General features: G+C 53.7%; 41 protein-coding genes and 1 pseudogene. 23 read left to right on the forward strand and 19 right to left on the reverse strand.

All coding sequences use genetic code 11. The features are described 5' to 3' along the window. Positions 1-421: 421 nt before the first annotated feature. Positions 422-1,015 carry a DUF927 domain-containing protein gene (locus tag Q0Z94_RS02300; RefSeq protein ID WP_298067315.1) on the forward strand — a complete coding sequence of 198 codons (594 nt, stop codon included), beginning with the start codon at positions 422-424 and terminating at the stop codon, positions 1,013-1,015. Here the strand turns inward: Q0Z94_RS02300 and Q0Z94_RS02305 are convergent. From Q0Z94_RS02305 to Q0Z94_RS02330, 6 genes are all read right to left on the reverse strand, one after another. After that, a complete protein-coding gene (locus tag Q0Z94_RS02305; protein ID WP_298067317.1) occupies positions 960-2,648 on the reverse strand; it encodes an FAD-binding protein in 1,689 nt (562 codons plus the stop codon). The genes Q0Z94_RS02300 and Q0Z94_RS02305 overlap by 56 nt on opposite strands. Further along, a complete protein-coding gene (locus Q0Z94_RS02310; RefSeq protein WP_298067319.1) occupies positions 2,648-2,896 on the reverse strand; it encodes a ferredoxin family protein in 249 nt (82 codons plus the stop codon). Before Q0Z94_RS02310 ends, Q0Z94_RS02305 begins: the two co-directional genes overlap by 1 nt. 63 nt (positions 2,897-2,959) lie before the next feature. Further along, a complete protein-coding gene (locus Q0Z94_RS02315; RefSeq protein WP_298067321.1) occupies positions 2,960-4,642 on the reverse strand; it encodes an FAD-dependent oxidoreductase in 1,683 nt (560 codons plus the stop codon). Between the two features lie 9 nt (positions 4,643-4,651). Beyond that, positions 4,652-4,966, reverse strand: a complete 315-nt coding sequence (locus Q0Z94_RS02320; RefSeq protein ID WP_298067405.1) for a ferredoxin family protein — start codon at positions 4,964-4,966, stop codon at positions 4,652-4,654. Continuing rightward, entirely contained in the window at positions 4,906-6,813 is a 1,908-nt protein-coding gene (locus Q0Z94_RS02325; protein WP_298067323.1) for a TRAP transporter large permease subunit, read from the reverse strand. The genes Q0Z94_RS02320 and Q0Z94_RS02325 overlap by 61 nt, the downstream gene beginning before the upstream one ends. 98 nt (positions 6,814-6,911) lie before the next feature. Then, positions 6,912-7,997, reverse strand: coding sequence for a TRAP transporter substrate-binding protein (locus Q0Z94_RS02330; RefSeq protein WP_298067324.1), 1,086 nt, complete (start codon positions 7,995-7,997; stop codon positions 6,912-6,914). 300 nt (positions 7,998-8,297) lie between these two features. Here Q0Z94_RS02330 and Q0Z94_RS02335 point away from each other — a divergent pair, with 300 nt between their 5' ends. Continuing rightward, positions 8,298-9,815: a sigma 54-interacting transcriptional regulator gene (locus Q0Z94_RS02335; protein WP_298067325.1), complete on the forward strand. Its 1,518-nt coding sequence runs from the start codon at positions 8,298-8,300 to the stop codon at positions 9,813-9,815. Positions 9,816-10,188: 373 nt separating this feature from the next. On the opposite strand, the gene Q0Z94_RS02340 is transcribed toward Q0Z94_RS02335, so the two are convergent. The 3 genes from Q0Z94_RS02340 to Q0Z94_RS02350 are packed head-to-tail and all read right to left on the reverse strand — an operon-like array spanning position 10,189 to position 12,673. Next, complete coding sequence (locus Q0Z94_RS02340; protein WP_298067326.1) at positions 10,189-11,283, reverse strand: hypothetical protein; 1,095 nt, start codon at positions 11,281-11,283, stop codon at positions 10,189-10,191. Positions 11,284-11,320: 37 nt separating this feature from the next. After that, positions 11,321-11,584, reverse strand: coding sequence for a hypothetical protein (locus tag Q0Z94_RS02345; protein WP_298067327.1), 264 nt, complete (start codon positions 11,582-11,584; stop codon positions 11,321-11,323). Between the two features lie 3 nt (positions 11,585-11,587). Continuing rightward, entirely contained in the window at positions 11,588-12,673 is a 1,086-nt protein-coding gene (locus Q0Z94_RS02350) for a hypothetical protein (RefSeq protein ID WP_298067330.1), read from the reverse strand. 782 nt (positions 12,674-13,455) lie between these two features. Between Q0Z94_RS02350 and Q0Z94_RS02355 the strand changes: the two are divergent. The 11 genes and pseudogenes from Q0Z94_RS02355 to eutP all read left to right on the forward strand — a co-directional run. After that, a pseudogene (locus tag Q0Z94_RS02355) lies at positions 13,456-13,701 on the forward strand (BMC domain-containing protein); the annotation flags it as partial. 24 nt (positions 13,702-13,725) lie between these two features. Continuing rightward, a complete protein-coding gene (locus Q0Z94_RS02360) occupies positions 13,726-14,058 on the forward strand; it encodes a BMC domain-containing protein (protein WP_366517560.1) in 333 nt (110 codons plus the stop codon). A gap of 45 nt (positions 14,059-14,103) precedes the next feature. After that, positions 14,104-15,588, forward strand: a complete 1,485-nt coding sequence (locus tag Q0Z94_RS02365; protein ID WP_298067335.1) for an aldehyde dehydrogenase family protein — start codon at positions 14,104-14,106, stop codon at positions 15,586-15,588. Between the two features lie 26 nt (positions 15,589-15,614). Further along, a complete protein-coding gene (cutC, locus tag Q0Z94_RS02370) occupies positions 15,615-18,188 on the forward strand; it encodes a choline trimethylamine-lyase (protein ID WP_366517561.1) in 2,574 nt (857 codons plus the stop codon). An 81-nt stretch (positions 18,189-18,269) separates the two neighbouring features. Then, positions 18,270-19,196, forward strand: coding sequence for a choline TMA-lyase-activating enzyme (gene cutD / locus Q0Z94_RS02375; RefSeq protein ID WP_298067339.1), 927 nt, complete (start codon positions 18,270-18,272; stop codon positions 19,194-19,196). 102 nt (positions 19,197-19,298) lie between these two features. Beyond that, on the forward strand, positions 19,299-19,583 hold the full coding sequence (locus Q0Z94_RS02380; RefSeq protein ID WP_298067341.1) for a BMC domain-containing protein: 285 nt from the start codon (positions 19,299-19,301) through the stop codon (positions 19,581-19,583). Between the two features lie 332 nt (positions 19,584-19,915). Continuing rightward, positions 19,916-20,470: a BMC domain-containing protein gene (locus Q0Z94_RS02385; RefSeq protein ID WP_298067343.1), complete on the forward strand. Its 555-nt coding sequence runs from the start codon at positions 19,916-19,918 to the stop codon at positions 20,468-20,470. 2 nt (positions 20,471-20,472) lie between these two features. Next, entirely contained in the window at positions 20,473-20,850 is a 378-nt protein-coding gene (locus Q0Z94_RS02390; protein ID WP_298067345.1) for a hypothetical protein, read from the forward strand. Positions 20,851-21,052: 202 nt separating this feature from the next. Beyond that, entirely contained in the window at positions 21,053-21,343 is a 291-nt protein-coding gene (locus tag Q0Z94_RS02395; RefSeq protein WP_298067346.1) for a BMC domain-containing protein, read from the forward strand. A 92-nt stretch (positions 21,344-21,435) separates the two neighbouring features. Continuing rightward, positions 21,436-22,545 carry a 1-propanol dehydrogenase PduQ gene (locus Q0Z94_RS02400; RefSeq protein ID WP_298067348.1) on the forward strand — a complete coding sequence of 370 codons (1,110 nt, stop codon included), beginning with the start codon at positions 21,436-21,438 and terminating at the stop codon, positions 22,543-22,545. After that, on the forward strand, positions 22,539-23,015 hold the full coding sequence (gene eutP / locus Q0Z94_RS02405; RefSeq protein ID WP_298067350.1) for a EutP/PduV family microcompartment system protein: 477 nt from the start codon (positions 22,539-22,541) through the stop codon (positions 23,013-23,015). The genes Q0Z94_RS02400 and eutP overlap by 7 nt, the downstream gene beginning before the upstream one ends. A 114-nt stretch (positions 23,016-23,129) precedes the next feature. On the opposite strand, the gene Q0Z94_RS02410 is transcribed toward eutP, so the two are convergent. Further along, positions 23,130-23,972 carry a GyrI-like domain-containing protein gene (locus Q0Z94_RS02410; RefSeq protein WP_298067351.1) on the reverse strand — a complete coding sequence of 281 codons (843 nt, stop codon included), beginning with the start codon at positions 23,970-23,972 and terminating at the stop codon, positions 23,130-23,132. A 200-nt stretch (positions 23,973-24,172) separates the two neighbouring features. On the opposite strand from Q0Z94_RS02410, the gene Q0Z94_RS02415 reads away from it, so the two are divergent. Continuing rightward, positions 24,173-25,618, forward strand: a complete 1,446-nt coding sequence (locus Q0Z94_RS02415) for a sigma 54-interacting transcriptional regulator (RefSeq protein ID WP_298067352.1) — start codon at positions 24,173-24,175, stop codon at positions 25,616-25,618. A 144-nt stretch (positions 25,619-25,762) separates the two neighbouring features. On the opposite strand, the gene Q0Z94_RS02420 is transcribed toward Q0Z94_RS02415, so the two are convergent. The 4 genes from Q0Z94_RS02420 to Q0Z94_RS02435 all read right to left on the reverse strand — a co-directional run bounded on the left by Q0Z94_RS02420 (position 25,763) and on the right by Q0Z94_RS02435 (position 29,488). Further along, the gene (locus tag Q0Z94_RS02420) at positions 25,763-26,107 is read right to left on the reverse strand and encodes a multidrug efflux SMR transporter (protein WP_298067355.1); all 345 of its coding nucleotides are present in this window, start codon (positions 26,105-26,107) and stop codon (positions 25,763-25,765) included. Between the two features lie 353 nt (positions 26,108-26,460). Beyond that, entirely contained in the window at positions 26,461-26,892 is a 432-nt protein-coding gene (locus tag Q0Z94_RS02425) for an OsmC family protein (RefSeq protein WP_298067358.1), read from the reverse strand. Between the two features lie 97 nt (positions 26,893-26,989). Beyond that, positions 26,990-27,520, reverse strand: a complete 531-nt coding sequence (locus Q0Z94_RS02430; protein ID WP_298067360.1) for a hypothetical protein — start codon at positions 27,518-27,520, stop codon at positions 26,990-26,992. An 81-nt stretch (positions 27,521-27,601) separates the two neighbouring features. Continuing rightward, positions 27,602-29,488 (reverse strand): alkaline phosphatase family protein, encoded by a 1,887-nt coding sequence (locus Q0Z94_RS02435; protein WP_298067363.1) that lies wholly within the window; start codon positions 29,486-29,488, stop codon positions 27,602-27,604. Positions 29,489-29,934: 446 nt separating this feature from the next. Between Q0Z94_RS02435 and Q0Z94_RS02440 the strand changes: the two genes are divergently transcribed. The 9 genes from Q0Z94_RS02440 (at position 29,935) to Q0Z94_RS02480 (ending at position 39,845) form a co-directional block, all read left to right on the forward strand. After that, positions 29,935-31,542, forward strand: coding sequence for a BCCT family transporter (locus tag Q0Z94_RS02440; protein ID WP_298067365.1), 1,608 nt, complete (start codon positions 29,935-29,937; stop codon positions 31,540-31,542). A 655-nt stretch (positions 31,543-32,197) separates the two neighbouring features. Further along, positions 32,198-33,055 (forward strand): amidohydrolase family protein, encoded by an 858-nt coding sequence (locus Q0Z94_RS02445; protein WP_298067367.1) that lies wholly within the window; start codon positions 32,198-32,200, stop codon positions 33,053-33,055. Between the two features lie 66 nt (positions 33,056-33,121). After that, a complete protein-coding gene (locus Q0Z94_RS02450; RefSeq protein ID WP_298067370.1) occupies positions 33,122-33,976 on the forward strand; it encodes an amidohydrolase family protein in 855 nt (284 codons plus the stop codon). Positions 33,977-34,058: 82 nt separating this feature from the next. Next, positions 34,059-34,550: a TRAP transporter small permease subunit gene (locus tag Q0Z94_RS02455; RefSeq protein ID WP_298067372.1), complete on the forward strand. Its 492-nt coding sequence runs from the start codon at positions 34,059-34,061 to the stop codon at positions 34,548-34,550. Beyond that, positions 34,551-35,819 (forward strand): TRAP transporter large permease, encoded by a 1,269-nt coding sequence (locus Q0Z94_RS02460; RefSeq protein WP_298067375.1) that lies wholly within the window; start codon positions 34,551-34,553, stop codon positions 35,817-35,819. A gap of 35 nt (positions 35,820-35,854) precedes the next feature. Further along, positions 35,855-36,844, forward strand: a complete 990-nt coding sequence (locus Q0Z94_RS02465; protein ID WP_298067378.1) for a TRAP transporter substrate-binding protein — start codon at positions 35,855-35,857, stop codon at positions 36,842-36,844. An 82-nt stretch (positions 36,845-36,926) separates the two neighbouring features. Further along, a complete protein-coding gene (locus tag Q0Z94_RS02470) occupies positions 36,927-37,916 on the forward strand; it encodes a TRAP transporter substrate-binding protein (protein ID WP_298067381.1) in 990 nt (329 codons plus the stop codon). A 416-nt stretch (positions 37,917-38,332) separates the two neighbouring features. Then, positions 38,333-39,046, forward strand: coding sequence for a Crp/Fnr family transcriptional regulator (locus Q0Z94_RS02475; RefSeq protein ID WP_298067384.1), 714 nt, complete (start codon positions 38,333-38,335; stop codon positions 39,044-39,046). A 448-nt stretch (positions 39,047-39,494) separates the two neighbouring features. Further along, positions 39,495-39,845, forward strand: coding sequence for a DUF2726 domain-containing protein (locus Q0Z94_RS02480; protein ID WP_298067387.1), 351 nt, complete (start codon positions 39,495-39,497; stop codon positions 39,843-39,845). Between the two features lie 181 nt (positions 39,846-40,026). Here Q0Z94_RS02480 and Q0Z94_RS02485 read toward each other — a convergent pair whose 3' ends face one another. From Q0Z94_RS02485 to Q0Z94_RS02505, 5 genes are all read right to left on the reverse strand, one after another. Then, positions 40,027-40,290 (reverse strand): hypothetical protein, encoded by a 264-nt coding sequence (locus Q0Z94_RS02485; protein ID WP_298067391.1) that lies wholly within the window; start codon positions 40,288-40,290, stop codon positions 40,027-40,029. Positions 40,291-41,045: 755 nt separating this feature from the next. Then, the gene (locus tag Q0Z94_RS02490; protein ID WP_298067395.1) at positions 41,046-42,572 is read right to left on the reverse strand and encodes a sodium/proline symporter; all 1,527 of its coding nucleotides are present in this window, start codon (positions 42,570-42,572) and stop codon (positions 41,046-41,048) included. 399 nt (positions 42,573-42,971) lie between these two features. Beyond that, the gene (gene folE2, locus Q0Z94_RS02495; RefSeq protein ID WP_298067398.1) at positions 42,972-43,793 is read right to left on the reverse strand and encodes a GTP cyclohydrolase FolE2; all 822 of its coding nucleotides are present in this window, start codon (positions 43,791-43,793) and stop codon (positions 42,972-42,974) included. Further along, complete coding sequence (gene nikR, locus Q0Z94_RS02500; protein ID WP_298067401.1) at positions 43,790-44,242, reverse strand: nickel-responsive transcriptional regulator NikR; 453 nt, start codon at positions 44,240-44,242, stop codon at positions 43,790-43,792. Before nikR ends, folE2 begins: the two co-directional genes overlap by 4 nt. 294 nt (positions 44,243-44,536) lie before the next feature. Next, on the reverse strand, positions 44,537-46,873 hold the full coding sequence (locus Q0Z94_RS02505) for a polysaccharide pyruvyl transferase family protein (RefSeq protein WP_298067403.1): 2,337 nt from the start codon (positions 46,871-46,873) through the stop codon (positions 44,537-44,539). Between the last annotated feature and the right edge of the window lie 356 nt (positions 46,874-47,229).

The raw sequence follows: 47,229 nt of genomic DNA on the forward strand, positions 1-47,229 counted from the left end.
TCTGGCGTTGTTTCAGCGATTTCGCGTTAACGGCAAGATCGAAGAACTTTTATCATTATTAAAGTGATACTCTCAAACAAATACCCACGTGGACACCCACAAAAATTGTTGGTAGATTTGCAGATACCAATACCATGGCACCATTTTGGCACGGCGAAATACCAACAGACTACAAATCTTCTTTGAATTCAAATGGATGGAGGTGGATTTTTTTTGGTTTTTTGTTGCTCGTTCAGCACTCGGAGCGTCTCGGCCACCACGAAACAGCCCATAAGCCCATGCTCCTGCGCGGACAGGTGACGCGCTATGCCCGCATCACAGGCCGCGTGAAATATGATACAGTTGCGGGATTAACCGAAGCTTTGACACCGGTGCAGACAACGCATTTTGCCGCTGTTACTCTGCCGGATGACATTAATCCGTGCATCACGGCGATCTGTACCGCACCGCCGGAACCCTGGACGGCTGGAAGGAGATAGCCGCACTCTCCATCGGCCATTCCCGTTTGAGCTTCGCCCTGTGCGCGGCCTTCGCCGGGCCTCTGCTGCGTCTGGCCGGTCTGGAAGGCGGAGGTTTCAGCTTCGAGGGAGCTTCGTCATCGGGCAAGACAACGGCCCTTCAGATTGCCGCGTCCGTCTGGGGCGGCCCGGAACGCATCCGAAGCTGGCGCGCCACGGACAACGGCCTTGAGAACATCGCTATCCTGCACAACGACAATGTGCTGGTTCTGGATGAAGTCGGACAGGTCAACGGGCGCATCCTGGCCGAATGCGCCTACATGCTGGCCAACGGTCAGGGCAAGGGACGCTCCAGCCGCGAAGGCAATCTTCGCAAATCCCAATCCTGGTGCTTGCTCTTTCTTTCCAGATGTAGCGTTTCCGGGCACTTGGCGTCGAAACAAAGACAGCCGCGTCCGGCCTTCTTGTTCCGGACGCGGCTATGGTGCAGTCATTCTCCTCTTATACCCTGGTATTACGCCATGACGTTACGATGGTACCATCATCCTTTCTGGTAATATCCAGCATTTTTTCCGCCAACAGGGGATTGGTAAAGGTAAAGTCGGAGCGTTTGTGGCTGCCTCTGGTTTCCTTGCGTTCCAGTGCCGAACGCATGATACATTCCGCGCAGTCGAAAAGGTCGAGAACCTCTGCCGCTCGCATGAGCGTATGCGAACAGGAGGTCTTCAGGTTGTTCTTCGTCTCTTCGCGCAGCTGAGCAAGATAGGTCAGCCCCGTATTGAGAAGGCTCTCGGAGCGCACCTTGTAGGGGCCTACGTTGGCGTAGTCACTCATGATCTGCGTAAGGGCGATGTTGGCCTCCTGCCAGGAAGCGCCTTCCGTGCGTTCCATAAAGGAAGAAAGCAGCTCCATCTTGGCCCTGATGACAGGATGGTCTGCAAGGTTTCCGGCTGCCTCGGGCACAAGGGCCGCAGAGGCTGCTGCGGCGCGTCCTGCGCGCCAGCCCATCCATGCTGCGAGACCGAGTCCGCATCCTGCGTTGCCTACCATATCGCCAGCAGCATAAAGTCCGGGCACGGAGGTCAGACCATCCTTGTCCACGTCAAGGCCGCGGCCGTGCAGGATGGGTTCGAAACGGGTAAACTCCACGGCGTGCTTCGCTGGATCGATACCCTTGTCGTCCATGTAGGCGATGAGTGCGGAAAGTCCCTCATCGAACATGGCCTTGCGCATATAGGCCAGCGTTTCCGGAGTATTTTCCGAGCAGTCGAGATAGGCTGGTCCGCGGCCGTTCTGCATGACATCGATGAACGCAGAGTTCCAGATGTCGGAAGTCACGTCGCCGTATTCAGGATCGGGTTTGGTGACAAAAGGTCCGAGCGGACGGCCGTCGGGATAGCGGTAAACGCCGATCCATGTGGCCTTGCCTGCACGCTGTATATATTTGGTGCCCGCATGGGTGTAGGGTATCTCCATGTTCACCATGCTCGCGCCGATACGCCAGCCCAGGGCCTGTCCTCCGGCATTGTTGGGACAGTGAGCCGTATTGAACAGATAGTTGGGAGTGGAACCGTTAACATACAGGCGATGGGTCAGCCCTGTGGACAGGATGACACAGGGAGTCTTGACGAGAACAAAGGAAGGTTCCGTCTTTGTGGCATCAATGGCAAGGACGCCGCAGACACGGCCGTTTTCCTTGGCGAGTTCTACCACAGGATGGTGATTGAGGACGGTGACACCGTGTTTTTTCATCTGTTCGGCGAGGACGGCTTTCTGTTTGCGACCGTCGAATTTCAGGAACGCACGGGGCTTGCCGGGAAGGGCGTGCCCTTCGAAGTTCCAATGTCCCAGAGGGCGCATGTTGATGCCCCATTCCTCCCATTTTTTTACGATGTCGAAACTTTCCAGAAGATGCAGGCGCATGAGATCCACATCCTTGGCCTGCCCGACAAGACTGTTCATGAGCGCATTGAGTACCGGTTCGACATCGCTGCCGTGTACTTCAGGGCAGTAGCAGGAGAAGTGATCGTTGCCCGTGGCTCCCGAGCCGGAACGCCTTACGTGGCATTTCTCCAGCACGAGTACACGTTTTGCACCGGCTTCGCTGGCGGCAATGGCTGCCATGGGACCGCCTATACCGCCGCCTACAATAACGACGTCAGCTTCGAGAGTCCTGGAAATAGAGAGCATTACTTTGCCTCCCGTGGCTTGAGTGTGTCGGCGTCAACGTGCAGGAGCATATACGCCAGAGGTATACGAAGGGTGACGGCTCCCTTTGGACAGTCGATCACGCAGGAATCGCAGTGCCAGCACTCATCGGGAAATTTGACCCGTGGTACAGTATCCACAGAGCGGTCGAACACAAAGATATTGGAGTTGCAGATGTCCACGCAGGTTCCGCAGCCCACGCATTTGTTGCGGTCAATGATAGGGGGCATGATTTTCTCCTGTGCCTGTGAAAAGAAAAAAGGCGGCCCTGCACAGAGCAGGGCCTCTGGCCGTCAGTTCCAGCGTTGACGCCATTGCTTACAGACCCGGCCGTCTTCCTGCCAGACGTTCAGGAACTTGTCCGCCAGCAGGGGATTGGTGAACGTGTAGTCGGAACGCATGTGCATTCCACGGGTTTCCTTGCGTTCCAGCGCCGCGTGCATGATGATTTCACCGTTGTCCATGAGGTCGAGTGTTTCAATGGCGCGCATGAGGCTGTGAGCATCGGGAACAGCGATTTCAGAGAGGGCGTTTTTGCGCAGGTCGGCCATATATTTCAGACCGGCGGTGAGCAGTGTGGCCGAACGCAGGCGGTGCGGCCCGGCAGCGGCATAGGAATCCATGATTTGCTGAAGCGCAAGGTTGGCTTCCTTCCAGGCTGCACCATGGTCGCGTTCAAACAAACTGCTGTATAAGGCTGCGCGTTCCTCAACCCAGGGTGAATGCTCCACGTCCTTGAATCCGCAGGACGAGGCTGCTGTGCCCGCATGTCCGCCGGCTATCCAGCCATAGACGGCGGCTCCGGCGATGTCGGCCCGGAAGTTGCCCACCATATCGCCCGCGGCGTACAGCCCGGGGACGGAAGTCTGCCCGTCGATGTCGATTTCAAGACCGCGTCCGATGAGGTGCGGTTCGTACTGCATAAACTCCACAGCGTGCCTGGAAACGTCCAGACCAGTGCGCTCCATGTAGTCAACCAGTGCGGTCAACCCTTCACTGATCATGCCTTCCTTCATGAAGGCGAGATCTTCGGGACCGGTTTTCGTGCAGTCGATATAGGCCGGGCCGCTGCCGTTGAGCAGCACATCTGTGTAGGCGGAATTCCAGACATCGCAGGTGATGTCGCCCACATAACGGGTGGCCTTGTCCACAAAGGGGCCGAGCAGCTTGCCGTCAGGATACTTGTAGACGCCGATCCATGTGGACTTTCCGGCGCGGGCGAAGAACTTCGGTCCGGCGTGGCGGTTGGGCAGTTCCATGTTCACCATCTTTGCACCGATGCGCCATGCCTGAGCCTGCGCCGCTCCCGCACAGGAGGGACAGAACGCGGTGTTGAAAGGCCAGCCCGGAGAGCCGGCGGCAGGATACAGCCGGTTGGCCGTTCCCGTGGAAAGGATGACCTTTTTCGCCCGGATGAGCGTGAAGGAGGGGACGTCTCCCGTAACGTCCAGCGTGAGTGCCCCCGCGATTTCCCCGTCCGCCTTGACAAGGTCGATGACCGGGTGATGATTGAGTATCTTCACTCCTTCTTTCTTCGCCTGGCGGGTGAGTACCTGCTTCTGGTTGTGGCCGTCGTATTTCAGGAAGATGCGGGGCCGCCCAGGGAAAGCGTGCCCCATGAATTCATAGTCGTCTCCGAAGGGCTTCATATTGATGCCCCATTCGTGCCAGCGATCCACCATATGGATGGATTCCAGCAGAAAACGGCGGGACAGTTTCGCATCGTGCCAGGGGCCAAGCAGACTGTTCAGCAATTCCTTGAGGATGACGTCCACGTTTTCGCCGTGGGCCTTGGGATAATAGCAGGTGAAATGGTCATTCCCTGTGGCTCCGGAACCGGAACGGCGGGTATCGGCTTTTTCGGCAACGAGCGTGGAGGCGCCCGCACGGGCTGAAGCGATGGCTGCGCAGAGGCCGCCGATGCCGCCTCCCACGATCAGGACGTCTGTGGAAATGGGATCGTTGAATTTCAGCATGGCAGTCTCCTATTCGTGCAGGGTGTCTGCATCGACATGCAGCACCATATAGTTGAGGGGAAGGCGCAGTTCCACGGCTTTGACCGGACAGTCAAGGACACAGGCATTGCAGTGCCAGCATTCTTCGGGATAGGCGACCTGAGGAACCTGGCCTTTTTCCTGTTTGAAGAGATTCATGGGGCATATGGTTGCACACATGCCGCAATGGGTACAGCGATCAGCATGGATGAATGGGGGCATAGACTTCTCCTTGTGCGTTTTGCCTACATGAGGCTGGGAATAAAAAGCGAGATGGGCGGGAAGGCGATGATAAGCCCGAGGCAGAAGAACAGTGCGAGAACAAAAGGCGTGGCTGCACGAAAAACCAGGCCAAGAGGCACGTCTGCGATACCCTTCATGACGAACAGGTTGATGCCGAAGGGCGGCGTTATGGAAGCCATGTTGTTCAGGATGGCGAAAATGACGCCGAACCATACCAGATCCCAATGGAAACTTTTGGCGATGGGCAGGAAGATGGGGACGGTGATAAGGATGAGCGGGATGGCCGGAAGGAAGCAGCCCAGAATACACATGACGAGAATGATGACAAGCATGATAATCATGGGAGCCACCCCCAGCGAAGCGATGGAGCCGGCAAGCATGGTAGGCATACGGGACATGGTCATGAAATAGCCCAGAATGGTCGCGCCGCCGAGCAACGTGAAGCACATGGCCGTGAACCGGCTGGATTCTTCCATGGACTTGCGGAACGTGCTCCACTTCAGACGCCCCATGAGCACGCCAAGAATGAGCGTACCGGCGGCGCCGATGGCGCCTCCTTCCGTGGCAGTGAACAGTCCGCCGTAGATGCCGCCGATGACCAGAATGAACAGAAGCACGATGGGCAATCCTCCCTTAAGGGTGGAGAGCCTTTCGGCGATGGGAGCCTTTTCCCGTCTGGGCGCGAGGTCAGGATTTTTCAGTACCATGAACCAGATGATGGTCATGAAGCAGAGCATGCACAGAACTCCGGGGAAGATACCGGCCATGAACAGGTCGCCGATGGACTGCTCCGCAAGTACCCCATAAAGAATAAACGTGGTGGACGGCGGAATCAGAGAACCGATGGTGCCGGAGCAGGACAGAGTGCCGAGTGCGAGTTTGTCGTCGTAGCGGGCTTTGCGCATTTCCGGCAGGGCTATGGCGGACATGGCGATGGTACCTGAAAGCGTATCGCCTACCACGGCCCCGAACAACGTGCAGGCCGCGACCGTTCCTATGGCGAGTCCTCCGCGCATGTGGCCTATCCATGCGGTTCCCAGCCGGTAGAGATCTTCGCCGAATCTGCTGTAGTAGCAGGCGTATCCCATGAGCATGAAGGACATGAGCGGCGCCCAGGTATAGTTGGAAACCGTGTTGAACCACGAGTTGCCGAACATATTGATGCCCGCAGCCTGCCCGCGGAGTACACAAACGAAAAGCAGACCTGTGGCCATGAGTGCAAAGCCTATGGGCATCCCCAGGAAGAAAAGGGTGAACAGAAAGACAATGCCGGCAATGCCGACATACAAACTGTTCAGCCCTACAATGCGATGCGTTCCGAGCCACCATGCAAGACACAGAGGAACAACGGCGAGTCCGAGCCCGAACGCGATTTTCCTCCAGTCTGCCTGACGCAGCAGGGCGAGCAGGGACACGAGAGTATCCCGTGCCAGTGCGAGAAACAGGAGCGCTACGCCCGCTACGCCAAGATAGATGAAGGGACGCAGGGGAAGACTGAGAATCGGCGTCGCCTTCTGATTACTCATGCCATAGCGGGTCATGGCATAGATGCACATACCGATGGTGAACATCGACCACACGGTGGTGGCAAATTCGAAGGCTGCCCGCGTATCGGTGCGGAGCTTGCCGGTAAGGATGTCCATGCTGATATGGGTTTTCGTGTACTGGGCATAGCCCGTGTACGAAAAGACGATCATGGCCATCATGAGTCCGGTAAGCTCCACGGTGCCGTCCAGCGGGTGGCCGAAGAAGTAGCGGAGAAACACATCGACAAAGGTGACGAGAACCATGAGAAACAGAAAGAAGATGCCGAGATTGCCGCACCAGCGCAGAGGCTTTTCAATAAACGCGCTTGCAGAGCAAATGCGCTGCAACGTCGGGTAATCGCGGGGTTCCGTGGTCAGGGACATGAAAGGCTCCCGGTAAATGGAAGGGCTGGAGGAGGAGAAAACGGACAGGGGCTTTCCGGCCCGTGGAAACGAACCGGAAAGCCGGCCGAAGAGAGAGACTATTTCAGAGTCTCAAGCCAGGTTTTTTGAATGAGCGAATCCTTCCACGGGATGCCGAGTTTGTGTTCCAGCTCGTAGAAGGTTTTCTTCATGTCCGCACCGGGAAGCCCTTTCTGCGTCAGGGAGTCGAACCATGCATCGACCGGAGGCTGCATGAGTTCGCGGGCCTTGGCATAGTCGGCATCGGAGAGCAGGATAAATTCCTTGCCTCCCATGTCCGCTCTCCATTTCTTGATGGCGTCGGTATCCGCCGCCTCCCAATACTTCATGAAAGCCCTGTCAGCAAAATCGCCGGACACTTCATCCAGAATTTTGCGCAGATCCTCGGGCAGACCGTTGTATACGTCCTCATTGATAACGACGTAGAACAGGGTATTCTGTACGGAAAGATCCGTGAGGTATTTCAGGCAGTCACCGTAGCGACGGGAAACCAAAAGTTCGGGTGCAAGCGTTGTGCCTTCGATAACCCCCTGCTCCATGGCTGAATAGAGATCGGAGAGGGAGAGAGAGACCACGGTAACGCCGAGCCTTTTCAGGCGTTCGGCGATCATGGCACTGTTGGCGTTGATTTTCAGTCCCTTGAGGTCTTCGAGGGTGCGTATGGGCTTATTGGTCGTGCCGATGGTCAAGGAACCGCTGGCATGGGTGAAGAGCAGCTTTACGCCTTCAAGCTCCCTGAGGACCTGAGGATAGACCGCATACATACCTTTGACCAGTGCCGTGCCATCCGCGAGATAGAGTTCAGGCGAAGAAATGGAAAGAATGCCCTCGTGAAAGGGGAATTGGCCGAAGTTGGCTTCGTAGGCGCATTCGGTGATGTCCGCTATGCCGGACTTCACCGATTCAAAGGCTTCGGCACGCGGGCTGAGGGCTTCAGCGAAATAAGGCTCTATCTTCAGGCGGCCTCCGCTGCGTTTCTCCACTTCCTCCACCCATGCCTTAAGCGGCCCCTGCCAACGGGTATGGATGGGAGGGATGGGAAGATTGAGGCTCAGCACATACTCTGGATCCGCATGAGCGGCTGCGGGCAGCATAAAGCCCAGACAAAGCAGTACAGAGAGCAGAAATTTACCAGCCTTGTTCATCATGACCTCCGGGAACGTTTGGGAATACCTGCCGGGAGCAGGTTTCCTGAATGTGATAAAAAATGAATAGGCACACGATTTGTTAATAAAATAGCAAGAATCATGCCAGAAAAATTTTTCAAATAATTTTACATAAATATTTGTTTTTTGAAAAAAGATGGTTGCTGGATTTTCATGATGTTATTATAAAAACGCAAAGCAATTTAAGCATAAAAATCAGACTCTGCGGGAAGGACGCCATTGGGAGGGACGCCATCCTTCAGTCTGACGGCTCCAACACGGCAGGGGAGGAAACAAGGCATGCAGGATGAAAATTTTTCTTTTGAAATGACGGCCAAATCGTGCCTGGTCATGTATCGGATGGGAGGTCTCAGACATGCCCTTCTGTATCTGCACGACCTTCTGGAAAGCAAAAGGCGCGTGGTGCGTATCAATACGCTTTATTGTGACAAGACGGCTTCGTATATCATCAATATGGCGGACACAAGCACGGTGAGTGTTTCCAACAAATTCGCCGGGGCGGCGCAGATGCGGCCCTTGATCATGAGCGAAAAGACGATGGAACCGATTATTGTCGACGACCTCGCCCCCTACCAGTGCAATGTGGAACAACTCGATCCACTCTGGCGGGATATGCCCTATCTGCAACATGCCTCACTGCTGAGACTTCCTCTTTTCGTCAATAAGGACAACGTGTTTCTTATCAATTTCTGGTCGGATGACGTAGGGGAATTCAGACACGCCGACATAGAGGATTTTTCCCGTCTGCTGGAACCTCTGGCCGAGGAACTGCGCATCAATCTTTCCGACATGAAGCTGCACGGGGCAAAACCGCACCACCAGCAGACGGTTACGGGCATGGATAAGCTGCGTCTCCGTCCCGGTCTGATGGCAGTGCGCCGCATAGTTGAAAGCGTGGCTCGAACCGATACCACCGTACTCCTGCTTGGCGAAACGGGCACGGGCAAGGAAGCGGTAGCCGATGCCATTCAGCAGAATTCGGCCCGCAGGAACGAGCCGTTCATCAAGATAAACTGCGGGGCCATACCGGAAAATCTGATAGACAGCGAGTTGTTCGGATATGCAAAGGGTGCGTTTACCGGGGCCTCCGGCACAAAGGCCGGCTATTTTGAAATGGCTGACGGCGGAACGTTGTTTCTGGATGAAATAGGCGAGATGTCGCCCGCTTCACAGGTACGGCTGCTGCGTGTGCTGGATACGGGCATGATCTGCCGTGTTGGTTCGACACGCTTTTTTCCCGTGAACGTGCGCATCATCGCCGCCACGCATGACGATCTTCAGCAAAAAGTGGCGGAAGGCAGGTTCAGACGCGACCTGTGGTATCGTCTTTCCGTCCTTCCCATCCATATTCCTCCGCTCAGAAAGAGCCTGGACGATATACCCGTCCTGGTTCAGTACTTTGTTCGTGCCGGAGCGCACAGGCTCGGACTGTCCTTGCTGCCTTCCATACCCGAACAGGAGATGCGCCTGCTGCTTCAGTACGATTGGCCGGGCAACGTGCGCGAGCTGGAACATACTGTGGAAAGAGCGCTGGTGAAGTACGGTCTGGAAGCAGGAAACAGAGGGCTGCATTTTGAACTCATGCCCTTACCGGAAAAAGCAAAAACTCCTGACGCGGGTTTGCGCAGAGAGCAAGGATGGCCTACACTGCGCGAAATGGAAGACCGCTATATCCGCGAAGTTCTGGAACACTGCGGGGGAAAGCTGACGGGCACAAACTCCGCCACCAGTGTGCTGAATATCCACTATAGTACGCTGCGCACCCGTATGCGGCGTCTGGGACTCCTCCAGAGTTAGGGCACAGTTCTCTCCTGTATACAGGTACTTTGCAGAGACGGAGAAGGACCTCAACAAGTACGCCTGAGGTCATGAAGTCAACGGAATGGGGGGGGGAGGAGATAGGAAGGCAGGCTGAACCAGATGGCCTTCACTGCGGAAACAGACGCAAGGCCGAGAGACCACCAAAGGGAGCAGACGGGTATAGCTAAAGCTGTGCGGAAAAAGTACCGTGCAGAGCGAGGGAGTGCACTGCATGAAAGGCTTGAGTGTTTGATAAAAAAGTCATATTTGGCGAGCCGACCACTCTCTTCTGTTTTCCAAGGACTGTAAGAAGTTCGGACACAGACGACGCCCGCCGCATTTCGCGGCGGGCGGTTTTCGTGAGGAGGAGTTACTGGATGGTTTCAGGATCGACAAAGATCCAGTTCTTGTCGGCTGTGACGGGCATCTTCAGCTTACTCTGCTGTTCTGCGGACTTCTTGGCGTGCTCGATGGTCCACAGCGCCTTCTTGTCCTTGGTGGGCTCGCCGGGCTTACGGTTGATCCACAGCTTGATGCCGCCGCGCTCCACATCCACGCTCTCCAGCATGTAGGTATCGGAACCGGTGGAGTCGCCGCCGGCCATGATGGGACGCTGCCACTGGTTGATGTAGCCGATGGTGGATCCCTGCTTGCCCTCAAACCAGGTCATGGGGTTGGTGAGGAAGGGCGTGGTTACGAGTTCCATGTTCTTCCTGGGGTCGTACTTGCCGGCGCTGATCTGCATACGGGCGTTGGTGAGTTCGCCGGTCTTGGGATTCTTGAGCAGCACGTTCACGCCGATGACCTTTTCGGGATCGACGTTGTAGCCGTACTTGGGATCACAGGCGATCATGCGGATAATCTCCTCATGCGCAGCGGTCATGATGTACACATCGATGCCGTTTTCCCGCAGCTTGGCATAGAGTTCCTGCATGCCTGTGAACATCTTCGGGATGGGGAGCTTCACCGTAACGACCTTGTCGCCGTCCCACACCTGGCGTTCGATGGGTTCCTTGAGCGCCAGCAGTTCGTCGAGGTTCTTCTTAAGCTCGGTCAGCGTGAATCCGGCAAAAATCTGCGAAGCCCAGGGATAGCTGATGAGGTCATGCATCTCACACAGGCGCCAGTAGTAACTGGTCATGTTTTCCTTGCCGCCCTTGAAGTCGGGGCTGTCCTTGAAGGGGATGAGCTTCAGGGACGGATCCATGGTATCACGGGTGAGCAGGCCCTTCTGATCCATATACGCCAGCAGTGGATCCAGAAGGTCATAACGATAGGTAGTCTGGTCCATGTCAAACGTAGCGTACTGGCCCTGATTGGCGTTGGCCTTGATCATGGCCTCGATCTGGGCGCGGGCTTCCTTGGGCCAATGCTTGAGTTCGGTGGCCGCGCCGGCGCTGCCTGCCATGAGTGCGCAGCAGAACGCGGAAGCGAGCAGAGACGTAAGGAGTTTCTTGATCGTCATGGAGACCTCCAGAGTTTAGGGTGAATATTCTGGGCCTTTACCGGATGTACCTGTTGATGGCGGCCAGGCCGTCCGAGTTGGCGCGGAAGAACAGCCGAACGTCCCCGCCATCGTCGAGGTCGAAACGTGATTCTTCCAGCAGACCGTTGGATTCCGCCGTCATGAGAGCGGTGAGCACGTCCTTCCTGTTGAGAGCCTTGAAGCCGCCGTAAACGGGACGAAGAGCTTCGATGACTTCGTCCGGGCAGGCCTCCCGTCCATCGGTGAAGAGTTTGAGTATGGCGAAGTTCAAAGGCATCATGGCTCAGTTCCCCTTTTTCCTGGCGAAGTACGCCAGTGGATTCGTGGCAATGGTGAAAATGCCGATGATCATGAGCAGGGCAGCGATCCAGGCGATGAACGGCATATCCCAGCCGTCGATGCCGAAGACCAGCCCAATCCAGATCCAGCAGAAGAACGGCCCCCAGAAGGAGAACATTCCGTTGCAGGCCATGCCGAGAGCCGCGCCGCACATGGCGTTGCCCTTGTACCAGAGCATGAAGCCCCAGTAACAGGCAAAGCCGCCGATGATGAAGAATTTGATGGATTCGAAGTCGCACAGCGCCTGGCTGATGATCTGGAAGCCATCAGCTCCGCCGATGAGCGCGAGGATGGGAACCATGATGACAAGGTTGGAAAAGCCGTTGGTCACTTCGCGGATGGCAATGCTGACTTCAGGGTCAATCATGGAAGAGGCGTAGCCGCCCACACAGCCTTCGATGCCCCAGCCAAGCGCCGCGGCAAAGCCGAAGAACAGGCCCGTCAGCATATGGGGATGGGCTTCCGTGCCGTTCATACTGGTCATACCGATGAGCGCGCTGGCGCCAAGGCAGATAAGGATGCCCAGCGCCATGCGGGGAGTGAGCGGCTGCTTGAAGAGTATTCTGGCGAGAATGGCACCTATGGCCGGGCACAGGGCACTGATGGGCACAACGATGGAACCGGCCTGCTGGAGACCTACGACGTAGGAAGTGGAGGCGAAGGGGCCGCCGATGAGTGCAGCGCAGGCGAGGATGGCGCCGGGCTTCGTTTTGAAGCTGCGTCCGAAATCTCCGAGTTTGCCTTTCCATGCGGCAATAAGCAGGGCCCACAGAGCGCTGAAGGTATCGGTCAGGGCCGCGCCGAGAGCGCTCAGCATGAAGGCCACGGCAAAGGGCGTGAGGCCGGAGTCTTCCCCGTACCAGCCAACCCAGATGCCTACGGACATGGCCAGGGTCATGAACGCCGTGTAGTTGCCGTAAGTGACGCCCGACATGACGGCGGTGATGATGCCTCTGCGCCGGAAATTGTCTGCAAGCCGTTGTTTGGCTGCCGCCGGGGATTGATGAACTGCTCCGGTTGTCTGCGCCATGCTGCCTCCTTATAAGGGTTACGGGTCCGGGGGATACACGGAAGATGTTTCAATCCACAGTCGCCCCATCCGCAGACTGACTCCGCAACCGACGGATAGGGGGCGTACGGATTGCCCCTCCCTGAAGGGAGGGGTTACGGAAAAAGATTTCATCGGCTTCGCCGGCTTGTCAACAGCTCCTTTCCCCCTGATGGGAAGGTCTCAAACCACAAAGGAATTTTTGATGAACTTCCAGGTGCATATCCGGCAGAGAAGGGGCGAACGCTTCGCCCCGCTTTGCCCTTTCAGGCCTTCCATAAGGAGAAGCCTCGAGTCTTCCTGCTGGCTGTCTTGCAGAAAGCCTGCAGGACACCTTGCCGGAATAGTGACAAGAATAACCTTACCCCTGGGGGGAAGGTCAACCCTGATTTACCGCAAAAACGCGCTCTTCGGCTCCAAACCGTGCCTTTTGAAATTTTTGCCTGTTATTAGGGCAAGTTCATCCCGTGCCTTGGGAAAAAAAATTTGATTCTGATACGGCGGGCGGCGGCCTGGAAGCCAAAAATTTTTCTTCAACTATCTTGAATGACTAAACAAACAGTTTATAGAAAAGACTTGCAACGGCGTGAGTTTGCTTGCTTTAAGTGCGGATGCGGCCTTTTGCGTTCCGTTGCTTTTTTTCGTATAAATATTCTTGACATTCCCCTATGGGGAAGGACTAACATTTCGGTATTGTCACGAAAAGGTTTTCGCCGCATCCTCGGATCTGCGAAACCGTGAATCCTGAACCCGACGGAGAAAGTATGAACTATCACGACGAGGCTATGGGCCTGATCGAAACCCTCGGAATGGTGCCCGCCATCTACGGCGCGGACGCCATGCTGAAAGCCGCCGATGTCCAGCTTTTCTCCTATGAGAACGTGGGTTCCACGCTGGTGACGATCATGGTCAAGGGTGATGTGGCCGCGGTGCGCGCTTCCGTGGATGCGGGCAGGGTTGCGGCGTCCTCCATTGGCAAGCTGACGGCGCACAACGTCATGCCGCGCCCCGTGCGCGGGGTGGGCGAGATCGCCATGGTTCACAGCGTACTCAACGAACCCTCAGAGCCGCCGCTGCGCGCCCTGGCCCTTATCGAAACGTTCGGCATCGTCTACATGCTCGAAGCCGCCGATGCCATGATCAAGGCCGCCGATGTGGAACTTATCGGCTATGAAAACGTGGCGTCGGGATATATTTCCGTCCTCACCCAGGGCGATGTGGCCGCATGCAAGGCGGCCGTTGCTGCGGGCGTCAAGGCTGTGGAGGCCATGGGAACGACGGTGTACAGTTCCTGCGTGATCCCCACGCCGCACAGGGATCTTGTCAAGATGACCAGACGCTACGCCATCGAAAACCTTCTCGGCTGACGGGAAGACTTTCGGGATACGGGACACCGGAAGGGGATCGGAAGGATGATTGCCGACAAAGATCTGCTCTCCATACAGTACGCCAGAATCCTTGCGGAGAATGCGAGAGAAGCGCAGAAGAAACTTGCCGCGTTTTCCCAGGAACAGCTGGACACCATCGTTGAACATGTGGCCGGGGTCATGGAAACCCACGCCGCGGAGCTGGCGGCGCTATCCTTTGAGGAAACCGACTACGGACGGCCGGAAGACAAACAGGTGGAGATTCTTTTCGTCTGCCGCAGACTGAAGCTTGCCCTGCGCGGGATGCGCTGCGTGGGTACGCTGAAGACCGATGAAAAGGGAAATATTCTGGAAGTCGGGGTGCCGCGCGGCGTCATCGCAGCCTTATGCCCTTCCACCAGTCCGGTATCCACCACCATTTACAAATCGCTTCTGGCCATCAAGTCTGGTAACGCCATCGTCTTTTCCCTGCATCCGCGGGCGGTGCGCTGCATGGCCAGAACCCTCGACCTCGTCATCGCCGCGGCCACGGCCGCCGGACTGCCGGAAGGCTGCATCTCCTACCTTGAGATCACCACGAAAAGCGGCACGGCGGAACTTATGCAGCATCCGGCCACGTCTCTCGTTCTGCTGACGGGCGTGTCCGGCATGGTGGCGGCGGCGGAAGCCGCAGGCAAGCCCCTGATCTGCGGCGGCACGGGCAACGGACCGGCCTTCATCGAACGTACCGCCGATGTGCGCCAGGCCGTGCGAGACATCATTCTCAGCAAGACGTTCGACTGCGGCATCGCGCCTTCGGCGGAACAGTGCGTGGTAGTAGACGCCTGCATTGCCGAAGAGACCCGGCGCATCTTCGAGGAAGAAGGCGCCTGCTTCCTGGGTGAGCGCGAAACCCGTGCCCTTGCCGCAGTACTCTTTCACCACGACGGCAGGCGCCGCCGCGACATGCTGGGCATCGATGCCGTTACCCTTGCACACAGGGCAAATTTTTATGTGCCGGAAGGAACGAAGCTGCTCATTGCCGAACGCCGCTACGTTTCCGAGACCGACGCATACAACCGTGAGCTTCTGGCTCCCGTGCTTCCCTGGTACGTCGAAGACGACTGGATGCACGCCTGTGAGAAGTGCATTGAGCTGCTGCTCTTCGACAGGGCCGGACACACACTGGTCATCCATTCGCGGGACGCCGAAGTGATCCGGCAGTTCGCCCTGAAAAAGCCGGTAGCCAGACTGCTGGTGAACACACCCGCAGCCCTCGGCGGCATGGGCATCACCACGGAGCTTTTCCCGGCGCTGACGCTCGGCAGCGGGCTGGCCGGGCACGGCATGACCTCGGACAACGTTTCCCCCATGAATCTTGTCTATATCCGCAGAGTCGGCTACGGCGTGCGGAGCGCGGACAAGCTCCTGTATGAACCTGAGACCGCGCCGGCCGCACAGCCGGAACAGCCGGCTGAAGACAGGCTTGACACACTGCGCGCGCTTCTGCGGGAAGCGGTAGCTGCACTGTCCGGCACCGAACAGAAATGACGCTTTTCACCAACGGAGGAACTATGGTGGATCTTCACGATTTTTCCAGCAAGATTGCTGAGGCGACCAGGAATCTGTCCCCCGCGGAACGGGAGTCCCTGAGAAGGATATTTGAAGGCGTGTCCTCGGAACTTCTCCAGAAGGCGGCCAGCACCATTCCTGCCGCGCCTGCCGAGACACCTGCGTCCGCTGCATGCGTTCAGGCTGCGGGAACCGGCATTCCCAACGGCCCCACCGAAAGGCATAAACGTCTCAAGGCCAACTTCCTGAAACAGGTTCCGACCATTTCCATCCATCGTGCGCGGGTCATCACAGAAATCGACAAGGCGAATCCCGGTCTGCCCAAAATCGAGCTGCGGGCCAAGGCGTTCCGTCGCTGCTGCGAAACCGCCCCCCTGGTCATCCAGAAGGACGAACTTATCGTGGGCTGTCCCTGCGGCGGGCCGCGCACCGGCGCTTTCTCTCCCGATATTTCCTGGCGCTGGCTGCGCGACGAGCTTGATACCATCTCCAAGCGCCCGCAGGATCCCTTCTACATTTCCGAAGAAGATAAGAAGGTTCTGCGTGAGGAAATTTTCCCCTACTGGGAAGGCAAGTCCGTGGACGAATACTGCGAGGCGCAGTACCGCGAAGCCGGAGTCTGGGAACTTTCAGGCGAATCCTTCGTATCCGACTGTTCCTACCATGCCCTGAACGGCGGCGGCGACTCCAACCCCGGCTACGACGTCATCCTGATGAAGAAGGGTATGCTGGATGTTCAGCGCGAGGCCCGCGAACATCTTGAGCATCTGGACTACGAGAACCCAGAAGATCTGGACAAGATCTATTTCTACAAGTCCATTATCGACACCACCGAGGGTGTGATGGCCTATGCCCGCCGTCTTTCGGAATACGCGGCGGAGCTTGCGGCGCAGGAGACCGACCCCGTGCGCAAGGCCGAACTCCTGAAGATTTCCGAAGTGAACGCCCGCGTACCCGCCCACGCTCCCACAACTTTCTGGGAAGCCATTCAGTCCGTGTGGACCATAGAATCTCTGCTGCCCGTGGAAGAAAACCAGACAGGCATGTCCATCGGCCGCGTGGATCAGTATATGTATCCCTTCTTCAAGGCCGACCTGGATTCCGGACGCATGACCGAATACCAGGCGTTCGATCTTGCGGGCTGTATGCTCATCAAGATGTCGGAAATGATGTGGCTGACCAGTGAAGGCGGCTCCAAGTTCTTCGCCGGATACCAGCCCTTTGTGAACATGTGCGTGGGCGGCATCACCCGCGAGGGCCGCGACGCCACCAACGAGCTGACCTATCTGCTCATGGACGCCGTGCGCCATGTGCGTATCTACCAGCCTTCACTGGCCACCCGCGTCCATAACAAGTCGCCGGAGAAGTACCTCCGCAAGATTGTGGACGTTATCCGCTCCGGCATGGGCTTCCCGGCTGTGCATTTCGATGACACGCACATCAAGATGATGCTGGCCAAGGGCGTGTCCATGGAGGACGCCCGTGACTACTGTCTCATGGGCTGCGTGGAACCACAGAAGGCCGGCCGGCTGTACCAGTGGACCTCCACGTCCTACACCCAGTGGCCCATCTGCATCGAGCTTGTGCTCAACCACGGTGTGCCGCTGTGGTACGGCAAGCAGGTCTGCCCCGACCTCGGCGACCTGTCGCAGTTCGACACTTGGGAAAAATTCGATGCTGCGGTGAAGGAACAGATCAAGTATATCACCAAGTGGACATCCGTAGCCACGGTCATTTCCCAGCGCGTCCACCGTGAACTTGCGCCCAAGCCGCTCATGTCCATCATGTATGAGGGCTGCATGGAGCACGGCTGCGACGTATCTTCGGGCGGCGCAATGTACAACTTCGGACCCGGTGTGGTCTGGAGCGGCCTTGCCACCTACACGGACTCCATGTCCGCCATTAAAAAGCTGGTGTACGACGACAGAAAATACACCCTCGAACAGCTCAACGAGGCACTCAAGGCGGACTTCCAGGGCTATGACCAGATCCGTGCAGACTGCCTTGCCGCGCCCAAGTACGGCAACGATGACGACTACGCGGACTACATCGCCGCCGACCTCATCGCCTTTACCGAACGCGAGCACCGCAAATACAGGACGCTGTATTCCGTGCTGAGCCACGGTACGCTGTCCATTTCCAACAACACGCCCTTCGGTCAGCTCACCGGAGCATCGGCCAACGGCCGCCACGCCTGGCTGCCGCTTTCCGATGGCATCAGCCCCACGCAGGGCGCCGACTACAAGGGTCCCACGGCCATCATCAAAAGCGTGTCCAAAATGGCCAACGACAACATGAACATTGGTCTCGTCCACAACTTCAAGCTGATGAGCGGGCTGCTTGACACACCCGAAGGCGAGAACGGCATTGTCACGCTCATCCGCACGGCAAGTATTCTGGGCAACGGCGAAATGCAGTTCAACTACCTCGACAACGATACGCTGCTGGAAGCCCAGCAGCATCCCAGGGATTATCGGGATCTGGTGGTTCGTGTGGCCGGGTACAGCGCCTTCTTCGTGGAACTGTGCAAGGACGTGCAGGACGAGATCATCAGCAGAACGGTACTCCGTTCCATCTAGTCCGGCTCTTCGGACATCGTAAACAGGCACGGCCGTAGCTGCGGCCGCTCAGGAACAGGACGAATCAGGTGGAGCCGTTTCGTGGTGGAAAGAAAGGCGCTGATATTCAACATACAGAAATATAATCTGTATGACGGGCCAGGCATCAGGACGCTGGTCTTCTTCAAGGGCTGCCCCTTGCGCTGTCTCTGGTGCTCCAACCCGGAAGGACAGCTTCGCAGCTTTCAGATTCTGTTCAAGAAGGATCGCTGCGTGGACTGCGGGGCCTGCGCCGCGGCCTGTCCAGCGGGCGTTCACGTCATGGAAGGCTCGCGCCACACGGTGAAACGAGAGGCGGAGTGTGTGGGCTGCCGCAGATGCGAGGAAGCCTGCACCCAGGCTGCGCTCGGCGTGTCGGGTGAATACCGCACCATTTCGGAACTCATGGAAATCATTGAAGAAGACATGCCGTTCTACCAGAGTTCCGGCGGCGGCGTGACCCTGAGCGGCGGCGAAGTACTCATGCAGCCCGAAGCCGCGATCAACCTGCTGACTGCCTGCCGCCAGCGCGGAATCAATACCGCCATCGAGACCTGCGGCTACGCCCGGCCCGGAGTGGTGCGCCGGGCGGCTGAGGTGACAGATCTCTTCCTCTTCGATGTGAAGCATATGGATTCCGACCGTCACCGCCAGCTCACCGGCGTCCGCAACGAACCGATTCTCGACAATCTGCGCTGGCTGCTGGAAAACCGCTGCCACGTCAAGGTACGCGTCCCCCTGCTTAAGGGAATCAACGATGGAGAACGCGATATCGAGGCCTTGGTGCGCTTCCTGTCGCCCTACAGAGATCACCGCAACTGCAAGGGCATTGATCTGCTGCCGTACCACAAGCTGGGTGTCGGCAAGTACGCGCAGCTCGACCGAAGTTATCCCCTGCCGGGCGACCCTGCCCTGAGCGATGCCGACCTGGCGCGCGTGGAGAGAATCATCAGACAATACGATTTCCCTGTGACCATCGTCAGACATTGAGCCGAAAAAAGTTCTGCGAACTAACTATGCTGGCGTTCACCCGTTCCCGGAGCCTGCGGGCGCCGGTTCCCCATTTCAACCAGAAAACCTAAGGAGACAGCCATGACTTCCACCAACGCTTTGGGCATGATCGAAACCAAGGGCCTCGTCGGGGCCGTCGAAGCCGCCGATGCTATGGTCAAGGCCGCGAACGTCACTCTTATCGGCCGTGTGCAGGTCGGCGGCGGACTTGTTACCGTCATGGTCCGCGGCGATGTCGGCGCGGTGAAGGCCGCCACGGACGCCGGTTCCGCCGCTGCGCAGAAGGTAGGCGAACTCATCAGCGTCCACGTCATTCCCCGTCCCCATTCCGAAGTCGAGCTTATCCTTCCCCAGAGGGAAGCGTAAGGACAGCGGGCCGGAGCGCAGACTCCGGCCTTTCACGGCGCAGGCTGAGCGTGACGCCGTTGCAGTCTGAACTGGAAAAGGGTATGAGGGACAGGAAGGACGGATGCTCATTGGTAAAAAGCGCTGAACGGCCCCAAACTCATGGTCGTACGCGCTTCGATCCGGTGGACGGCAAACGTTACGCAATCCTTGCCGCCGACTGCGTGGGCAAACAGGTTCTCTCATGATGATCGGTTTCACCGCACGCATGGCGCTTGCCTTGCCCGACATAGCCGTGGATGCCGCCCTTGCGGGCATCCTGGACAAAGCGAAGATTGCCAGAGGTCTGTAAGATGGATGTGGACAGCCTTGGAATTGTGGAAGTCACGAGCATCGCTTCCGGCGTGGAGCTGGCCGACGCCATGGTCAAGGCGGCCAGCGTCGAACTGCTGCGCGCCGCAACGCTGTGTTCCGGCCGCTTCCTCATCTACGTTGCGGGTGACCGCGAGGCTGTGGAAACCTCCGTCAGACTGGCCAGGGGATCGGGCAGAAAACTGGCCGGTTCTTTCGTTATCTCCCACATTTCCCCCCTGCTCATAGCCGCATTGAAGCGCAGTGAACCATCTCTCCCGGGAGAAGCACTGGGCGTGGTGGAAAGCCGCGTTGTCTCGGCGGGGCTTGACGCCGCGGACAAGGCGGTAAAGCGTTCGGAAGTCCGACTGCTGAAATTTGTCTCTGGCCAGGGCATTGCCGGAAAAGCCTTCTTCGTCCTCGGCGGCGACGTGGCCGCAGTGCGCGAAGCCGTGAACGCGGCAGAAGAAGCGCTCGGATCACGGCTTGTGGAAGCCGTGGTCATTCCCCATCCCGCCGCATCGCTGGCAGCGGCCTTGACGGGCCTCGTGAGGTAAGCATGAAAAAAGAACTGATAACTGTGGACAATCTTGATTCCTTCCTCTGCGCTCAGGACGGCAGACTTTATGTGAACCGGAACAGAATGCTGTCTCCGGGGGCTAAGGACGAGCTGCATCGGCGCGGCGTGACCGTTGTCTACGGCGAGGAACCGGGTCCTGCTGTGCAGTCTGCGAGCGCGTGCCGTGGCTGCTGCGGTGCGGGCAGGACGTTTTTCGTCGGCCCGGAGGAAGGCGCGACTCTCGCGTCCGCGGGCAGTCTGGAGAGCCTGACCCTTGCGGTGGCCTCCATGCTGCGCAGGCAGTACGGCGTGACTGATCCCGAAGAGGTGCGCCGTATGACGGTGGAAGCTCTCAAAACCATCAAGGACAACATCTGACCCGTGCCTGGCGCATGACGGAAAATCCGCCGTGCCGAAGGTTAGCACTACAGCAGGCAAAACCAGACAAGACGAATTTTCAATCCAGAGCCGTTCCCTCCCTGAAGGGAACGGCTACGGAAAAGGATTCCATCGGTTTCACCGTGTTACCAATCACGCTTCCCCCTACAGGGAGAACTTTCAAACCTCAAAGGAACGTTTAATGAAACAGGACGCACTCGGCATGATCGAAACGTGGGGGCTGGTCGGCTGCATTGAAGCAGCAGACGCCATGCTCAAGGCCGCCAACGTCACACTTGTCAACCGCGAACAGGTGGAGGGCGGCATAGTTACCGTCATGGTGCGCGGCGACGTGGGCGCCGTAAAGGCCGCTGTCGATGCTGGAGCCGCCGCTGCCGGGCGAGTGGGGCATCTGCGCAGCTCTCATGTCATTCCCCGCCCGCACGATGAAGTGGAGATGATTCTGCCCCGCCGTCCCAAAGGCGCTGACTAGCGCACGTCTGCATTTAAAGAAGCAGGGGTCAAACATTCCCTCGTTTTGCACGGGCACGTCCCGTGGTGAAGCAACCTTCCTGGAGAAACAGCGTGACTCAGTTCCGCGGGAAAACAAAGATCTGCTATGGCAGATACGCTCTTGATACGCTGGAGGAACTGCCCTGTACCCGCGCCTTCGTGGTGACGGATCCGTTCATGGTCAAAAGCGGCTTTGCCGATCAGATTACCAGCCATTTGGAACGGCGGAACATACCGCACTGTCTTTTTTCCCATGTGGAGCCTGACCCGTCGCTGGAAACAGTGAAACGAGGCACGGTGGAATTCGTGTCCGCGCGGGCGGATCTCATCGTGGCTCTCGGCGGCGGTTCCGCCATCGACACCGCAAAGGCCATAGCCTTTTTTGCGGGCAGGGCCGCGCCGCAGCTTCCCCGCCCCCTTCTCGCCGCCATTCCCACCACCAGCGGCACGGGTTCTGAAGTCACGGCCATTTCCGTAGTCACGGACAAGACCCATGGTGTGAAGATTCCGCTCAACGACGAACTGCTCATCCCGGACGTGGCCATTCTCGATGCCCGCTTCACCCGCACCGTGCCGCCTTCGGTCACGGCAGCTACGGGCATGGACGTGCTGACCCATGCCGTGGAAGCCTATACCTCGCGCGAGAACAACGCCTTTACCGATATGCTGGCGGTACAGGCCATACGTTATGTATTCTCCTTCCTCTTCAAGGCATATCAGCAGATGGAAGACATGCAGGCCAGGGAGATGATGCTTCTCGGTTCCTGCATGGCCGGCATGGCCTTCAACAACAGCGGACTTGGCATCACTCACAGCATGGCCCACGCTCTGGGCGGACAGTTCCATATTCCCCACGGACTGGCAAACGCCGTGCTTCTGCCCCACACCATACGCTTCAACAGCTTTGATGCAGGCGTCCGCTACCGCGAGCTGGCTCGTATCATCGGCCTGCCTCACGCCAATGTGGAGGAAGGCACCAGCGCCCTTGTCGAGGCCGTCCTCCGGCTGAATGAGAACATGGGCATTCCCACCCGTATCCGGGATCTCAAAGTCGAGGAGACAGCGTTCCGCGCCGCACTCGACACCATGGCATCCCACGCGCTGGACGACATGTGCACAAAAAGCAACCCCCGCAGACCGTCTCTGGCGGATCTCCGGCTGTTGCTGGAGCAGGCGTGGTAGACGCCCTGATCCCGCCGGAGCCTGACGGCGGCCACAGCCGAACCATGCGCAAGATTATTCTCATCGGGGAGTGGAAGTCGGGCAAGAGTTCGCTTATCCGTGCGCTTTCCGGAGCGGACTATGCATCGCGCAAGGTGCTTGCGATAGACTTCTTCCGAAATTTCGTCAACACGCCCAGCGAATTTCTGGAGAACCGCCGCTTCTATTCCGCACTCATCACCGCCTCCGCCGAATGCGACATGCTGGCTTTCGTTCAGGATGCCGCCCGGCGCTCCTGCCAGATTCCTCCGGCCTTTGCGTCCATGTTCAACCGCCGCGTCATCGGCGTCGTCACCAAGATAGACCTGCCCGAAGCGGATATCGACCGCGCACGCCGCTTCCTGCACAATGCAGGCGTGAGGGAAATCTTCTGCGTCAGTGTGACGCAAGGCACGGGTATGGACGCTCTGCGCTCTGCTGTGGAGAATTGACGCGTCAAGCCGGGGCCTGTCTTATACAGGCTTGCGGCTTGCCTCCTCCGCCGTCCTTAAAACAAAAACTGGATATTCCCGGAAGTCTGCTTTTTTTGCACCCCGAGGCGAAGCCTACGCGGGTTCGCGGTTCACCCTGATGAGCAGTTCCGTTACATGCACGTCGCTGTTGCTCGTGGTCCAGTAGTCGGAAACATAGCGTTCACAGCAGTCCTCGCCCGGAGTGTAGCCGTGGCTCTCCAGCCATTCCAGGCATTTTTCGTACGTCTTCCGAACGTTTTCATGTGCGCCGATGTGGTAGCAGGAGGCCATCAGACAGCCGCCGAAGTCCACGCGTTCACCCTCCCCGCAGGGTTCGATCACCCGCTGCATGATGCGGATACGCTGAGACTTTCCCTCCATTCTGTCCCTGAGGCTGGAAAACTGAATATACACCGGCCCGGTGATGGCATTGCCGGTCTTTTCCACATGATTCATGAAGTCGAGATTGATAATGGCGGATTTAAGATCACTCTCAAAGGACTGATCCTGAAACAGCAGCCGCGCGCTTTCTACATACTTGACCGAGACCTCGCGCGCACCATCGGCGATGACCAGTTCCGCCTCGCGCATCAGTGAATACCAGTCACGGACGGATTTCTCACAGCGATTCAATTCCGTCTGCGCCTTGTGCAGTTCGTCCAGCTTGTGTTCAAAGGCCGTGCGCAGCGCGCTGTACACATGCCCCTGACAGCCGGAAATGAACGTGCGCATCTCGTCGAGCCGGAAGCCCATCTGTTTGTAATACTTCAGCACCGGCACGAGCAGCAGATCGTCATGCGTGTACATCCGGTAATTGTTGTTATCGTGGCGCAGTGACGAAATAAGGCCGATCTTGTCGTAGAAGCGGAGCGCCTTTTTGGAGATGTTGCAAAGCCGGCTCAATTCACCGATGGAATACTGTTGCTTGCGTGGCATGGCGGATCCTGGGAGGGAGGGGCGGGCGGCCTGCGGTTGAATCCCGAACAGTCTGTTTATAGCCTGTTCGGAGCGTTTTGACCAGCCTCCATCAGCCTCCCTCTCCGAATGCGCTTGACGCCTCGGAGGGGGGGGCTTAAACTTGCTGACTGTTCCGCGGGAATGCGCGTGTCTCATGGAGCCGCAGATAAGGAGAGTCCATGATGGAACAGCCGTATTTCGCTCCCACTGTGGAAGAGAGTTACTACCGTCTCCTCACCCATATTCCCGGCATGGTGTACCGCTGCCGGGTGGACAAGGTTGCAGACGACGATGGCTCGCAGCATTTTGAATATGTGCTGGAGTTCGTCAGCGAAGGCAGCCAGCGGCTCATCGGCATCGCAGCCAATGTGCTTCTGGGACAGAAGCAAAACGTCTTCGAGCGCATGACGCACCCGGACGATCTGGTCAGAATGCGGCAGGAAATCTATGACAGAGTTGTCCGCCGTGAGCCGTATCAGGTCATGTACCGGCTGCTTCTGCCCGGCAGCGTGACAAAGTGGATCTGGGACCAGGGAGAAGGCGTGTTCGGACCGGACGATGGGCTGTGGTATCTTGAAGGCCTGATGCTGGACGTGAGCGAACAGAAGTTCATGGAACTAAGCCTTCGAGAAGAAAACCGGCAAATCCGAGCCGCGTCGTCCACGCTCTTCAGCCTCGGCAATCTGGTGGGGCAGAGCGAAAGTATGCGCCACGTCTACGAGCTGATCCTGAAGGCGGCGGAGACCGAGACCAACGTCATCATCTACGGGGAGACCGGCGTGGGCAAGGACGTGGCGGCGCGGGCCATCCATACGCTGAGCGGCAGAAAAGGCCCCTATATTCCGGTGAACTGCGGTGCCATCCCGGACGCGCTCATGGAGAGCGAATTTTTCGGCCATGTCAAGGGAGCCTTTACCGGAGCCACTGGCAATAAGGAAGGCTATATCGCCGCGGCCGACGGCGGGACGCTGTTTCTTGACGAAATCGGGGAACTTCCCCTGCATCTTCAGGTGAAGCTGCTGCGCACACTGGAAAACAAGATGTACACGCCCGTGGGCAGCCATACGCCCAAAACTTCTTCCTTTCGGCTGGTGGCGGCAACCAACCAGGATCTTCACCGGCTGGTGAAGGAAAAAAAGATGCGTTCCGACTTCTATTACCGCGTACACGTCCTTGCCATCACGGTGCCACCGCTCCGGGAACGGCTGAGCGACCTGCCGCTGCTCATCGCAGGCTGGCAGGACAGGCGCGGCGTGCAGATAGACATTCCGCTCAACGTGCGCCTGGCCATGGAGCGCTATCAGTGGCCCGGCAACATTCGGGAACTGTATAACTTTCTCGATCGCTACGCGGCGTTCGGCGAGGCGGCGCTGGATTCCCTCGGCGAAGCGGCCCGCTGGTCCGCAGCCGTTCTGCCGCAGGAGACGGAAGCTGGAGTCACGCTGGAAGAAGCAACGCTTCAGCTTGAAGAGAAGCTCATCAGAAAAACGCTGGACGCCTGCCGCTGGCATCGGGGTGAGGCCGCGCAAAGGCTGGGTCTCAACCTGCGTACCTTGCAGCGGAAAATGAAAAGACTGGGACTCGGCGGCAGAAAAGAGAGCGGCAAAGCGCACTCCAAAGCCTGACCTCTGCCGTTTACACCCCGAAGAGAGAAATGTCAGCAGCCTCACCCGTGCTGAATCAGGGCATGTAATCCGCCCCGTTGTGTTTTTCAGTGGCGGAAAGGCCGGGGATGCTGGCACGGAAACTCCCGTATCCCTGGCCCTCCCTCAATGCCGCACGGAATCGGAGAAAAGGTTGATGACGAGGACGCCCGCAATCATGAGGCCAAGGCCGATATAGGCGGGCAGGTCGAGGTGCTGTTTGAAGTAGAACACGCCCACGGCGGAAACGAAGATGATGCCGAGCGCGCACCAGATAGCGTAGGCGATGCCCACAGGCATAGTCTTCAGGACATGGGAAAGGGCATAGAAGGACACCACATAGCCTGCGATGGCGCAAAGCGTGGGAACGAGCCGTGTGAACTGTTTGGAAGCGTTGAGGCAGGAGGTAGCGAACGTCTCGGCCAGAATAGTAATCAGAAGCAGGCCGTAAGTCATGAGCAGTCCGCGCATGTCGTGTTTCCTTGTTTGGGGTGCGCAGGCAGTGGGGTTGCCTCGCCAGATTCTCTCTTGCTTCGTGTCAGTGCACAAGGGGGGCTGTATTGAAGACGTCACTTGAGAAAGCCATCCGCCATCGCTCCTCCAACCGGCTGTGCAGCCTGAACTTTCTGGATGGAGGGAAAAGGCGTTCCCTGGCTTCGCCGTTTTGTCAGCAACTCATCCTGTAAGATAATGCTTCAGGCCAAAAAAAATTTTTGCCCGGGCCACGCCGATCGTACTCCCTTGCCGGAGTCTGCGCCGTTCCTGGGCTGACGGAATAGCCTGCGGAAGCGGGGAGGGATGAAACCGTCCCCCCCCGCTTCAGGTCAGTCTTCCTCGTAGACGGGGTTGAGCTGATAGACCATTTCAATGCCGTCATGCAGGGAACCGGTGACAAGGCAGCCATTCTTCATGACACGGGCCACACGGTCGAAGAGGTCAAGATCTTCTTCATCGATGCCCACATTGGCGGTGATGGTGATTTTCAGGACGCGGCTCTGGCCTTTTTCGTTGGCGTCAACGTCCATCACGGCGTTGAGGTCGAGGCTGGTATAGTTGAGTCCGCGGGCTTCCATGGCGGCGTTGAGAGCAGATGCGTAGCAGTACAGCGCGGAGGCGCAAAGAAGCTGCTTGGCCGTACCGCTGCGCTTGTCCGCAGGGATGTTGGTGTTGTCAACGACGATCTGCTTCAGTGCGGCACCGCCGGTGTCGATGGTGTGAACGTCTCCGTCTCTATGATAGGCGACAGTAAGCTGCATGGGAAGGCTCCTTGGATGGATGGCAGGAAGGGAAACGCCCGGAGCACGCGCGGCGTGTCATCCGGGCGCCGAGGGGGAGAGTGCGGCCCCTCTGATATCAGGCGCAGTCGTGCTTATCCCAGGGTTCGCGGTTGTCGCGCTGGATCACGGATTCCATGCGGGCAATAGCTTCCTTGAGTTTTCTGATTTCGTCGAGCTTCAGGTTGGGGTTCTTCATCACCTGATAGATGATGGCACCTGTGCAGGCTTCGCTGACGGGAAGGTCGGCGATGGTGGCGATGGTGACGGCAATGTCCTGCGCGTTGACGGCTCGGTCCACGGAACCGGCCTTGCCGTTGATGGCGAGACCCTGGAAGGCAGCGCCGGAGCCGTTGACGACGACGATCAGGGTGCGGCGGTCGGCGGCTTCCACGGCGGCGGCGAGAGCGGCGTCTCCTTCGGCGAGAACGAAGACCGTTTCACCTGGGGTTTCAAACAGGGCGGCGATGCCGTCGGCTTCGGACCGAACCGCACCGAGGGCTTCTGCGGCTTCGGCCATGCCGGAGCAGCTTGCGTTGGGGAGAAGTGCGGCCTTCTTCAGAGAGTCCGCAGAGGCGTTGAGCACGAGGACAGCTTTTTTCTCAGCCATGTCGGTATTCCTTCAAAAGAGTCAATCTGTTGTGAGTGTAAACCGAAGACCCCGGTCTGCGGGGCACCCGCAGGCCGGCACTTACTTGACGAGGTTCGGATCTTCCATGATCTGGTAGATGGGCGCGCCTTCCGCATCAGCGGGGATGGGGTTGCCGGTGATGTAGCAGAGCGTGGGCACGATGTCGGCCAGCCAGCGGGGGCGGGGATAGCGGAAGCCCTTTTTGATGTTGGGTCCGCGGAACATGAGCAGATTCTTCAGGCTGCCGCAGCCGGATTCACCGGTGGGCAGGCCGTAGCCGTGTTCCGCCATATACTCGGGCTTGAGCACATAGACCACGTCACCAGCCTGCGCTCCGCCCATGCCGAAGACGTGGGCGTCTTCCTTACGCACGGCCAGAAGCACGGGACGCTCGCCCGTCTCGGGATGCCGGTAGTCCAGGAGGGCGTCAATGATGCGGGAACGTACCTTCTCGTAATCTTCAGGCTCCACGATGCCGCCGGGGTATCTGCCCTTGAGGTTCACATACACGAACATGTAGCGCTGCGGAACCGCAAGGGATTTGTTCACGTCGAGGACGTAGTTGAAGCCCTCGGATTCTTCGTAAATGTCCCAGTAGTTTTCCGACTTCTTGGGTTCGTAGGAGCAGAGACCGGCTTCCCTGAGTGCATGGGCGGTGTTGAGGATGGGCCCCATGGGGGTGGCGCCGTGGTCGGAGCACACACACATGAGGGTTTCCTCGCCCATGAGTTCCATAAGATTGCCCAGGAGACGGTCTTCCACGGTATAGATGTGGCGCTCCATCTTTTCAGCGCGGGCGCGTACCTCGGGATCCTTGCTGTCCAGATCGCTCAGCCAGCCGTGATAGAACCAGTCGATGGGGTGGGAGTGCATGTAGAACAGATCCCAGTCGGGGTTGGCAGTGAGCAGGCACTTGACGGCGTTCCAGAGCCACGCGCTGTGAAATTCCACCAGCTCACACACGGTATCGGTATCGATGATACCGTGCAGGTAGGCTACGAGGCCGATGTCGTTGGCGGTAATCTGACGGGAGAGGTCGATCTGATCCGCGGCGGAGGCGGGCGAAATGAAGCCGATGCGTCCGGCAATGCCGGAGACGTACAGCTTGAACTCTTCCGCGTCATCGGAGAGCTGCATCAGCTTGCAGCGGAATACACCCTTTTCGGTGCGCCCGTCAGCGGCGATGGTGAAATCGTGCTGCACCGGCTCACTCCACTGGCCGACCTTGATGGTGAAGAAGGCCTTGGCGTAGTCCTTTTCCGGGCAGAGTGCAAAGGTGTCAAAGCCATCGTCACCGCTTTCCCAGGCCAGGCCGTACCACGTCTGATCGTTCAGCGGCTCAATGGATTCCTTGAAGTGCATCTTCACGGTCATTTCCAGAGGCTCATCGCAGTCGGGGAGATTCTTCCAGCCCTTGGCGTCATCGAAACGCCCCTGAACACCCATCGGGTAGTAGTCGGTGGAGATCACGCTCTCGGAAGCGAGAAATTCCTTGTGTTCGTTGCCATGCAGCGGCCAGCGGGTCTCTGCGGGAGAAAGCCCCTGCCCCATGACCAGGATGCCGTTGTTCATGTGCGAAGGCCAGGACATGGGGTAGTTCACCACGATGCACTTCTTGCCCGCCTTGTCCCATGCGTCCCAGATGGTCTGGGCGGTCAGAATGTCGGAACCGAAGGCCTGCGAGGTCTCCTTGTAGTCGAGGCTGCGGCCTTCGTGGTAGTAATAGTAATCTTCCACACCGTGGGTGCGGGGATAGGCGCCCGTGCAGATGGTGGCCCAGGACGGAGGCGTGACAGTGGGCAGATTGTAGCCTTCGGGGATGAAACTCCCTTCGGCCATGAACTTGCGGAAGTTGTCCAGTCCGCCCTGGGCGAGCATCGCTTCGAGGCGTTTGGGGATAAGGCAGTCGTAGCCGATGAGCGCGGCTCTTTTTGCTTTGGGCGACATAGGAAGCTCCTTGAAACGCATATTGGATGGATGGTCCGGCAGGAAAGCCTGCCCTGCGCTCCATATTTCAAAAACCGTGCCAAAAATCATTCTCTGAGGATTTTGAAGAAATATTTCCAATTAAACGGAAGGTTACAAAAGCACTTACACAAACAACGATACGAGGGCACGAAAAAAGAACCCATGCGAAGCAAAAAAACAGGACAATTTTGTCAGGTTATCCCCAGGGAAAGGAAAAAATAAATATTTTTAGCATGGTTAGATATAAACGACAAATTTGTCGTTTATCACGAAAAAAATGTCATGCTCGTGGCAAATGAACGTATTTTTTGTAAAAAATATAAAAATATCACATAATTATTAAAAACTATGGTTTGGCATAATTTTTGCTTGGGAGAAAAAAAATTAAAGCAGCGTCCGCTGAAACTTTTGATAAGGAGAGTGCCATGGCCACACCTACCCTCACCCCTGAGCAGAACGACCTCCGACCGGAAAAAGGAATTTTCTGGCCGGCCGTTATCGGCGTTCTGCTGATAGCTCTGCCCATGCTGTTCTTCCCCAAGGCGTCGGAAGAAATCATCGGTGCCATCTACACGCCGTTCAGCCTCAAGTTCGGTTCCCTGTATCTGTGGATTACCGTCGGGCTTATCGGACTGTGCGTCTACTTTGTGTGCAGCCGCTACGGTGACATCAAATTCGGCGATCCCGAGGAAAAGCCCGAGTATTCTCTGGTGTCCTGGGTCGCCATGATCTTCTGTTCCGGCGTGGCCGGCGCGGTCATGTTCTGGTCCATCGTGGAACCGCTGTGGGACCTTATCACTCCTCCCCAGTATGCGGCTCCGCTGAGCACGGACGCCTTCGACTGGGCGCTCGCCTACATGCTGCTGCACTGGGGGCCCAACGCCTGGTGCACCTATTTCATCAGCGCCCTGCCCATCGCCTACCTGTTCCATATCCGCCGTCAGCCCGTGCTGCGCATCTCCGCAGCCTCCCAGGTCGTGCTGGGAAAACAGACCAACGGCATTGTCGGCCGTACCTGCGACGTGTTCTTCATTCTCGGTCTGCTGTTCTGCACGGCTGTGACCATGTGCATTTCCCTGCCCACGGTGGAAGCTGCGCTCGATAAGGTCTTCGGCATCACGCCTTCCTTCTCCGTGGAAATCACCATCCTCATTGTGAGTGCCGGCATCGCCGCATGGTCTGTATGGTCCGGCCTGAACAAAGGCATCAAGGTGCTTTCCAACATCAACGTGGCCATCGCTCTCGCCATGGTGGCCTACGGCGCGCTATGCGGCCCCACCGCCTCCCTGTTCGACATCTTCACCAACGCGTTCGGCAAGTTCCTCGGCAATTTCTGGAACATGAACTTCTGGACCTCGCCCTTCAGCGACAACTCCTTCCCCCGCGACTGGACCATTTTCTACGCCCTGTTCTGGGCCGGCTACGGCCCCTTCATGGGCCTGTTCATTGCCCGTATCTCCCGCGGCCGCACCGTGCGTGAAGTCATCGCCTGGGGCCTCGTGGGAACCTGCGCCGGCGGCTACCTGATCCACGGCGTGTTCGCTTCCTATACCCTGTACATCCAGTACCATGGCATGCTTGATGCGGTGAGCATCCTCAAGGCCTCCGGCGGCCCCGCCGCCATGATGGCCGTTCTCGATACGCTGCCCTTCGGCAAGCTCGTCATGCTGGTCTACTGCGCCTTCTCCACCATCTTCCTGGCCACCTCCGTGGACTCCGGCTGCTACGTCATCTCCTCCGTGGCGACCACCCGCATGGGCGTCAACGACGACCCCGCCCGCTGGCATCGTTCCTTCTGGGCTCTCGTTCAGGCACTCCTGGCCCTCGGCCTGCTGTCCATCGGCGGCCTCGGTGTGGCCAAGATCTTCGGCAACTTCTCCGGCGCACTCATGGCCCTGCCGGTCATACTGCTCACCATCGCCTGGCTGAAGATCATCAGGAAGGACGGAAACTACATGCTCTGCAACTTTGTGGAAAAAGACTGCCTGCCTTCCGACATGGACAATGTGACTGAAGAAGACACGGCGAAGTAGTACACGCTTCCACCCTCCCCCGTACGGCCCCCGGAGATTCTTCTCCGGGGGCTTTTTTACGCCAGTCCGCTCCAAGAATAAAGATGGAAAGCATACCCTCCGTAGAAAATCGCCTTTGCCACACAAAACGCCTGTATAAGCCTAGGCAATGTGTTCGACAACAACACACAGCAACTCCAAAGATAGATGGCGAAGTGTAAAAAACTGGTACATATTGTTACAATATATTAATTTGCAAGAACAGAAGAATAGTGCTTAACCAATATGAGGTTACAAGACTCCCATGAATACGAGTTATCCTAGTGACATAATACGGACTGCAATCTCATCCATACTGGATATAGACAATAACTAGATAGAATCTTTGCTTAGAAAGAGTGGGAAAAACCGCAAATTCCCTTATAAAAGAGACAAAAAGGTTAAACATTAATACTGACTGTTCTGGACTGCACAAAGGAAATTTTTAGACGGACTCTTTATTGTATTGAAAGCCAGCAATTTTATGAGGGCGATCCGAAGCCGTCACATGGAAAAGCTATTCTCGGTGAAAAAAATGATTTTTTTCATAAAATCCCTTTAAGGTGATTTTTTTTACGACCGTCAGATATATACAATTATTAAGTCTTTCAATATACCTTTAGACAGGAGAAAGTCTATGATTATTGATTTTCGTGTGCGTCCTCCGGCGGCTGGTTTTGAAACACTGAATATGCACGGTCCAGAGAACAACGTGCACTGTTATCCGGTCAATGGCCCGGATATGATGCCCAATCCATCAAGCGATGAATATTCCATGCCTCTCTTTTTCAAAGAGATGGAAGAGGCCGGTATCGACAAGGGCGTTGTTTTGGGGCGTGACACGGGTACTCGTTGGGGCTATGTCAAAAACGATGCCATTATGGATGTCGTCAACGCATACCCTGACAAGTTTATTGCCGGCTTTGGTTCCGTAGACGTAACGCGCGGTATCCGTGAATCTGTGGATGAAGTACAGCGTGCAGTCAAAGAACTTGGCTGCCGCGGCATAGTGTTGGAACCCGGCACCTCCCAGCCTGCCTGCTATGCCGATGACCCACGACTGTACCCTATCTATGACCGATGCGTTGAATTAGGCGCTATTGTCGTCCTCTCCATGAGCCACTTCCTTGGGCCTGATGTATCCTATCAGGATCCTGCCCATGTACAACGTGTCTGCCATGACTTTCCTTCGGGCAAATTCATGATAGCCCACGCTGCATTCCCGCACATACTATCAGCCATTGCTGCCTGTATCGCCGAAAAGAATCTTTGGCTCATCCCGGACAACTATATGTCTATCACCAACATGCCGGGACGCAACCTGTGGGCTGAAGGTATTAATTATACACAGGGTCGCCATATCGTGTTCGGTACGGCGTATCCCTATGCCAATCTCAAACAGAGTGTAGAAGCGACCAAAAAATTTGATCTCCGGAAGGAATATTATGATCGCTACATGTATCAGAATGCTCTGGAACTTCTTGAAATGAGTTGAACTGCATTTCATAAGAAATGTTGTCGTTGACCTGTTCGTTTGTATCAACGTTAACAGGAGAAAAGTATGGTTATTGATTTTCGTATGCGTCCTCCGGCTAAAGGGTGGGAAACAATGAATATGCATGGCCCTAAACGCAACGTGCATATCTACCCTTGCAACTCTCCAGGGACACTTCCTATAGCCTCCAGTGATCAATACTCCATGTCATTACTTATACAGGAAATGAATGAAGCTGGTATTGATAAAGCTGTAGCTTTAGGACGGAATACAGGTACTATTTGGGGTTATGTAAAAAACGAAGCTGTGGCTAATGTGGTTAAAGAGTACCCAGATACGTTTATTGCTGGCTTCGGCTCCGTTGATCCAGCCGCAGGTATACGAAACTGTGTAGACGAAGTGCAACATGCGGTCAAGGAACTTGGTTGTCGCGGAATAGTCATCGAACCTGGTGCGTCTACTCCTGCACTGTATCCCAACGCCGCACAGCTTTATCCCATCTACGACCGCTGCGTAGAGCTGGGCGCTGTTATCGTTGTTTCACTGAGCCATTTTCTTGGACCAGATGTGTCCTTCCAGGATCCGACCTATATGCAACGAGTGTGCCATGACTTCCCTAAAGGCAAGTTCGTCATCGCCCACGCATCGTTCCCCCACATCTTGCCGGCCATTGCTGCTTGCATAGCCGAAAAGAATCTATGGCTCATCCCTGATACCTACATGGCAGCGGCTAGTTATCCAGGCACAAAACTGTGGGCCGAAGGGATCAATTACGTTCAGGGACGTCACATGGTATTTGGTACGGCATACCCGTATCTTGGTCTCAAACAGAGTATCGATGGCGTAAAAAGGTTTGGTTTCCGCAAGGAGTATTACGACCTATATATGTACAAGAATGCTCTGGAACTACTGGAAATGTGATGAAAACATGGCCCGGAAAAGCCATTTTCCGGGCCCCTGGCCTATTCAATTCCAAGAATATTTTCCGGGAGAAGGACACTCTATGAACATTTTGTTCAGGATGCTAAACAAGCTAACACAAGCTGTGGGAATGCTCAGCTTCTGTGCAATGTGCATCATTATCTTTTTCCAGGTCATCGCCAGATATGTGTTTTCCAATGCTTTTGCATGGCCAGAAGAAGTAGCAAGGTTCTTTTTTATCATATGTACTTTTGCCAGCATCAACTACTGTATGGAAAAAGATGGCCACCTTCGCTTGATGATACTTCCATTATATTTTAAAAATTGTTATAATAAACTTTTCGATTTTTTATATCTTTTGTTTATGATTATTTATCAAGCACTTGCAATATACATGGGATATGAGCTTACAATAAAAATATACAGACTTCAGATGAAGGCTGTTACCGTACCTCTTCCCTTATATTTAGTTTGGGTTGGCATACTTTTTTTTACGCTGCTTATGCTTCTTGTCTCAGCCGGGCGATTGTGGAACTGTATCGTCGGGAAATATCCTAAGAACGAGGACAAGTAGATGGAACCTATCTTTGCCACCTTTGCGACCATGGCAATACTGCTCATTCTGAGTGTCCCTATCGGGCCATCCATCGGTCTGGGAGTGATATGCGGCATCGTCCTAGGCGATTTGCCTATGGCATTGTTTATCCAGAAATTCTATAATTCTTTCGATTCATTTCCACTCATGGCGGTACCGTTTTTCCTGCTGGCCGGCGACATCATGGCTCGCGGAACCCTTTCAGAGATTTTACTCGACTTCTGCCATGCCTGTGTGGGGCATAAAAGAGGCGGCCTGGCTCAGATCTCCGTCATTTCGTGCCTCTTCTACGGCGCTCTTTGTGGTTCTGCCGCCGCTACCACTGCCGCTATCGGCACCATTATGATTCCGGCCATGCAAAGGGACGGCTATCCAAAGGAATTTTCGGCAGGACTTAACGCCGCGGCTGGCTGTCTTGGCGTTATGATCCCTCCCTCCATTCCTCTTATTCTGTTCGGAGCTTTCGGCGGAGTATCCGTCAGCGATCTCTTCATCGCAGGCATAGTGCCCGGATGCCTTATTGCAGCGATGTTGCTGTTCACAGCGTATCTTCTCATTGTGCGCAAGGGCTATGGCACTCTTCACCCCAAACTCTCGTCTAGAGAACGTATTCGTGCTTTCAAGAAGGCCGCTCCAGCACTCGGCGTTCCTGTACTTATTCTCGGCGGCATCTATGGCGGGTTCATGACTCCAACGGAAGCCGGCTGCGTCGCGGTATTCTACGCCTTTGTTATCGAAATTTTCGTGTATAAAGGCATGACTTCTGCTCTGTTTTTTCACATACTCAAGTCCTCAATGTTCTCGTTAGGTATGCTCTTCATGATTCTCATTCCTGGCGGGGCCTTGGGTACTCTGTTGCTGTACTATAACGTCCACGAATCACTTTCCACACTTATTCTCAGCATGACCAGCAGTAAATATGTATTTCTGCTGATATGCCTTGTCATTTATATTATCATAGGAACGTTTCTCGATGCGGGCATATCCATCATTATTCTTACGCCCATTCTGGTTCCTATCGCTATCAAATTCGGCATTGATCCTATCCATTTTGGCATTCTTACCCTTGTTACACTATGTGTAGGGTTTCTTACTCCACCTGTGGGGCAGAACCTATTCGTGGCGTGTAGTATCGCCAAATTAGATATCCTTACTTTGGCCCGTTCCGTCATGCCCTTTATGGCTACCATGCTGGTGGGAGTCCTACTTATTACATTTGTTCCTTTCTTCAGTCTTTGTCTGCTGTAGAAAAACGTTAATCTACCTTTAGCTGGAGGAGCATTATGTTGAAACACACTGTCGTCACCGCATTGACCTTCGTACTCATGACCGCCGTCCTTCATGCCCCTGCCGTCGCTGCACCCAAGGTGCTGAAATTCTCCTGTCTTGAACCTGAAACCTCACTTGAGACCAAATTGCTTCGCGAATACTTTGTCAAGGATATTGAGGAGAATAGCAACGGACGCTACAAAATCGATATGTACCCAGGTTCATCGTTAGGCAACACGGATACCGTGGTTCAGGGATTGAATATGGGTACTATCCATCTGGCCTTCGATTCTGCCTCCAACCTTTCACAGTTTGCGCCAAAACTTGCCATTTTCGATCTACCGTATATGTTCACACGGGAAGAACTTGCCAAGGTGATGGATTCGCCCGCCGGTAATAAACTGAAGGCTGAGACGCGGAACTTCGGTGTACAAATCATTAATTTTATCGCAGCGTTTCAGCGGAATCTTATTTCACGCAAGCCTTTTCACACCGTGGCGGAAATGGAAGGTGCGAAGGCTCGTTCCACCAATTCCAAATGGCACATATTTGGCTTGCAGGCTCTTGGTTTTAAGCCCATCCCTATGGCCGCAGCAGAGATGCTGACCGGTATACAACAAGGAGTAGTCGACTGCATGGATATCGCCATCAGTGCGATGTATGGCTACCATGTCTATGACGTGGCAAAAAATATTATCCTGACTGACCAAACCAATATATGCACTACATTATTCACATCGGCGGAATGGTGGGACAGTCTGCCTCAAGCTGACAAACAAATTATAACTGAAGCTGCTAATGCCTACCGCACAGCCATCACCGAGGCTTTCAACCAGAGTCAGGCAAAATTTATACGTCTGTTGAAGGATGGCGGTTGTGATGTGTATACTCTGCCCGAATCAGAGCGCAATATCTGGCGTCAAAAGGTGTATAAGGAATACCAACACCTTCCTGAAGATATGCTTATATTGTTCAAAGAGTTACGTGCTGCGGCTGATGCCTGATAGAATACCATTCTATCATCTTTTTATGTACAGTCAGATGTCCCTTTTCGAGAATTTCAATCATTAAAAGACTGGAGTTGCTATGTTGAAACTTTCTTCACTTTTTGCTCTGACGGTTGCATTATTATGCGTCAGCATCAGTTCACCAGCTTTTTCCACCCCAAAAATTTTGAAGTTTTCCTGTCTTGATCCTGATACTTCACTGGAGACGCGTTTTCTCCGAGAGTATTTTGTCAAATATATTGAAGAAAAGAGCAATGGACGCTACAAAATCGATATGTACCCAGGTTCATCGTTAGGAAACACGGATACCGTGGTTCAAGGACTGAATATGGGTACTATCCATCTCGCCTTCGATTCTGCCTCCAACCTTTCACAGTTTGCTCCAAAACTAGCAATTTTTGACTTGCCTTATATGTTTAATCGTGATGAACTCTATAAAGTAATGTCTTCGCATGCAGGCCAAAAACTTAAAGACGAAACCCGCAAGTTCGGCGTACAAGTGTTGGACTTCATCGCTCCTTTCGAACGCAATCTTATTTCGCGAAAACCTTTTCGTTCTGTGGCAGAAATGGAAGGAGCGAAGGCTCGTTCCACCAACTCCAAATGGCATATCTTTGGATTGCAGGCATTAGGTTTTAAACCTATTCCCATGAATGCCGCTGAAATGTTGACCGGTATCCAACAAGGAGTAGTCGACTGTATGGATATCGCCATTACAGCTATGTACGGTTTTCATATATATGACGTGGCTAAGTACATTATTTTAACAGAACAGACAAATATTTGTACTACACTGTTCACTTCTGCGGACTGGTGGGATTCATTATCAAAAGAAGATAAAACACTCTTTGTTGAGGCCGCCAATACCTACCGTAGGGCCATCACTGAAGCGGTCTCAGCTAGCAACGCAAAACTGATAAAACTTCTTGAAGAAGGAGGCTGCGAAATTTATTCGCTACCTGAATCTGAACGAAATATTTGGCGTTCCAAAGTATATAAAGAATACGAAAATCTTCCTGAAGATATGCGTACACTATTTAAAGAACTGCGCGCTGCAGTTGATGCATAACGATACCATTTAACAAGAAAAGCAGTGAATAAGGAAAAGTTTGGAAACTCTTCCGGACTTTTCCTTGCTGCAAAAATATTATTTATCGAGCGTATCTTTCATAAAGAAAACATTTTTATATTATATTCATAGTGTATCAAAAATTTTTATGGATATATAATTAAACTTTTTATTTTTTAAAAATCGCTAAATACATTTGTAATTTTGCTAAAAAACAAAATTTTATAACTTATTATACATGACAAAAAATATTTTTAAAATTAAAAATAGTTTTTTTGTTTTGTTTTTATCCAATTTATGTGACAAGTTATAAAATGGTATTGCTTTTATTTTACCGCTGGCGCATCATAAAGCTACTTGCAACCTATCTATAGGTGCTTACTACTTTTCATATGTTACCATCACTGGGGGGGCACATGCTTTCCTTTACTCCGCAAGACGTAAATTTAAGTATCCCCTGTTATATCAAAAATACTTCTTGTTGCTGGGAACAAATCCTCAATATTGGACGCAAAGAAAAATATCCAAAAGGAGCAACTTTTTTTGAGTCTTCATATGGTCAAAACCGCTTTTTTTATGTAAAGTCAGGCCTTCTCTGTACTATCAACGAAAATGACCATGAAAAAATACATTTCTTTTTTGATAGTGGATCCTTACTCCGTGAAACTATTTTTCTTTCTAATTATACACTACCTCAAAATTATTATTATTATTGTATTAAAAATTTAATTATTTACAGTTTTGACGGCGCTCTACTTTTAGATAGACATTTTTATGCCAACTATCCAGAACTTATCATGAACTGTATGTTCTCCATTTCAATAAAAAGTCTAATGAGTCAACTCTTCTCAAATATTATCAGTCTCAAAAGTAAAGAAGCACAGGTTGCATTCTACATAGACCACATGTTTCGCTCTGCCCATGAGAGGGCGATGTTTATACCACCAATAAACCAGTCCCAACTGGCCAGCTTACTCGGACTACACAAAAATACTGTAAGTCGCATTATCAACAACCTGAAAAAAAAACGTCTGCTTGGATGTTATACTAAAACAAGGCTGGAAATTCTCGACGTGGAAGGAATTCGAAGACTATATCCTTCCTCTTTGGGAGAGATTTTTCCTTTTTAATTAGTAGTTACAAAAATTTTTACTATTGAAAGTGCTACCCTTGTTAATATCCGAGGATGACAAGCTAGAACGGTATCAATGCAGATCCTTGCCCGCTTTTACCTCTTTCATCGTTTCTCTCTTTCCAAACAAACGGGATATTCGAAAAGAGGGAAGATTACAAAAGGGTTTAATCCCATAAAACGGGCCGTACCGTGTTACGCTTCAATCCGGCCTCACCTCCTGCAGAGCGGATGAATGCTACGAACTCTTATCGTGACAAACTTATTTAATCAAACAAGCACTTGATCAAATCCGAAAGGCTGCCAACAGTATTAGCAAAGACTGTCCTACGACCGTGTAGGCATCGCCCATAACGCACACGAAATACAGCGCGTATGCCCCTGACAGCAAGCATCCGTACGCAATCAGGCTTTACCCATTATGCCTCTTAGAGGGAAAGACTGATATGCTCGCACAGTCACGTTCTATGTCAGCCCGGCAGACAGAAGGGCAGAAAAGTATGCGCTTGCTTGTGCGCGACACCTCGCTTCTCAATACGCCTCGCGAGCGGCAGTACGCCCTGAACGACTTCACCCATGTGGACTTTCTCATTTTCGAGACCATGAGCCGCCGCCCCATCGCCGCCGTGGAAGTAGACGGCTGGGCCTTCCACCGGCCAGGCAGTGTTCAGGCCGAACGGGACGCGCTGAAGAACGACATCTGCGCCCGCTGTGGCATACCGCTGCTCCGCTTCAGCACGACTGGCTCCAGAGAAAAGGAAGGGCTGCTTCATCTGCTCAAACCTCTTTACACCTGACAGAAAAACCGCTTTCCTGCGCCTTTCCGTATGGGAAGTTTTCCAACCTCCCCGCCGTGTTCCCGTCCCAATTTGAAGACGTTCTGCCATTCCTAAAAGAACGAGACCCGTTTGCACATCGGCGGGCGGGCCTCCTCAGGGGTTACGGAATAAGTATTAACTAAAATCAAGAGCGGTCTATTTATAAATCTGCTTTTTCGACTAATTTTCCTTGTTTTTCATATAGTTCAACATCTATATTCCCGTGTGTATCTGTTGCCATATATTTTCCCAATACTAAAATTAATGCCGACAAACTTTCTCGAAAATCATTAGAATTGCTTGATGTTACCGATACAACTTGCCATACTTTTTTTAAAAGTTCAAGATTTGTTTTTGAGAAACTATACACGTCTATAGACAACAAATGCGTATAAAAAAGTTTCACTTGTTTGGTAATGATCATATCCACCAGTCCCATATTTTGGTGTTGTATATGTGTATGGTATATATCCATATGGACCATATGTATATGTTGTATGCGTATCAACTCCGGCCTGTCCTGTAATTGGCACCATATGATTTATTGTTCTTGAGTGTGGCCCTCCAACTTTAAAGTATATAAATACAACATAATTAGCATCGTATACATCATCAACAATATTATATACATTATTTTTTAATGTACTTAATACACTATTATAAACAATATTGTAATCAAAAGATGTTTTATTTTTTCATAATCAAATACTATTTTATATTTATCATTAGTATTTTTAATTTGTTCATACTCTTGAGATGTCCTACCATCAACAAGAACATTAAATTTTGGAGAGCATCCTGAAGTACAGAAAACCATGAAAAAAAGAACTAATAACAGTATAATTTTTTCATTTTATAGTCATCTCTTCAAAAAAACAATTTTCTGGTGACAAGTTTTACTTGTCATTTTTATTATCTTATAATTATAGGATAATAGTCAAGTTTTTATCATCAATTTGTTTACTTTTTAAAGGTTGCACAGGTAAAAATGTTCAGCACCACGTTCCCCTGCACCTGCTTGTGTGTGACGCCCCGCTCTCAATGCTTTTTCCGTATGGAAAGTTCATCCTTGCTGCCGTGTTCTCCGTACCGATTTGAAGGCGTTCTGCCGTTCTTAAAAGAATAAGGCCCGTTCGCACATCGGCGGACGGGCCTCATCAGGTTGCAGTGAGTGGACGTTTACTTTACGGCGTCAAACTCGTCTTCGATTTCTTTGGAGGGCGCCTCGGTGGCGAGGCTCACGATGAGAATGGCGGCGCAGGCGACAAGGAAGGCCGGAAGCAGTTCATAGATACCCCAGATGCCGCCCAGGGGACGGACGAGATATTTCCAGGCGAAGACCATGACGCCGCCGGAGACCATGCCCGCCAGCGCACCCCACTTGTTGCAGCGCTTCCAAAACAGACTGAAGAGCATGACCGGGCCGAAGGCCGCACCAAATCCAGCCCAGGCGAAGGACACGATCTGGAAAATGGAGCTGTTGGGATCGCGGGCGATGAAAATGCCGACAATGGAAATAGTCAGCACGGCAAGGCGGGCCACAAGGATGGTCTTTCTGCTGGAAAGTTTGATGCCCAGCACGCCCTTGAGCAGGTTTTCCGAAACGCTGGAGGCCGCGGCCAGAAGCTGAGAATCCGCCGTGGACATGGTGCAGGCCAGAATGCCGGCAAGAACAAGACCGGCGAGCAGGGCGGGCAGGATACCGTAGGAGCTGAGCAGATGGCTGACCTGAATAATGAGTGCTTCGGCGGAGGAAGCGGACTGGAACTGGGGCACGGCGCCGACCTTGGACATGGCGTAACCGAGGACGCCGATGAAAATGGCGCAGCCCATGGCGATGACAACCCAGGTAGTGGCGATGCGCCGGGACAGCGCGACTTCGTCTCCGTGGCGTATGGCCATGAAGCGGAGCAGGATGTGCGGCATACCAAAGTAGCCGAGGCCCCAAGCCATGGTGGAGGCGATGGTCAGCGGCCCGTATTCGGTCACTTCGCCGGTGAGGATATTGGCCGTGCTGTTCAGGGAGAGATAACCGTTCACTTCCTGGGCGGCGCTTTCGATGGCACTCCAGCCTCCGGCGACTTCAACGCCGAAGCCGATGATGATGAGCAGTGCCAGCGACATGACGATGGACTGGATAAGGTCGGTCATGGACGCGGCCAGAAAACCGCCCAGCGCGGTATAGCCCACGATGACCACGGCGCCCAGGATCATGCCGGTCATGTACTCGATATCGAACATGGAGGAGAAGAGCTTGCCGCAGGCGGCGAAGCCCGACGCAGTGTACGGGATGAAGAAGACGATGATCACCAGCGCGGACATGCCGAGGAGCAGGTTGCTTTTGTCGTGGAAGCGGCGGGCGAAGAAGTCAGGGATGGTGATGGCGTCGATGCGTTCGCTGTAATGGCGGAGACGCTGGGCGAGGATGAGCCAGTTGACGTAGGTGCCGAGAGCCAGCCCGAAGGAAGTCCAGAAAGTATCCGCAATGCCGCAGAAGAAGGTCAGTCCGGGAATGCCCATGAGCAGCCAGGAAGACATATCCGAGGCTTCGGCGCTCATGGCGGTGACCACAGGGCCGAGCTTGCGTCCGCCGAGATAGAAGTCGTGGGCGTTCTCGTTCCGTCTGGCGCAGACGAAACCGATGACGAGCATGAAGGCAAGATAGAGGACAACGGCGAGATAGATGAAAATCTGATAGTTATTCACGGTAAAAACCTGATGCGTAAAAGGAAAAATCGAGAGAGTCTCGAAGGGAAGCGAGCCGGATTCAGGAACGGATCAGAACGCAGGGGCGTCCCATGGCGGGATCAGACCCCCGGGGGCCGAGATGAGAGAGGCGTACAGATCCATGACAAGGTCCTGAAAAAGGCTTGGACGCGCTTGAGGCGTCCTGCTGCAAGGCAGTATACGGATCTTTCCAAAAAAGTAAAATCAAAAATACGGCGTTCCGGCGGCGCCGGGTGTGAGCATACGGCGCACTTTTCCGCAAATAGCGCAGCAACGATGCCTTTCAGGAAGCGAACCGAAACGCGACGCGAAAAACAACATCTTTGTCAAGATGTAACGAAACCTTCTTTTTCCTGCCGGCCAAGATGCAGCGGGGCGTCAGTTCCGGTCTATGGTGCGTTCGATGCAGGCGCAGGCGTTGTGACCGTGTATGGACTCTTCACTTTCCACTTCAACGCGGAACCAGGTCACATGGGTCTGCGATTCGAGCCGGACGGCCACATTGCGCACCACGTCTTCCACGAACACAGCGTTTTCGTAGGCGTGTTCCGTCACAAATTTTTCATCGGGGCGCTTGAGCAGTGTGTAGATGGGGGACGAGCCGGAGGCTTCGGCGATATCGATGAAGCCTTCCAGCCACTCGAAACGGGCCATACGCACGGCCAGCCGTACCGTGGCACGCTGCCCGTGGGCTCCGGCGCAGCTGATGGCCTTGGAGCACGGGCAGACCGTGGTCACGGGAATTTCAAGTTCCAGCAGAATATGCGGGCGCTTTTCCCCTTCCTCCATTTCGCCGGTGAGACGGCAGGTATAGCGGACGGGCGCTTCCTGACCGGACACCGGTGCCCTGCGCGTAAGAAAATAGGGAAAATGGAAACTCGCGTAAGCGCGATGAGCGTGAAGACGCTGGAGGACGTCGCCGAGCAGACGCTTCAGGGAAGGATAATCCAGCATCTCGCCGCTGTCTTTACGCCAGTGTTCGAGAGCCTCAATGAAACGGCTCATATGTGTGCCCTTGTATGCGGCGGGCAGGTCTACGCCCATATCCACGCTGGCCACGGTATGCTGACTGCCCCTGTCACGATCCTTGACCACCAGAGGAAGTTCGATGTGCTTCACGCCTACGCAGTCGATAGCCAGGGCTACATCGGCGGGAGCGCTTTGCACATCCTGAAGAGGCTTGCCGGAAGAAAGACTCATGGACGCGCCTCGCGGACGTGGGTGAAATGGTGCTCCGGTGCGGCTTCGATGGCCGTCAAAGAGCAGGAGCTTTGAAGCACGCCCCGTGAGGAGCGCAGTCTGTCGGCAAGCCGAGTCACTTCAGCACAGGGGCCTCGCAGAGCCAGCGTTTCCAGACAGTGATGTTCGTCCATGTGGACGTGCAGAGAGGCGATGACCATGCCGTGGGCTTCGTGCTGGAGCGCAGTGAGCCGCCCGGGAAGGTCGTTCTCGTGATGGTCATAGACCAGGGTGAGTACGCCCGCCACGGGAGCATCGGGAGCGGAAGTGATCTTTTCCGCCAGTTCGCGGCGCAAAGCGTGCCGCAATGCCTCGGAACGATTGGTGAAGCCCCTTTCCTGGCTCAGTTCATCGAAGGCCGCCAGAAGATCGCGCTCCAGAGAAACACCGAATCGAACAAGATCGCTCATGACCGGCTCCATAGGAAAAAAAGAAGGGCGCAGGGCGAACCGCCTGAACAAGCCCGCTTTTCGTTTTTCGTTCGCATACGTCAGACGAAGCATACGTTTTTTTACGGGACTTGGAAAGAGTGCGGCAAAGCCTGGCCCCCGACAGGGAATGCAAAAAGATATATCACACCTGTGCCTGTGCGTTTTCAGCTTCCGGGAAGAAAAATAAAAAAGGACGGTTCTCTCCGCATTAAAAGGAACCGTCCTTACCCCCATCCGTTAATAAATTTGTAGGATTTTATACTAAGGAACTGTTTATATCTGCCCTTTAGTTTTTGACAATACTTTTAATTTTTGAAGTTTTTCTTTATACATGAGTGCTTTTTCAGTGTATCTATGTTTATATATAAAATTTTTACATATTCTATATTTCCAGTAATTAATAAAAGTAATCATTTTATTATTTAACAAATTGGAAAATTCTTTTTTTAATTTTATTCCAGTTTGTATTCTTTCCACATCAATATTCATAATATTAAGAAGTTCAGCCGTTTCATAAGGTTCCTCTCTGTCTTTTTTAAGAGCATTTTTCAACCATGTTCTAGATCGTTCAATTTCTTTTTGAAGATTTACATTGGCTTCAGTCCAGTCAATATCCTGAAAAAGAATCTCTTTCTTTCTATTAAATTCCGAGGCATCATAAAGAAATCGATTCATCATGCCAGTAACGAGAAAAAGAGTCTTAAAACGGTTTAGTTCGCAGTCATCATTTTTTATAGTAATAAACTTCTTATTAAATATAGTTGCAAAACATGATCCATGAAAACTATCAGTTATCAATATATTACAATTTTTAATATAATAAAGCCAACTTTCAACAGATGAGTTTCCTGCTATATCTATAGATTTTGTATTATAATATTTTTCAACATCTTCTACAATATCCATCTTGGCTTTATTTGGGCAAAGAAAATAATAGGCAATAAAATTTTTTTCTGTTCGAAATGAATCATCAGCCAGCTTTTCATAGAAATTTTTGTCAAGGAGAAAAACAGGATCGAGTACTTGAGTACCTTCAATTCCAAATTCTTCATTCAAATATGTAACACCCTCATTTTCACGAACAGAGATCGCGTCAAATCTTGAAAGCCAGAGCTTTCTTAAGCGCAGTTGTTCTTCTGGCCCTTCAAAGGAAACTTCCGGTCCAAACGAGGTGGCATAGCTTATTTTTCTGTTTTTTCCATCCACAAAATTTAAAAACATATGTCCATATGGCCATATTCTAAAATCCCATCTCCAAAGTTGATCGCTGCCGACCACGAAAATCCCATACTCGTCATTGAGCGAAGCGAGTGTCTCCTCATTAACCCGCCTAGTTAGGCTAAGCCTTTTTTCTGCAAACTTTCTACCTAAGCCATAATCCTTGTATACGTCTACAGGAGTAAAATTGATCGCCTGGCAATGGTAGCCCAAGGCTGTTATCGCTTTATTGAGTGCATAGTTCGTAAGAATTGCTCCTCGATTACAGTTCCAGATCCATCCTAGTACTGCGACATCATAGGTATGATTCTCAATTCTTGATAGAGTTTCATTAAAACCAAGATCGTCAATCTGTTTATTGAAAATATCTATATCCTTGTGCTGTGGAAAATTTCCAGATAGACCTCCGTTGTGTGACACAGCTTTACGCGTAGACAATTTTTTATGGATTCGGCATCTTTTTTTAAAGGATTGTACGATACCTTCCCCTTTGGCTGTGTTCGTGAGGACACAACTCGTCCCCTGGCTATCGTCAAGATGCGGAAAATGCTTTCCAATACCCCAAAAATCACCAATAGAAATATCTCCCTGCCTATGCAAAGCATGATATCGACAGTGGCTGCAGGGTTCATTTTTTAGCAAGCCAAGTCCATATGCCTTCATAAACAAAGTCAAGAAGTTCTCTTCGGGATGCTTCTCTGTGGTAATTACTGTATAAGAAGATGTCCACCCCCTGATTTTGCTTCGGAAATTGACTGACGTAATCTTTTCACCGGCACAGTTATCTTCCAGAAATTTCCTGTAGATTTTAGGAGAGGATATCGTGGCACAAAAAAGATCAACGAGCAGAAGGTTCTCGTAATCCTTCTGCAAAAAGCTTCTGAGGCCAGCGACTTGGCAGGGCACACCAGAGAAAACGATGAATGCGCCCTTTTGCAAAAGCTCCTTGATGGTTCTATAAAAATCTTCTGCAACAAAACTCTGTACATATTTCGAACGTCGCAGTTTATCAAGGTCGTGCAGATTATTGATCAGGATATGATGGACGTTCCAGGAACCGTCAAACGCCGCTCCCGCAATGTATATCTCTTCCCCCTTGTATCGACCGTACCATTCTTCGACAATGAGACTGAAGGCTCCACCCGACGAAGACACATAGCGTAGGTCATTATCTGCCTGCACTGCAAAGCATTTTTGCTTGCCAATCTGAAACGGTACTGTCGTCATTTCCGGGCAAATCTTTTCGCACAGTTCGCAGTTAGTGCATTTTTCCGTATCAATAACAGGATGATAGTAGCCAGCCTCGTTCTCCCGCATGGTGATTGCGCGGGCAGGACAGCCGTTGGCACAGGCCGCGCAGCCTGTACAGCTCTTGAATTCGGAAACTATCATTTCATTCTCCCGTGCAATATAGCTGTTAGAAGAATACTACGCTCACCAATAAGGCGTCCTTCATCGCCAGACACTCTGTTGACGAACAGGGGTGCCAAGAGCAGGTAGCCAGTTTTAATCTGTTGAAATAATTAAATTTTTATAAACGAAGACTGTTAATGAAAAAAGGGGATCTGAGAGACACTGACTTTTATAATGACAAATGTTTGAAATTATGCTATCCTTCAAAAAAAAACGGAGGATACCGAGATGCATTGCCGGAAATGTGGTTCTGAGGCATTTGTTAAAAATGGGTTTGTCGCTGGAGTTCAACGTTATAAATGTAAGGAATGTGGATTCCAGTTTACGCGGGAAAC

It is taken from the genome of uncultured Mailhella sp., assembly GCF_947631555.1.
GTDB lineage: Bacteria > Desulfobacterota > Desulfovibrionia > Desulfovibrionales > Desulfovibrionaceae > Mailhella.

Bases quoted from the DNA above. Each gene is read 5' to 3' on its own strand.
- Q0Z94_RS02305 (WP_298067317.1), bottom strand. From the start codon at position 2,648: ATGCTCTCTATTTCCAGGACTCTCGAAGCTGACGTCGTTATTGTAGGC.
- Q0Z94_RS02310 (WP_298067319.1), bottom strand. From the start codon at position 2,896: ATGCCCCCTATCATTGACCGCAACAAATGCGTGGGCTGCGGAACCTGC.
- Q0Z94_RS02315 (WP_298067321.1), bottom strand. From the start codon at position 4,642: ATGCTGAAATTCAACGATCCCATTTCCACAGACGTCCTGATCGTGGGA.
- Q0Z94_RS02325 (WP_298067323.1), bottom strand. From the start codon at position 6,813: ATGTCCCTGACCACGGAACCCCGCGATTACCCGACGTTGCAGCGCATT.
- Q0Z94_RS02330 (WP_298067324.1), bottom strand. From the start codon at position 7,997: ATGAACAAGGCTGGTAAATTTCTGCTCTCTGTACTGCTTTGTCTGGGC.
- Q0Z94_RS02335 (WP_298067325.1), top strand. From the start codon at position 8,298: ATGCAGGATGAAAATTTTTCTTTTGAAATGACGGCCAAATCGTGCCTG.
- Q0Z94_RS02340 (WP_298067326.1), bottom strand. From the start codon at position 11,283: ATGACGATCAAGAAACTCCTTACGTCTCTGCTCGCTTCCGCGTTCTGC.
- Q0Z94_RS02345 (WP_298067327.1), bottom strand. From the start codon at position 11,584: ATGATGCCTTTGAACTTCGCCATACTCAAACTCTTCACCGATGGACGG.
- Q0Z94_RS02350 (WP_298067330.1), bottom strand. From the start codon at position 12,673: ATGGCGCAGACAACCGGAGCAGTTCATCAATCCCCGGCGGCAGCCAAA.
- Q0Z94_RS02360 (WP_366517560.1), top strand. From the start codon at position 13,726: ATGGTTCACAGCGTACTCAACGAACCCTCAGAGCCGCCGCTGCGCGCC.
- Q0Z94_RS02365 (WP_298067335.1), top strand. From the start codon at position 14,104: ATGATTGCCGACAAAGATCTGCTCTCCATACAGTACGCCAGAATCCTT.
- Q0Z94_RS02380 (WP_298067341.1), top strand. From the start codon at position 19,299: ATGACTTCCACCAACGCTTTGGGCATGATCGAAACCAAGGGCCTCGTC.
- Q0Z94_RS02385 (WP_298067343.1), top strand. From the start codon at position 19,916: ATGGATGTGGACAGCCTTGGAATTGTGGAAGTCACGAGCATCGCTTCC.
- Q0Z94_RS02390 (WP_298067345.1), top strand. From the start codon at position 20,473: ATGAAAAAAGAACTGATAACTGTGGACAATCTTGATTCCTTCCTCTGC.
- Q0Z94_RS02395 (WP_298067346.1), top strand. From the start codon at position 21,053: ATGAAACAGGACGCACTCGGCATGATCGAAACGTGGGGGCTGGTCGGC.
- Q0Z94_RS02410 (WP_298067351.1), bottom strand. From the start codon at position 23,972: ATGCCACGCAAGCAACAGTATTCCATCGGTGAATTGAGCCGGCTTTGC.
- Q0Z94_RS02415 (WP_298067352.1), top strand. From the start codon at position 24,173: ATGATGGAACAGCCGTATTTCGCTCCCACTGTGGAAGAGAGTTACTAC.
- Q0Z94_RS02420 (WP_298067355.1), bottom strand. From the start codon at position 26,107: ATGCGCGGACTGCTCATGACTTACGGCCTGCTTCTGATTACTATTCTG.
- Q0Z94_RS02425 (WP_298067358.1), bottom strand. From the start codon at position 26,892: ATGCAGCTTACTGTCGCCTATCATAGAGACGGAGACGTTCACACCATC.
- Q0Z94_RS02430 (WP_298067360.1), bottom strand. From the start codon at position 27,520: ATGGCTGAGAAAAAAGCTGTCCTCGTGCTCAACGCCTCTGCGGACTCT.
- Q0Z94_RS02435 (WP_298067363.1), bottom strand. From the start codon at position 29,488: ATGTCGCCCAAAGCAAAAAGAGCCGCGCTCATCGGCTACGACTGCCTT.
- Q0Z94_RS02440 (WP_298067365.1), top strand. From the start codon at position 29,935: ATGGCCACACCTACCCTCACCCCTGAGCAGAACGACCTCCGACCGGAA.
- Q0Z94_RS02445 (WP_298067367.1), top strand. From the start codon at position 32,198: ATGATTATTGATTTTCGTGTGCGTCCTCCGGCGGCTGGTTTTGAAACA.
- Q0Z94_RS02450 (WP_298067370.1), top strand. From the start codon at position 33,122: ATGGTTATTGATTTTCGTATGCGTCCTCCGGCTAAAGGGTGGGAAACA.
- Q0Z94_RS02455 (WP_298067372.1), top strand. From the start codon at position 34,059: ATGAACATTTTGTTCAGGATGCTAAACAAGCTAACACAAGCTGTGGGA.
- Q0Z94_RS02460 (WP_298067375.1), top strand. From the start codon at position 34,551: ATGGAACCTATCTTTGCCACCTTTGCGACCATGGCAATACTGCTCATT.
- Q0Z94_RS02465 (WP_298067378.1), top strand. From the start codon at position 35,855: ATGTTGAAACACACTGTCGTCACCGCATTGACCTTCGTACTCATGACC.
- Q0Z94_RS02470 (WP_298067381.1), top strand. From the start codon at position 36,927: ATGTTGAAACTTTCTTCACTTTTTGCTCTGACGGTTGCATTATTATGC.
- Q0Z94_RS02475 (WP_298067384.1), top strand. From the start codon at position 38,333: ATGCTTTCCTTTACTCCGCAAGACGTAAATTTAAGTATCCCCTGTTAT.
- Q0Z94_RS02480 (WP_298067387.1), top strand. From the start codon at position 39,495: ATGCTCGCACAGTCACGTTCTATGTCAGCCCGGCAGACAGAAGGGCAG.
- Q0Z94_RS02485 (WP_298067391.1), bottom strand. From the start codon at position 40,290: ATGATCATTACCAAACAAGTGAAACTTTTTTATACGCATTTGTTGTCT.
- folE2 (WP_298067398.1), bottom strand. From the start codon at position 43,793: ATGAGTCTTTCTTCCGGCAAGCCTCTTCAGGATGTGCAAAGCGCTCCC.
- nikR (WP_298067401.1), bottom strand. From the start codon at position 44,242: ATGAGCGATCTTGTTCGATTCGGTGTTTCTCTGGAGCGCGATCTTCTG.
- Q0Z94_RS02505 (WP_298067403.1), bottom strand. From the start codon at position 46,873: ATGATAGTTTCCGAATTCAAGAGCTGTACAGGCTGCGCGGCCTGTGCC.